General features: G+C 71.1%; 50 protein-coding genes and 3 pseudogenes (2 of these 53 running past the window's edge). 31 read left to right on the top strand and 22 right to left on the bottom strand.

The window, feature by feature from the left end; genetic code table 11:
* The 3 genes and pseudogenes from ACRAWB_RS13760 to ACRAWB_RS13770 form a co-directional block, all read left to right on the top strand.
* A pseudogene (locus ACRAWB_RS13760) lies at positions 1–914 on the top strand (flagellar biosynthesis protein FlhA); it begins 1080 nt to the left of the window's first position.
* A gap of 31 nt (positions 915–945) precedes the next feature.
* Positions 946–1647 (top strand): hypothetical protein, encoded by a 702-nt coding sequence (locus tag ACRAWB_RS13765; protein ID WP_431353822.1) that lies wholly within the window; start codon positions 946–948, stop codon positions 1645–1647.
* Positions 1648–1688: 41 nt separating this feature from the next.
* Positions 1689–1892, top strand: coding sequence for a carbon storage regulator (locus tag ACRAWB_RS13770; RefSeq protein ID WP_431353823.1), 204 nt, complete (start codon positions 1689–1691; stop codon positions 1890–1892).
* Here ACRAWB_RS13770 and ACRAWB_RS13775 read toward each other — a convergent pair.
* A complete protein-coding gene (locus tag ACRAWB_RS13775) occupies positions 1870–2568 on the bottom strand; it encodes a DUF4386 domain-containing protein (RefSeq protein ID WP_431353824.1) in 699 nt (232 codons plus the stop codon). The genes ACRAWB_RS13770 and ACRAWB_RS13775 overlap by 23 nt on opposite strands.
* 66 nt (positions 2569–2634) lie before the next feature.
* Here ACRAWB_RS13775 and ACRAWB_RS13780 point away from each other — a divergent pair, with 66 nt between their 5' ends.
* The 6 genes from ACRAWB_RS13780 to ACRAWB_RS13805 all read left to right on the top strand — a co-directional run bounded on the left by ACRAWB_RS13780 (position 2635) and on the right by ACRAWB_RS13805 (position 12099).
* Positions 2635–3318 (top strand): TetR/AcrR family transcriptional regulator, encoded by a 684-nt coding sequence (locus ACRAWB_RS13780; RefSeq protein ID WP_431353825.1) that lies wholly within the window; start codon positions 2635–2637, stop codon positions 3316–3318.
* A gap of 180 nt (positions 3319–3498) precedes the next feature.
* Entirely contained in the window at positions 3499–5715 is a 2217-nt protein-coding gene (locus ACRAWB_RS13785) for a hypothetical protein (RefSeq protein ID WP_431353826.1), read from the top strand.
* Positions 5639–10621, top strand: coding sequence for a DUF7507 domain-containing protein (locus ACRAWB_RS13790; protein WP_431354520.1), 4983 nt, complete (start codon positions 5639–5641; stop codon positions 10619–10621). Before ACRAWB_RS13785 ends, ACRAWB_RS13790 begins: the two co-directional genes overlap by 77 nt.
* Positions 10622–10739: 118 nt before the next feature.
* Positions 10740–11192 carry a hypothetical protein gene (locus ACRAWB_RS13795; protein ID WP_431353827.1) on the top strand — a complete coding sequence of 151 codons (453 nt, stop codon included), beginning with the start codon at positions 10740–10742 and terminating at the stop codon, positions 11190–11192.
* 72 nt (positions 11193–11264) lie between these two features.
* Positions 11265–11894 carry a TMEM175 family protein gene (locus ACRAWB_RS13800; RefSeq protein ID WP_431353828.1) on the top strand — a complete coding sequence of 210 codons (630 nt, stop codon included), beginning with the start codon at positions 11265–11267 and terminating at the stop codon, positions 11892–11894.
* A 16-nt stretch (positions 11895–11910) separates the two neighbouring features.
* On the top strand, positions 11911–12099 hold the full coding sequence (locus tag ACRAWB_RS13805; RefSeq protein WP_431353829.1) for a hypothetical protein: 189 nt from the start codon (positions 11911–11913) through the stop codon (positions 12097–12099).
* Between the two features lie 49 nt (positions 12100–12148).
* Here the strand turns inward: ACRAWB_RS13805 and ACRAWB_RS13810 are convergent, their stop codons facing one another.
* Positions 12149–12373, bottom strand: a complete 225-nt coding sequence (locus tag ACRAWB_RS13810; protein WP_431353830.1) for a hypothetical protein — start codon at positions 12371–12373, stop codon at positions 12149–12151.
* 112 nt (positions 12374–12485) lie between these two features.
* Between ACRAWB_RS13810 and ACRAWB_RS13815 the strand changes: the two genes are divergently transcribed.
* The 5 genes from ACRAWB_RS13815 to ACRAWB_RS13835 are packed head-to-tail and all read left to right on the top strand — an operon-like array spanning position 12486 to position 15967.
* On the top strand, positions 12486–12677 hold the full coding sequence (locus ACRAWB_RS13815) for a hypothetical protein (protein ID WP_431353831.1): 192 nt from the start codon (positions 12486–12488) through the stop codon (positions 12675–12677).
* A gap of 40 nt (positions 12678–12717) precedes the next feature.
* Entirely contained in the window at positions 12718–14349 is a 1632-nt protein-coding gene (locus ACRAWB_RS13820) for a hypothetical protein (RefSeq protein WP_431353832.1), read from the top strand.
* Entirely contained in the window at positions 14232–15353 is a 1122-nt protein-coding gene (locus tag ACRAWB_RS13825) for a hypothetical protein (protein ID WP_431353833.1), read from the top strand. Before ACRAWB_RS13820 ends, ACRAWB_RS13825 begins: the two co-directional genes overlap by 118 nt.
* Positions 15354–15393: 40 nt before the next feature.
* Positions 15394–15627, top strand: coding sequence for a hypothetical protein (locus tag ACRAWB_RS13830; protein WP_431353834.1), 234 nt, complete (start codon positions 15394–15396; stop codon positions 15625–15627).
* A gap of 22 nt (positions 15628–15649) precedes the next feature.
* Positions 15650–15967, top strand: coding sequence for a hypothetical protein (locus ACRAWB_RS13835; RefSeq protein WP_431353835.1), 318 nt, complete (start codon positions 15650–15652; stop codon positions 15965–15967).
* A 95-nt stretch (positions 15968–16062) separates the two neighbouring features.
* On the opposite strand, the gene ACRAWB_RS13840 is transcribed toward ACRAWB_RS13835, so the two are convergent.
* The 4 genes from ACRAWB_RS13840 to ACRAWB_RS13855 form a co-directional block, all read right to left on the bottom strand.
* A complete protein-coding gene (locus ACRAWB_RS13840) occupies positions 16063–16254 on the bottom strand; it encodes a hypothetical protein (RefSeq protein ID WP_431353836.1) in 192 nt (63 codons plus the stop codon).
* A gap of 22 nt (positions 16255–16276) precedes the next feature.
* The gene (locus ACRAWB_RS13845) at positions 16277–16624 is read right to left on the bottom strand and encodes a hypothetical protein (protein WP_431353837.1); all 348 of its coding nucleotides are present in this window, start codon (positions 16622–16624) and stop codon (positions 16277–16279) included.
* Positions 16621–16920: a hypothetical protein gene (locus ACRAWB_RS13850; RefSeq protein ID WP_431353838.1), complete on the bottom strand. Its 300-nt coding sequence runs from the start codon at positions 16918–16920 to the stop codon at positions 16621–16623. The genes ACRAWB_RS13845 and ACRAWB_RS13850 overlap by 4 nt, the downstream gene beginning before the upstream one ends.
* A gap of 76 nt (positions 16921–16996) precedes the next feature.
* Positions 16997–17665 carry an HAD family hydrolase gene (locus ACRAWB_RS13855; protein WP_431353839.1) on the bottom strand — a complete coding sequence of 223 codons (669 nt, stop codon included), beginning with the start codon at positions 17663–17665 and terminating at the stop codon, positions 16997–16999.
* 56 nt (positions 17666–17721) lie between these two features.
* Between ACRAWB_RS13855 and ACRAWB_RS13860 the strand changes: the two genes are divergently transcribed.
* From ACRAWB_RS13860 to ACRAWB_RS13870, 3 genes are all read left to right on the top strand, one after another.
* The gene (locus tag ACRAWB_RS13860; protein WP_431353840.1) at positions 17722–18540 is read left to right on the top strand and encodes an SDR family oxidoreductase; all 819 of its coding nucleotides are present in this window, start codon (positions 17722–17724) and stop codon (positions 18538–18540) included.
* A gap of 309 nt (positions 18541–18849) precedes the next feature.
* Positions 18850–20100 carry a signal peptidase I gene (gene lepB / locus ACRAWB_RS13865; RefSeq protein ID WP_431353841.1) on the top strand — a complete coding sequence of 417 codons (1251 nt, stop codon included), beginning with the start codon at positions 18850–18852 and terminating at the stop codon, positions 20098–20100.
* On the top strand, positions 20088–20435 hold the full coding sequence (locus tag ACRAWB_RS13870; protein ID WP_431353842.1) for a hypothetical protein: 348 nt from the start codon (positions 20088–20090) through the stop codon (positions 20433–20435). The genes lepB and ACRAWB_RS13870 overlap by 13 nt, the downstream gene beginning before the upstream one ends.
* Positions 20436–20463: 28 nt before the next feature.
* Here the strand turns inward: ACRAWB_RS13870 and ACRAWB_RS13875 are convergent, their stop codons facing one another.
* The 5 genes from ACRAWB_RS13875 to ACRAWB_RS13895 all read right to left on the bottom strand — a co-directional run bounded on the left by ACRAWB_RS13875 (position 20464) and on the right by ACRAWB_RS13895 (position 24717).
* Complete coding sequence (locus ACRAWB_RS13875) at positions 20464–21510, bottom strand: TolB family protein (RefSeq protein ID WP_431353843.1); 1047 nt, start codon at positions 21508–21510, stop codon at positions 20464–20466.
* 68 nt (positions 21511–21578) lie between these two features.
* The gene (locus ACRAWB_RS13880) at positions 21579–22217 is read right to left on the bottom strand and encodes a hypothetical protein (protein WP_431353844.1); all 639 of its coding nucleotides are present in this window, start codon (positions 22215–22217) and stop codon (positions 21579–21581) included.
* An 85-nt stretch (positions 22218–22302) separates the two neighbouring features.
* Positions 22303–22548, bottom strand: coding sequence for a hypothetical protein (locus ACRAWB_RS13885; protein ID WP_363806297.1), 246 nt, complete (start codon positions 22546–22548; stop codon positions 22303–22305).
* 76 nt (positions 22549–22624) lie between these two features.
* Entirely contained in the window at positions 22625–23659 is a 1035-nt protein-coding gene (locus ACRAWB_RS13890; RefSeq protein ID WP_431353845.1) for a Gfo/Idh/MocA family protein, read from the bottom strand.
* A 53-nt stretch (positions 23660–23712) separates the two neighbouring features.
* Positions 23713–24717, bottom strand: a complete 1005-nt coding sequence (locus tag ACRAWB_RS13895) for a Gfo/Idh/MocA family protein (protein ID WP_431353846.1) — start codon at positions 24715–24717, stop codon at positions 23713–23715.
* A 131-nt stretch (positions 24718–24848) separates the two neighbouring features.
* Here ACRAWB_RS13895 and ACRAWB_RS13900 point away from each other — a divergent pair, with 131 nt between their 5' ends.
* Both ACRAWB_RS13900 and ACRAWB_RS13905 read left to right on the top strand, forming a co-directional pair.
* Positions 24849–27422, top strand: a complete 2574-nt coding sequence (locus tag ACRAWB_RS13900; RefSeq protein ID WP_431353847.1) for a glycosyl hydrolase 2 galactose-binding domain-containing protein — start codon at positions 24849–24851, stop codon at positions 27420–27422.
* On the top strand, positions 27419–28342 hold the full coding sequence (locus tag ACRAWB_RS13905) for a phosphodiesterase (RefSeq protein ID WP_431353848.1): 924 nt from the start codon (positions 27419–27421) through the stop codon (positions 28340–28342). The genes ACRAWB_RS13900 and ACRAWB_RS13905 overlap by 4 nt, the downstream gene beginning before the upstream one ends.
* Positions 28343–28360: 18 nt before the next feature.
* On the opposite strand, the gene ACRAWB_RS13910 is transcribed toward ACRAWB_RS13905, so the two are convergent.
* The 8 genes and pseudogenes from ACRAWB_RS13910 to ACRAWB_RS13945 all read right to left on the bottom strand — a co-directional run bounded on the left by ACRAWB_RS13910 (position 28361) and on the right by ACRAWB_RS13945 (position 38344).
* Complete coding sequence (locus ACRAWB_RS13910) at positions 28361–29950, bottom strand: stealth family protein (protein ID WP_431353849.1); 1590 nt, start codon at positions 29948–29950, stop codon at positions 28361–28363.
* 60 nt (positions 29951–30010) lie between these two features.
* Positions 30011–31837, bottom strand: coding sequence for a protein O-GlcNAcase (locus ACRAWB_RS13915; protein WP_431353850.1), 1827 nt, complete (start codon positions 31835–31837; stop codon positions 30011–30013).
* Positions 31834–33575: pseudogene (locus ACRAWB_RS13920) on the bottom strand (ABC transporter ATP-binding protein). Before ACRAWB_RS13920 ends, ACRAWB_RS13915 begins: the two are co-directional and overlap by 4 nt.
* Entirely contained in the window at positions 33556–35541 is a 1986-nt protein-coding gene (locus ACRAWB_RS13925; RefSeq protein ID WP_431353851.1) for an ABC transporter ATP-binding protein, read from the bottom strand. The pseudogene ACRAWB_RS13920 and the gene ACRAWB_RS13925 overlap by 20 nt, the downstream one beginning before the upstream one ends.
* A gap of 52 nt (positions 35542–35593) precedes the next feature.
* Entirely contained in the window at positions 35594–35860 is a 267-nt protein-coding gene (locus ACRAWB_RS13930; protein ID WP_431353852.1) for a class II aldolase/adducin family protein, read from the bottom strand.
* Positions 35860–36231 carry a class II aldolase/adducin family protein gene (locus ACRAWB_RS13935; RefSeq protein ID WP_431353853.1) on the bottom strand — a complete coding sequence of 124 codons (372 nt, stop codon included), beginning with the start codon at positions 36229–36231 and terminating at the stop codon, positions 35860–35862. Before ACRAWB_RS13935 ends, ACRAWB_RS13930 begins: the two co-directional genes overlap by 1 nt.
* Positions 36228–37496, bottom strand: coding sequence for a 3-oxo-tetronate kinase (otnK, locus tag ACRAWB_RS13940; RefSeq protein ID WP_431354521.1), 1269 nt, complete (start codon positions 37494–37496; stop codon positions 36228–36230). The genes ACRAWB_RS13935 and otnK overlap by 4 nt, the downstream gene beginning before the upstream one ends.
* A complete protein-coding gene (locus tag ACRAWB_RS13945; RefSeq protein WP_431353854.1) occupies positions 37496–38344 on the bottom strand; it encodes a DeoR/GlpR family DNA-binding transcription regulator in 849 nt (282 codons plus the stop codon). The genes otnK and ACRAWB_RS13945 overlap by 1 nt, the downstream gene beginning before the upstream one ends.
* Before the next feature lie 70 nt (positions 38345–38414).
* Between ACRAWB_RS13945 and ACRAWB_RS13950 the strand changes: the two genes are divergently transcribed.
* From ACRAWB_RS13950 to ACRAWB_RS13980, 7 genes and pseudogenes are all read left to right on the top strand, one after another.
* Positions 38415–39911, top strand: coding sequence for an FGGY-family carbohydrate kinase (locus ACRAWB_RS13950; protein ID WP_431353855.1), 1497 nt, complete (start codon positions 38415–38417; stop codon positions 39909–39911).
* Positions 39908–40810: a hypothetical protein gene (locus ACRAWB_RS13955; protein WP_431353856.1), complete on the top strand. Its 903-nt coding sequence runs from the start codon at positions 39908–39910 to the stop codon at positions 40808–40810. Before ACRAWB_RS13950 ends, ACRAWB_RS13955 begins: the two co-directional genes overlap by 4 nt.
* A complete protein-coding gene (locus ACRAWB_RS13960) occupies positions 40792–41574 on the top strand; it encodes an aspartate/glutamate racemase family protein (protein WP_431353857.1) in 783 nt (260 codons plus the stop codon). Before ACRAWB_RS13955 ends, ACRAWB_RS13960 begins: the two co-directional genes overlap by 19 nt.
* Complete coding sequence (gene gtfA / locus ACRAWB_RS13965; RefSeq protein WP_431353858.1) at positions 41571–43040, top strand: sucrose phosphorylase; 1470 nt, start codon at positions 41571–41573, stop codon at positions 43038–43040. Before ACRAWB_RS13960 ends, gtfA begins: the two co-directional genes overlap by 4 nt.
* A gap of 40 nt (positions 43041–43080) precedes the next feature.
* Positions 43081–44970 carry a hypothetical protein gene (locus ACRAWB_RS13970; RefSeq protein WP_431353859.1) on the top strand — a complete coding sequence of 630 codons (1890 nt, stop codon included), beginning with the start codon at positions 43081–43083 and terminating at the stop codon, positions 44968–44970.
* A pseudogene (locus tag ACRAWB_RS13975) lies at positions 44967–46364 on the top strand (MBL fold metallo-hydrolase); the annotation flags it as partial. The gene ACRAWB_RS13970 and the pseudogene ACRAWB_RS13975, both read left to right, overlap by 4 nt.
* A gap of 470 nt (positions 46365–46834) precedes the next feature.
* Positions 46835–47596, top strand: coding sequence for an alpha/beta fold hydrolase (locus ACRAWB_RS13980; RefSeq protein ID WP_431353860.1), 762 nt, complete (start codon positions 46835–46837; stop codon positions 47594–47596).
* On the opposite strand, the gene ACRAWB_RS13985 is transcribed toward ACRAWB_RS13980, so the two are convergent.
* Genes ACRAWB_RS13985 through ACRAWB_RS13995 form a run of 3 tightly spaced genes read right to left on the bottom strand, consistent with a single transcriptional unit; the run spans position 47593 to position 49852 of the window.
* Positions 47593–48087, bottom strand: coding sequence for an SRPBCC family protein (locus ACRAWB_RS13985; protein ID WP_431353861.1), 495 nt, complete (start codon positions 48085–48087; stop codon positions 47593–47595). The two genes, ACRAWB_RS13980 and ACRAWB_RS13985, sit on opposite strands and share 4 nt — an antisense overlap.
* Positions 48084–48467 carry an ArsR/SmtB family transcription factor gene (locus ACRAWB_RS13990; protein WP_431353862.1) on the bottom strand — a complete coding sequence of 128 codons (384 nt, stop codon included), beginning with the start codon at positions 48465–48467 and terminating at the stop codon, positions 48084–48086. The genes ACRAWB_RS13985 and ACRAWB_RS13990 overlap by 4 nt, the downstream gene beginning before the upstream one ends.
* Positions 48468–48478: 11 nt before the next feature.
* Entirely contained in the window at positions 48479–49852 is a 1374-nt protein-coding gene (locus tag ACRAWB_RS13995) for a YibE/F family protein (RefSeq protein WP_431353863.1), read from the bottom strand.
* 201 nt (positions 49853–50053) lie between these two features.
* On the opposite strand from ACRAWB_RS13995, the gene ACRAWB_RS14000 reads away from it, so the two are divergent.
* The 5 genes in view from ACRAWB_RS14000 to ACRAWB_RS14020 are tightly spaced (each overlapping or abutting the next) and all read left to right on the top strand, a layout consistent with a single transcriptional unit that may run on beyond the window.
* Positions 50054–51052: an ROK family protein gene (locus ACRAWB_RS14000; protein ID WP_431353864.1), complete on the top strand. Its 999-nt coding sequence runs from the start codon at positions 50054–50056 to the stop codon at positions 51050–51052.
* On the top strand, positions 51045–51629 hold the full coding sequence (locus ACRAWB_RS14005; protein ID WP_431353865.1) for a D-sedoheptulose-7-phosphate isomerase: 585 nt from the start codon (positions 51045–51047) through the stop codon (positions 51627–51629). Before ACRAWB_RS14000 ends, ACRAWB_RS14005 begins: the two co-directional genes overlap by 8 nt.
* Positions 51626–54385 (top strand): alpha-mannosidase, encoded by a 2760-nt coding sequence (locus ACRAWB_RS14010; protein ID WP_431353866.1) that lies wholly within the window; start codon positions 51626–51628, stop codon positions 54383–54385. Before ACRAWB_RS14005 ends, ACRAWB_RS14010 begins: the two co-directional genes overlap by 4 nt.
* Entirely contained in the window at positions 54382–54681 is a 300-nt protein-coding gene (locus tag ACRAWB_RS14015) for a hypothetical protein (protein WP_431353867.1), read from the top strand. The genes ACRAWB_RS14010 and ACRAWB_RS14015 overlap by 4 nt, the downstream gene beginning before the upstream one ends.
* Positions 54678–56108 carry the 5' portion of a hypothetical protein gene (locus tag ACRAWB_RS14020; protein ID WP_431353868.1) on the top strand. The gene runs 126 nt beyond the window's last position, so 1431 of the gene's 1557 nt are visible here — the first part of the coding sequence; the start codon lies at positions 54678–54680; its stop codon lies beyond the right edge, outside the window. The genes ACRAWB_RS14015 and ACRAWB_RS14020 overlap by 4 nt, the downstream gene beginning before the upstream one ends.

The raw sequence follows: 56108 nt of genomic DNA on the forward strand, positions 1-56108 counted from the left end.
GAGCTCGGGATCATCGTCCCGCCGGTGCGCACCCGCGACAGCGCCGAGCTGCCGCCGGCGACCTACGTCATCAAGATCGCGGGGGTGGAGGCGGGACGCGGCCAGGCGCCGTCGGGCCGCGTGCTCGCGCTGGGCGACGCGCTCGACAACCTGCCGGGCACGCCGACGGTGGAGCCGGTGTTCGGGCTGCCGGCCAAGTGGATCCCGTCCGAGATGCGGCACAGCGCCGAGCTGGGTGGCGCGACGGTGATCGACCGTGTCTCGGTGCTCATCACCCACCTGTCGTCGATCATCACCTCGAACGCCGGCCGCCTGCTCACCCGCGAGGACGTCCGCCTGCTCACCGAGGGCGTCAAGCAGGTGAACCCGCCCGCGGTGGAGGAGCTGATCCCGAACCTGCTCTCGCTCGCCGAGGTGCAGCGCGTGCTGCAGGGGCTGCTCGCGGAGCAGGTGCCGATCAACGACCTGCCGCGCATCCTGGAGGCCCTGACCCTGCGGGCGAAGCTGTCGAACGACCCGGAGGGGCTGGTGGAGGCGGCGCGCTCGGCGCTCGGCCCGGCGGTGGTCGCGCCGCACATCGACGGGGGACGCTGCGCGTCATCATGATCGACCCCGGCCTGGAGCAGTCGATGCTGGAAGGCCTGCGGCCGTCGGAGAGCGGCACGCAGATCGTGCTCGACCCCGTGCGGTTGGAGGCCGTGCTCGCCTCCATCCGGGACACGGCCGGGCGGCTCGACGACGCCGGTGTCACGGCGGTGCTGGTGTGCGCGCCGGCGCTGCGACCGGCGATCCGGCGGCTGGTCGCCGGGCAGATCGCGGGACTCGCGGTGCTGTCGTACCAGGAGGTGACGGCCGTCCAGGCGGCGATCGAGACCGTGGGGGTGGTCCGCGGTGCGGAGTCGATCGCGGCCTGAGTGGCTGGGCGGCGGCGCTTCGGAGGAGGAGGTGCTGCCGGCGGTGTCGACGTCGTCGCTGGCGTTCCAGGCGGTGCTGGACGACCTCGTGCGCGCGGTGGACGCGCCCGAGTTGGCCGCGGCCGTGCCGTCCGTGCCATCCTCCGTGGCAGTCCCGTCCATCCCGTCGGTCCCCTCCATCCCGCCCACCCCGGCGAGCGGTGAGCCGTCGCTCGAACCCGGGCCGAGTGGTGACCAGCTGTCACCGTTCGACGAGGTGCTTCCCGAGCCGGCCCGCCCGGTGGGACCGCCGCCCGCGCGCCTCCGCGGCCGCGGGGACCTCACCCTGGTGGTCGGCGTGGGCGGCGACGTGCACGAGGCTGCCCGCATCCTCGCCGCATCGGCCGACGCGAACGCCGAGGTGCAGGTCGTGGCCGACCGGCGCGACGCCCTCGCCGCCCGCGCGGACGGCGTCCGCCGCGAGATCCCGATCGTCGCCGCCTTCCCGCTCCCGAGCCCCGCGGCCGTGCCCGAGGTCGCGGCCGATCTCGCCGCCACCGCCCCCGATCAGGTCTGGGTCGTGGTGGACGTCTCCCGCAAGCACGACGACACGGCGCTGTGGGTGGGGGCCGTGGATGCGGTGCTTGCGGTGGACGCGGTCGTCGCCACCGGCGCCTCCCTCACCGTCTCGCCCGACTCGGTCCACGCGCTCGGTCTGCCCGTCCTCTGGCTGGAGGCACCGCCCGGCGGATAGGCTGGGACGATGCTGGTACTGACGCGCAAGGCGGGGAGCGGGTGCTCATCGGCGACGACATCGTCGTGACGATCCTCGATGCGCGCGGGGACGGCGTCCGCATCGGCATCGACGCGCCTCGCGGCATCCGCATCCAGCGCGACGAGGTCGTGAAGGCGGTCACCGAGGCCAACCAGGAGGCGACCGAGCGCGCCGCCGGAACCGACGACGCCGAAGCGCTCATCAAGAAGTCGCTCGGGCTCTGAGCGGGGCGTGGCCTGCGCGCGCCGCGGTCCGTCGGAAGCCGTGCACCGTGAGGTAGATGCCGAGGAACAGCTCCCATACGACCTCCGGCAGCGTGAGCAGGGCCGACCACGGTGACACCTGGCTGTAGGCGCCGAGCAGCACCGCCACGCCCGACAGCGACACCAGCGGACCTGCGACCATCCCGAGCACCGCCCAGCCACGCGGCACGAGACCGGACCGGTAAAGCGCGCAACCGAGGATCAGCCCGTTGCCCAGCCCGACCACGAAGCCGGGGCCGAGCAGGAACGTCCACCCGTGCAACGCCACGAGTGCGGCCGCGACCGGCCCGGCGCCGGCGACGCCGTCCTGCTGCAGCGTGACGACGGTGAGCAGGCTGAGGATGCCGACGGCGATCAGCGTCGACTCCATCAGGCGGGCCACGACGTACGCGAGCGCCAGCGACGGGGTCGTGCGTCGCAGCACCGGGTAGAGGACGAGCGCGGTGCCGAGGTTCGCGATGATGAGCGCGATCTCGAGCAGCGCCCCCGCGAGCACCGATCCCGAACCGGCATGGCGGGCCACGAAGTCCGGGTCGCCGAGCACGGGCCCGTAGAGCAGCGCCCCGGGGATGGACGTGGCGAACGTCAGGAGGAACAGCACGCCGGTGGCGAGGGAGCGGCGACGGTCGTCGTCCATGATCGGGTCCTTTCGGGTGTACGGCGTACACCTGCTGAGTCTGACGATAGGTGTACGCTGTACACCATGTCAAGCCCCTCGTCGGTCCCGCGTCAGACGCTGACCGTCGAGCGCGTCGTCCGGACCGCCGTCGACCTCGCCGACGCAGAGGGGCTGGACGGGCTCACCATGCGCACGCTCGCCCAGCGGCTCGGCGTGGTCCCGATGGCGCTGTACAAGCACGTGGCGAACAAGGAGGAGCTGATCGACGGCATGGTCGACAGCGTCTGGACCGAGGTGGAGGCGCCCGATCCGGAACTCCCGTGGCGGGAGGCGATGCGCCGCCGCTCGGTGTCGCTGCGCGCTGCGATGCTGCGCCACCGCTGGGCCGTCGGCCTGATGGAGGCGCGGATGCGTCCCGGCTTCGCCAACCTGCGGCAGCACGACGCGATGATGGGCTGCCTGCGCCGGGCCGGCTTCTCGTTCCGCACGACCGTGCACGTCACGTCGATGCTCGACGCCTACGTCTACGGCTTCGCCCTGCAGGAGAAGACACTGCCGTTCGCGACGGCGGAGGAGTCGGGGGAGGCTGCCGCCGAGAAGCTGGAGGCAACGCCTCCGGAGCTCGCGGCGATGTTCCCGCACCTTCTGGAGGTCGTCTCCGAGCTGGGCCGCGCCGGCTACGACTACGACGAGGAGTTCGAGACCGGGCTCGACCTCATCCTCGACGGGGTCGAGCGGCTGCGGCCGGAGTGGGTGGTCGCGTCATAAATCGCTGAACCTCGCGTCCGAATAGGTAAGGGCATCTACACCCGAGCCCTATTCGACCGTGAGGAAGAGTGTGATGAAGAGTCCTGTCACCCGCAGGCGGTTCATGCGCGTCTTGAGCGCAGCCGGTGCGCCGGACACCGCGCCCGGCTTCGGCGGGCGCGCGCGCGCTGGCGCGGCCTCATGGTTTTCACTGCCGTGCTGGCCCTCGGGGCACTCATCGGCACGCTGATCCTCCCCCAGTACTTCTCCGACGCCGGCAGCAACACGGTTGTGACCATTTATAAGACGGGTACGAACACCGCGAACGGGTCCTTCGCGGCCTCTTCGGACGCTCCGGGTGGTGCGAAGACGGGTACGGCGAAGCCTGGCGACACCATCAAGTGGGTCGTCAACTACATGAACAACACGCACGCGCCGGCGTCCGTCAACCTTAAAGACGTCATCACCGGCGGTCAGACGTACGTTCCGAATTCGCTGCAGCTACCGCCGCTCAACAACCCGGTCGGCAGCATCTCCGCGCAGTACACGACCAACGGCGGCGGTTCGTGGGCTACGGGCACGCCACCCTCGAACGCGAATGGTGTGGGTTACACGGGCACTTCGATCGCTACAGCTAGGCAGCAGCTCTCAACCCCGTTCACTGTTTCGGGCGGAAGCTCCACCCTCAACTCCACCGGCGGAGACGCGTACAACGCGGTCACGCGCAATGGTCTGATCTACGAGGTTTACCACCATCGCACCGGTGGCGTGGTCTACTGCACCCAGCAGAACGGTACCGCATGCCCGGGCTGGCCGAACGCCAACGCCCAGTACTGGTCGGAAACAGTTGGTGCCGCGATCGGCACCGGCACATCGTTCGCCGGCTACACCGCGTGGCAGAACGGCACGTGGATAAACGGCAGCAGGATGTACTGGTTCGCCAACCGGACCGACGGATCCCAGGCGGGAGTCGCCTGTCTTGATCTCGCCCCCACCACGCCGACCAGCTGCGGCTTCTACTCGATCGCGACGAACATACCGAATCCCACGAGTGGGGGCTCGATCGGTTCTACCGGTATCCCGGCCTCTGACGGGAACATCTACGCTGTCATGCGGACAGGATCCCAGGCGGTTCTCTACTGCGTCAGGCCGGCCGGCAACTCCGTCTGCGGCTCGTACACACTTGCGAGCGGCGTGACGACGACGAGTGCGTTCACGGTGCACAATTTCGGCGGATACGTCTTCGCCAGCTATCGGACCACCGACACCAGTTCCTGGCTGACCAGCTGTCGGACCACAGGCCTCGGGGCCTGCTCAGGGACGTGGCCCGTGACGGGCGCGCCTTCCGGAGACGGCGCGCCGCCCGTACTGGGTCCTCGCCTTTCGACGAGCGGTGCGCTCACACAGGTTTGTAGCGTCCGGAATACCACCACTGCGTACTCGTACCCCTGCTGGAACCTCGACGGATCGGTCAGCTCGACCAAATACACGACTTTCGCCTACTACAACACCTCCCCCGGATCTGCGGGCGACGTGTGGACGAGCGGCACCAGGATCTATTCCAACTACCAGGGATCCATCTACTGCTTCGACTACGCGTCCGTCGCTGCGGATACGACTCCCTTCGCCTGCAGCGGGTTCACCGGTTTGGGAGTGGCGAACACTCGCAACTACACCGTTCGCCCGGCGAATGACATCGCCCCCAACTGCCTGATCGCTACCGGCGATGGCGGGCAGATCACAATCTTCAACGCCATCTCGGGCGGAGCCTGCCTGACGAGTTCGAACACGCAGACTCTCGACATGAGCCCCTCTGGTTACTACTGCGGCTCCGGCATGTCGGCCTTCCGCGCGTGGGGCACGATGTCGCTCCCCGGGCTCGTCAGCGGGACGTACGTCAACTCCACGGTGACCCTGCGGGATCAGAACAACAACATCATCACGGCCGGCGGGGTGACCTACAACAACTACACGCTGGCGGCGGGTGGCTCGATCAATCTCTCGCAGGTTCCCACTTCCGTGACGTGGATTCGGGCGACCGTGAGGATCAACGGCGTCAACAATCCGACCGGTGTGCAGAACGCCCAGATCGCAGTCTCGTGGGAAGGTGACCCACCCGAGATGTGCTTCCAGACCACTGTGCCGTCGTACGGCTGCGACGTGACAAGCACGACCGTCTCGAACAGCGCGAATGCCGTCACGTCCTCCACCGCAGGAAGCGACTCGCCGGGCGGCAACTCGACAGGGCTGGCGACCTTCAACGTGCAGCCGAACGCCCCCGCGTGCACCTTGGACTTAACTCAAGACAGCGAGCACGACCGGGTTGTCGAGCACGCCGAAAGTGGGGGAGCGGGTCACCTACACATTCAAGATCACGAACACGAGCAATGTGACGATGACGAACGTCACGTTGAATGATCCGCTACCGCTGACCGGCCACGTCTATTCCTGGCCGGGCGCGGCCGGCACATTGGCGCCCGGGCAGTCCGTGACGATCACGGCGTATCACGCCTTGACGCTGGCGGAACTGGACTCGGCTCATGTGGCGAATACAGCGACGGCGACGGGCAAGACGCCGTCCGGCTCCACCACGACATCCCCGTCGAGGTCGACGGATACCACGCTCTACCGATGGGGCGAGCTGGCGCTGGTGAAGACGGCGAGCACGACCGCGTTGTCGAGCACGCCGAAGGTGGGCGAACGGGTGAACTACACGTTCGTGATCACGAACACCGGAAACGTAACGATGACGAATGTGACGTTGACGGATCCGCTGCCGTTGGCAGGGCACGTGTATTCGTGGCCGGGTGCGGCGGGCACCCTGACGCCGGGTCAATCTGTGACGATCACCGCGTATCATCTGCTGACGTTGGCGGAGCTGGACTCGGCTCACGTGGCGAACACGGCAACCGCGGCCGGCACGACCCCATGGGGGTCGAGACCCACGAAGTCGGCGTCGACGGACACCACGCTCTACCGGTGGGGCGAGCTGGCGCTGGTGAAGACGGCGAGCACGACCGCGTTGTCGAGCACACCGAAGGTGGGGGAACGGGTCAATTACACGTTCGTGATCACGAACACGGGAAACGTGACGATTACGAATGTGACGTTGACGGATCCGTTGCCGTTGGCCGGGCATGTGTATTCGTGGCCGGGTGCGTCGGGCACCCTGACGCCGGGTCAGTCTGTGACGATAACCGCGTATCACTTGCTGACCCAGGCGGAGCTGGACTCTGCTCACGTGGCGAACACGGCGACCGCGGCCGGCACGACCCCGTGGGGGTCGCGACCCTCGAAGTCGTCGTCGACGGATACCACGCTTTACCGATGGGGTGAGCTGTCACTGGTGAAGACGGCGAGCACGACCGCTTTGTCGAACCCGTCGAAGGTGGGCGAACGGGTGAACTACACGTTCGTGATCACGAACACGGGAAACGTAACGCTGACGAACGTGACGTTGACGGATCCGTTGCCGTTGGCCGGGCATGTGTATTCGTGGCCGGGCACGGCCGGCACGTTGGCACCGGGTCAGATTGTGACAGTCACCGCGTATCACACGCTGACACAGGCGGAGCTGGACTCGGCTCACGTGGCGAACACGGCGAAGGCGGAAGGCACGAGCCCGTGGGGGTCGAAACCCTCGAAGACGTCGTCGACGGATACGAGCCTGAAGCGGACCCCGGCGTTGACGTTGACGAAGACGGCGAGCACGACGGCTTTGTCGAACCCGCCGAAGGTAGGGGACAAGGTCAACTACACGTTCACGATCACAAACACGGGAAACGTGACGATGACGAACGTGGCCTTGAGTGATCCGATGTCGTTGGCCGGGCATGTGTATTCGTGGCCCGGTACGGCCGGGACGTTGGCGCCGGGTCAGGTGGTGACGATCACGGCCTATCACCTGCTGACGCAGGCCGACATCGACGCCGGCCACGTCGCGAACACGGCCACCGCGACCGGTAAGGACCCGTCCGGGTCCACGTCGACATCCCCGCCGAAGTCCACGGATACGACGGTGACGCGGACCCCGGCGCTGACGCTGACGAAGACGGCAAGCACTACCGCTTTGTCCAACCCGCCGAAGGTGGGTGACAAGGTCAACTACACGTTCACGATCACCAACTCCGGGAACGTGACCATGACGAACGTCGCGTTGAGTGATCCGATGACGCTGGCCGGGCACGTGTATTCGTGGCCCGGTACCGCCGGGACTCTGACACCGGGTCAGGTGGTGACGATCACGGCCTATCACCTGCTGACGCAAGCGGACATCGATTCTGGTCATGTGGCGAATACGGCGACCGCGACGGGTAAGGACCCGTCCGGGTCCACGTCGACGTCTCCGCCGAAGTCGACGGATACGACGGTGACGCGGAGCCCGGCGCTGACGCTGACGAAGACGGCCAGCTCGACGGCTTTGTCGAACCCGCCGAAGGTGGGGGACAAGGTCAACTACACGTTCACGATCACAAACACGGGAAACGTGACGATGACCAACGTCGCCCTGAATGATCCGATGACGTTGGCGGGGCAGGTGTATTCGTGGCCCGGTACGGCCGGGACTCTGGCCCCAGGTCAGGTCGTGACGATCACCGCCTACCACCTGTTGACGCAAGCGGACATCGACGCCGGCCACGTCGCGAACACCGCCACCGCGACGGGCAAGGACCCATCCGGTTCCACGTCGACGTCTCCGCCCAAGTCGACGGATACGACGGTGACGCGGAGCCCGGCGCTGACGCTGACGAAGACGGCCAGCTCGACGGCTTTGTCGAACCCGCCGAAGGTGGGGGACAAGGTCAACTACACGTTCACGATCACGAACTCCGGAAACGTGACGATGACGAATGTTGCCCTGAATGATCCGATGTCGTTGGCCGGGCACGTGTATTCGTGGCCCGGTGCGGCCGGGACGTTGGCACCAGGTCAGGTGGTGACGATCACGGCCTATCACCTGCTGACGCAAGCGGACATCGATTCCGGTCATGTGGCGAATACGGCGACCGCGACGGGTAAGAACCCGTCCGGTTCCACGACGACATCTCCGCCCAAGTCGACGGATACGACGGTGACGCGAACCCCCGCGCTGACGCTGACGAAGACGGCCAGCACTACCGCTTTGTCCAACCCGCCGAAGGTAGGGGACAAGGTCAACTACACGTTCACGATCACGAACTCCGGGAACGTGACCATGACGAACGTCGCGTTGAGTGAGCCGATGACGTTGGCCGGGCATGTGTATTCGTGGCCCGGCACGGCCGGGACGCTGGCGCCGGGTCAGGTGGTGACGATCACCGCCTACCACCTGCTGACGCAGGCGGACATCGATTCTGGTCATGTGGCGAACACGGCGACCGCGACGGGTAAGGACCCGTCCGGGTCCACGTCGACATCCCCGCCGAAATCCACGGATAACCCCCTGACCCGAACGCCGGGCCTGACGATGACCAAGACGGTGAACTCGAGCCTCGTCTCGACGCCCGCGAAGGTGGGCGACAAGCTCACCTACACGATCACCGTGACGAACACCGGAAACGTCACCGTGACCTCGGTGCGTATCGTCGACCCCCTCCCGGGCCTCGTGCAGGAATCCGTCACATGGCCCGGCGTCGCGGGCACGCTCCTGCCCGGTCAGGTCGTCACGGCCGTCTACGCATACCGCCTCACCCAGGCGGACATCAACGCGGGCCACGTGGCCAACACGGCGACGTCGTCGGGCACGACTCCCACAGGCGGAACCGTCGATGGCCCACCGAAGTCCACGGACACGCCGCTGACGCAGGCCCCCGGGCTGAGCGTGGTGAAGACTGCGAACGCCTCCCGTGTCTCCAACCCGTCCCAGGTGGGAGAGACGATCACGTACACGATCACGGCGACCAACACCGGAAACGTCACGCTGACGGAAGTCGTGATCGACGACCCGCTGCCGGGGCTCTCCGCGCTGGTCTACACGTGGCCGGGAGCGGTGGGCACCCTTCAGCCGGGTCAAGTGGTGACCGCGACGGCGACCTATGTCCTGACCCAGGACGACATCGACGCAGCACACGTTTCGAACACCGCGACCGCGACCGGGAAGACCCCGACCGGGTCCACGACCACGCCACCCTCGTCGACGGATACGCCGTTGTCGCCCCTCTCGGCCATCGCCATCGAGAAGCGTGCGGATCTGACGGCCCTCCACACGCCGGCAGCGCCGGGTGATGTCGTGACCTACACGTTCGTCGCGACGAACACGGGGACCTCGACGCTCACCGACGTGACCATCGACGATCCGCTGCCGGGGCTCTCCGCTCTGACGATCATCTGGCCGGGGCCCGAGGGCACCCTGCTTCCGACCCAGCAGCTCACCGCCACCGCGACCTACCTGCTCACACAGGCGGACATCGACGCGGGTCACGTTTCAAACGCGGCCACGGTCACCGGAACGCCTCCGACAGGAGACCCCGTCACCGACACGTCGACAGTCGATTCGCCCGTCGAGACGGTCGCGAGAATCACGCTGGTGAAGAGCGCGGACGCCTCGCAAGTGCAGACGCCGACGAAACCGGGTGACGTGATCACCTTCACCCTCGTCGGAACGAACACCGGCACGACCACGTTGCTGCAGGTCACCATCGCCGACCCGCTGCCGGGTCTCTCGGTGCTGACCTACACCTGGCCGGGCTCTGCGGGCACCCTCCTGCCGGGGCAGTCGGTCACAGCGACGGCGACGTACCAGGTGACCAAGGAGGACCTTCGGGACGGTCACGTGTCCAACGCCGCCACGATCACCGGAACGCCGCCGACCGGAGACGGCGTGACGGACGAGTCGACCGTCGACGTGCCGCTGACTCCGGAGGACGCCGTCCAGCTCTCCGAGGTCACCTGGCGCAAGATCGACGCGACCCCCGCGAAGAACCTGCTCGCGGGTGCCGAGTGGACCTTCACGGCGGTGGACGAGTCGGGTAGTGCGACCGGGGCCGCCGTCGTGGTCACGGACTGCTCCGAGTCGATCGGCACGCCCTGCGCCGGACCCGACATGGACCCGGTGGGCGGGCTGTTCCACCTCACCGGAGTCGAACCCGGGACCTATCACCTCGTGGAGACGCGCGCGCCGGTCGGATTCGTATTGACCTCGACCCCGATCGTCGTGACCGTCGGCGCCATCACCAGCACCGTGGTCGTGCCCGACGTCGTGAACGAGCAACAGCCCGCTCCGGTGATCCCCTTCACGGGCGGATTGGGGACGGACTCGCTGACGATCACCGGTCTGGCGCTGCTCGGTATCGTGCTCGTCCTGGCCGCCTGGCACAGCCTGCGACGCCGACGCCGGCTGGCGTGAGCCTCGCGCGGTCGTGGCTCACAGGGCCTTCACGGGCTTCTCGACGTCACGATCGCGCGTGGCCACTCGTCCTCCAGAGTGGACCCGTTCGAAACAAGCTCCTGCGAAAGGACAACAAATGAAGAAGCGCCACCCCGTTCTCCTGCCGATTGCGCTGGGAGCCCTCGCGCTCGCCACCCTCGCCGGGTGCGCGTCGCCGACGGCGACGTCTGAGATCCCGACCGCTAGCCCCACCACTTCTGCTGCCGACACAGCGTCGTCCGACGATGGGACGATCCCCGACATCCCCAGCGGGACGGGAATCTTCACCGCGACCACGATGACGTCGTGCGATACGAAGGGCACGAACGTCGCCGCCAAGGGCACGGTGACGATGCCCGAGGACAAGAAGGGGGACATCGTCATCTCGGTCAGCTGGGTCGACTCCACCAACTCGTCGGTCTACAACCGCGGTGTGGCCACCCTCAAGGACCCGAAGCCCGGCGAGAAGAAGGACTGGACCATCGAATCCACGGTCCCCGCGGACGCTCAGAACCTCTCCTGCGTGCTCGGAGCCGTGATCCCGGAGTAAGGCGCGAGGTGACCGTTGCGCCGCGCGCTCGAGCTGGGCCCGCTCGGCTGACCGGTGCGGCAGAATGTCCGCATGGCGCCGATCAGGACCGAGCGCGGGCTTGACCGGCTCGTCAACTTCTCCGACGCGACGGTCGCGATCGCGATCACGCTGCTCATCCTGCCCCTGGTGGATGCGGCGTCGCAGATCGGGCGCCAGTCCTTCGGCGACTTCGTCGCGGAGAACTTCTGGGAGATCCTGGCGTTCGTGATCTCGTTCGCGGTGATCGCCCGGTTCTGGGTGGTTCACCACCGTGTCTTCGAGGTGGTGAGCTCCTACGACGGGGCGATGGTCTGGTACAACTTCCTCTGGCTGCTGGCCATCGTGTCCATCCCGTTCAGCGCGAACGTGCTGTCCAACGGCGCCGGCGAGCGTCCTGACGTGTACGCGCTGTACATCGGCAACATGATCGTCGCGTCCCTGGCGATGCGCCTGATCGGGGTGGAACTGTGGCGGCACCCGGAGCTGATGACCGAGGAGGGCCGCGCGACCATCGACAAGACCGCCGGCATCGCAGAGCTCATCCTCATGGCGTTGGCGCTGGTCCTCGCTGTCCTGATTCCGGCCGTGAACATGTTCTGGCTGTTCCTGCTGTTCCTCGCCGGACCGCTCCACGCGCTCATCCGCAGGCTCGTCTACGGACCTACGCAGACCCCGGCCTGAGGTATACCGTCGAGGCATGCGACCCAAGACTCTCGTCATCCTCATCGCCGTCGCGGCGGCGTACCTCCTCGGCGCACGCGCGGGCCGCGAGCGCTACGAGCAGATCACCGGTGCGGTGACCTCGTTCTGGAACTCGCCCGACGTCAAGAAGGCCCGCAAGAAGGCCAAGGTGCAGGCCGAGAAGGCGCGCAAGCGCTACGCCTGACCGGCGTCCGGTCGCCGGCACCGCTAACGGCAGCGCCGGCTAACGGTGCTCACGGCTCGTCGTAGTCGCCCTCGGTGTACTCGCCCTCGGGTGCGTCGGCGGGCTCGTCCGAGTCCGTGTACGTGCCCTCGGTGGCCGTCTCGGGCCCGACGCCGTCCGTCTCCGTGTACTGGCCGTGCACCGTGCGCTCGTGCGGCGCCTCGCCGTCGGCCTCGGTGTAGCTGCCCTCGAGGTTGTCGCGTGCGTCGCCGATCGGCTGCTCTGGGTTGCTCATACGACGGACATTACGCCGTAGCGCCGTCGAGGGCTACAGGTGGACGCGCCGTAGCCGCGCACGTCCACCGCGGAGTAGTCTGCGCGCGTCGTAACGACGATGGGCGGGACCGATGAGCGAAGACGCACAGCCGGACGTGTGGCCGCACCACGTGCTGGAGCTGCGCATCCACGGCATCAAGAACACGCCGCCCACCGAGATCCTGGGCCGCGAGCAGAGCGAGCTGCGGCAGAACGCAGGGCGACGAGAACGGCGGATTCTGGTGGGCACCGAACCAGGACGAGCCGGACCGCGACCCGGATGACGCTCCCGGGACGATCGACCCCGCCGTCCCACCGCCGGACGTGCGCACCGAGGCGTACTCCTGGGGCCGTCTCGCACGGTACGGCTCGGGTCCGCTGCTCTTCATCGGCCAGCTGTTCGTCCAGCTGGCATGGCTGCTTCTCGCACCCTTCGGACTCGCCAACACGGCGTACTGGACGCGGCGCATCCCGACCCAGCGGCCCGGTGGGGAGTGGCAATCGGGAGTCGGCGGGGCCTCCCTGCGCATCTTCGCCCTCGGCCTGACGCTGCTCTACGTCTGCGCGCTCGGCTCCGTGAGCTTGGATCTCGGCGTGCAATGCATCACCGGGACCGCCTGTACCGCGCTTCCAGGCGGTTTCCACGACTTCTTCAGCCTCCCTCCGCTCAGCTGGCGCGGACCGCAACTCGCCCTGCTCTCGCTGGTCCCGATCGCGGGCGTGCTGCTGCTCTTCGTCGTCTCCAAGCGTGCTCGCACCCGCTACGAGGCCGCGATCTTCGACGCAGCGGACCGGATGGGCGGGCGCGGACGCGACGCCGACGACCGCCGCCTCCGTCCGCTCGCCTCCGAGGGCTTCTGGCGAACGGCGCGTGTCGGATCGCCGACGGAGCGGCTGCACCTCGCGGCAGCGTTCCTGCTCATCGCGCTGCTCCTCGCGTGGGACCGGATGTTCGCCACGGTGAAGGCGTGCGCCAAGCTGCAGACCTTCGTGACCCCGGAGTGCCTGGGCGGCGCGGCGCAGACGCGCGACCTGCCCGTCCTCGTCGGCGGCATCGTCGCCGCCGCGGGGCTCGTGGTGGCGATCGCGTGCGTCGGCGTGCTGGCCGAGACGACGAACCCCGGGGATGGGCCGGTCAATGAGTACCTGCGCGACCGTCTCCGCCGCACCGGGACCGTCACGGCGTGGATCCTCGTCGCGGCGGTGATCGTGTACGTGTTCGTCGGCGCGTCGCTGTGGTTCGGCGGACAGTATGAGGTGCCCGGGCGCGGCGCGTTCCTCGGGCTCGCGACCGCGCCGTCCATCATCCTGGGCGTGCTCGCGGCCATCTGCATCTCGGCACTCGGCTGGCGTCGCGGTGTGCCGCACTGGCTCTCGATCACGATCATGACCGTGGCCGGCCTGACCTTCCTCGCGGCCGTGGCACAGAACCCGACGACCGAGTCGGGCCACCCCGGCCCCTTGCGCCTTCCGCTCTTCGGCGTCTCCGCCCTCCTCACCGCGGTGCAGCTGGTCCTCGTCTGGTGGTGGCCCCGTTCGCGGTCGGGGCGCCGCTCCGGACCGCCCGAGCGATTCCGCGCCGAGGGCTGGGCGGGCATGGGTCCGGGGATCATCATGCTGCTGTCGCTCGGCGCGGCGATGATCCTGTCGACCCTGCTGGTGCTCGGGGTCGAGGGCTGGCTGGTCAGCGGCTCCCCGCCGTGCGGATGCATCACCGCGGCGCCGCATCAGGTGCTCCGCCCCCGATCGTCTACGCGAACTTCGGGGACGTCCTGCCCTTCATCGCGCTGGCCCTGGCGCTCATCGCCGCCGGCATCGCGCTCTCCCTTCTGCGGTGGATGCCGCTCCTCACCACCCCGCGGACGCGCGACGGCCGCCGGCCCCTGCTCGAGCAGGTCGACGCCTACCGCGACGGCCGCATCGACGCGAGCACGACGGCCGACCGCCTGGCACTGAAGATCCTTCGGGCCCGGCGGCTCGCCGCGCTCGTCCATCGTGGCGAGCCCATCCTCGGCATCCTCGCGGGCCTCCTGGCGGTCGGTTTCGTCGTCGCGCTCGCGGTGTCGTACTCCGCGGTGTTCCGGGCGGTCGATGCGCTCGTGGGACCCGCCCTCGTCGTCATCGCGGCGGCCATCCTGGCGGTGGTCGTCGAGAACGCGCTCACTGCCAAGGAACGGCCCATCAGCGTGATGTGGGACCTCATGTGCTTCCTCCCCCGGGCGGGCCACCCCTTCAGTCCTCCCTGCTACGCCGAGCGGGTGGTCCCCGAACTGCGCGACCGCGTCACGGACTGGCTCACGCACGACCTGGTGCCACCGGACGGTCTCGACCTCGCTGCGCGTCTGCGTTGGCGTGACGACCAGGAGGATGAAGCGCTCAGCCACGACCGCCCGTTCAGCGTCGTGCTCTCGGCCCACAGCCTGGGCGCCGTGCTCGCCGTGTCCACGTTGTTCACTCTGCGGCCGGACCATGCGGACCACCTGCGCAACGTCGGGCTTCTCACGTACGGCGCCCAGCTGCGCGTCTACTTCGGCCGCTTCTTCCCCGAGCTCTTCGGGCCGGATGCGCTGGGCACGCTCGGCTCGCGCCGTCCGCTGCTCGGAAAGGGCGACCCGTGGTTCAGCCAGGTCGAGCTCGACCAGGACGGCGAGCCGGTCGTGATCACCCCGTCGGATGCCGACGACCCGTCGCTCGTGGAGCTGCTGACCCAGCCGGATGGATCCGTCGCCTGGGTCAACCTGTGGCGGCGCACCGATTACCTGGGCTTCCCGATCAACAGCTACCGGCTGGACGACCGCCGCCCCGACGATCTGGATCGCGGCGCCGACGAGTTCGGCCCGCCGCGCTACCTGGTGAAGGTGGCGACGCATCCCGACTACCAGTCCGCCCCGCAGTACCGGGTGGCGTTGCTGGATGTGATCGAGAGGCTTCACCGTACGCCGGGGCCGCCGCGCGGATAACCCCTTGCGGGTCAGGGCGAGCGGGCGTTCTCTGTGCCGCATGACCGATTCGCGTGATGACAAGGAGCCGATCACCGGCAACGACCCGACCAACGGTCTCGCCGGCGATCTCGAGGGCGACGACGGCGGCGCCGTCGAGCCGACCGAGAACCGCAGCCTGTTCGACGAGGTGATCGCCGACCCCGACGGTGACCGTCTCGCAGCGGGCGCGGACGCGGGTGCGGACCCGGATGAGGACTCCGCGACCTCGTACAGCGAAGAGGGCAAGCCGTGAGGCTGCCGGGAAGGAGCGAAGCATGAGCGACACCAGCGGACTGCCGAACACCGACGCCGAGGGCGTGCCCGCCGAGGAGAAGCCGGAGCGTTTCGAAGAGGGCGCCGGCGACCGCGACGCCCAGGCGGCGGAGCCGGCGGAGACCGAGCCCGGACAGTCGGGCGTCTCCGAGCCGGGTGAGACCGGCATTGCGCCCGAGGGCGCAGAGGACGTGACCACGGCGGACGCCGGAGGCGACACGGAGGGTGCAGAGCCCCCGCCCGCCGACTTCGATCCGGCCGATCAACCGTCCAACCCGGACCTCGTCAGCGGCACCGACGCCAGCGAGCCGCCGGACTGATCGGCCCACGAGCTACCGGCCCCGCGCCGGTACCGCGACGGCCCCGCCCTCTTCATCCCGGGGCGGGGCTGTTTTCCGTGGTCAGCGGGCCGTGCTCAGCGCCCGCGCCCCACCAGCCATCCGGCGCCGGCGCCGAGTCCGACCGCGCAGCAGACCGCGCCCACCAGGAGCACCGGGGCGTCCCCACCCGGACGCGGCAGCAGCAGTCCGACGACGACGAGGAACGCGCCGACGTTCAGCAGCACGGCGGCGACCCATCCGAGCGCCGTGCGCAGCGTCGCGTTCATCCCGGGAATCGTATCCCGGGCGTTACTCACCGTCGATCAGCTCGCGGAGGCGTTTGGATTCTCGGGCGATGTCGTCGTGGTCGTTCTGCGCCGCCCGGCTCTCCAGCGAGATGACCGCGCAGCGGTGCACCTTCGTGAAGTCGCCGTACGGGAAGCTGAAGCGGCCCTTCGTCTCCTCGGACTTATCCGGGTCCTCGCCGAGGTGCCAGAGCGCGTAGTCGTCCCAGCCGTTCTTCTCGATGAAGCGGTTCTCGTCGTCCGCGCTGGGCGCGTGCTCGCTCCAGTCGTCGCGCTCGTCGTGCACGACCTTCCCCTGTTCGACCAGCTTCCTGGCGTGCTCGAGGGCCTTCTTGTTCAGGTGGATGGTCATGCCTCGCCCTGGTTCCCGGTCGCCGCGGTCTCCGCGTCCAGCGACTCGTTGATGAGGGAGGCGACCAGCATCCGCCAGTCCGACCCCTCGTGCAGTGTCTCGGTGTAGCCGGGTGGGACCGCGCCGAACACGGGCTCGTGCTCCTCACCCTCGACGGCGATGCGCACCAGCGTCCCCAGTTCGGCATGCGACTCGTCGAGGACGACCCACACCCCCGGCGACTTCTTCTCCACGTGGAAGATGCGGTCCCGGTACGGGTACCGCACGCTGGACATCTCGAGCTCGCTCGCCGACATGGCGACTCCTCTCCTGGGCCGTCGGTCCTATGGAACGCCGTGCGCTGCGGCTTGGCAAGAGGGCGTCCGGCCCGGGTCAGGCGGAGCGGCGCCCGCTCAGCACGCCGTCGATCCGGGCGAGCAGGTCGGCCGGGTCGTCGAAGACCGACACCGCGCCCGCCTCCAGCAGCTCGGAGGGACCCACTCCGCCGGACAGCAGCCCGGCGGAGCGCACGTGCGCCCGCGCCGCCGCCATCATGTCCCAGACCGAGTCGCCGATGAAGAGGGCGTCCGACGGCTGGGCGCCGGCGCGCTCCAGGGCGACCTCGATGATGCCGGGCTCGGGTTTGGCCGTCGCCACGTCGTCCGCGTTCGTGGTCGCGTGGATGGCGTCCTCCGCGTCCAGCGTGTCCATCAGCAGCGCCAGCTCGTCCTCGGGCGCCGACGTCGCCAGCACCACGCGGATGCCGCGCCCGGACAGCTCGCGCAACAGGTCCGCCGCCTGGTCGAAAGCCCGCAACCGGCCCGACTGCTCCCTGTAGTGCTGCGAGTGCAGGTCTTTCGCGCGCGTGATCCACTCCTCGTCGCGCTCGCCCACCAGCTGCTCCAGCAGCCGGGCGGAGTCCTGCCCGATGGCCCGGTGGATGCGCCACGAATCCACCGGCGTGCCCATCTCGGCGAACGCGCGGCTCCACGCGTCGACGTGCAGGAAGTTGGAGTCGACGAGGGTGCCGTCGACGTCGAAGAGCACAGCGGAGATGGTCATGGCTCCACGACTACCACCCCTTGCGCGCCGGCGGGATGGGGTGCACCGTGCCCGGCATGGCCGATCACACCTACCCCGAGCTCACCGACCCGCGCACCGCCATCGTCACCGGTTCGGACTCCGGCATCGGACGCGCCACCGCCGTCGCGCTCGCGAAGGCGGGCATGGATGTGGGCATCACCTGGCACTCCGACGAGGAGGGCGCAGAGGAGACCGCCCGCCTGGTCCGCGAGGCCGGGCGCCGCGCCGTCGTCACCCAGCTCGACACCACGGACGCCCCGGCCTGCGGCGACGTCGTCGACAGGCTGGCCGACGAGCTCGGCGGCTGCGACGTCTTCGTCAACAACGCCGGCATCAATGGCGGCACGCCGTTCTTCGAAACGGACTGGGACATCTGGCGGAAAACCATCTGCGGCGACCTCGACGGCGCGTTCGTCTGCATCCAGCGCATGGCGCGGCGGATGGTGGATGCGGGACGCGGCGGACGCATCATCGGCGTGACGAGCGTCCATGAGCACCAGCCGCGGGTCGGGTCCGCCGCCTACGACGCCGCGAAGCACGGCCTCGGCGGCCTGCTCAAGACCCTGGCCCTCGAGCTCGGCGAGTACGGGATCACCGCGAACGCGGTCGCGCCCGGCGAGATCTCGACGCCGATGAACGACGCCGAGGACGAGGACCCGCGCGAGGTGCATCGGCCCGGCGTTCCGATTGGCCGTCCGGGCGACGCCCGCGAGGTCGCGTCGGTGATCGCGTTCCTCGCTTCACCGGCCGCGTCCTACGTGACCGGCGCGTCGTGGGCGGTCGACGGCGGGATGCTGCAGATGGGCCCGCAGGCCGGCTCGCACCTGACCTCGGACGACTGGCGGCGGCTGTAACAGACCGCGCTGTCTATCGCGGATCGCGTCGACCTGCTGAGCTTTAAGGACATCGTCCCCGCTGCTCTCCCCTCATCCGGCGCGGGACGGATGCAGGTCGGCGGGCCCGCCTTTCGGGCATGACGGACCCGCCGGCTCCCGCGAACTTCTCTGCGACTCCGCGTCACGATCCGCGGGACAGGCTCGTCTATGGGTATGAACCCGTAAAGTCCGAGCCCCAGAAGGAGTGCGATGGCCGCGGCGACCCGCACCGCGTCGAGACGCACGACGCATCGATCGTCCTTCGTCGCGCCCTCGAACGGGTCGTCCATGGTTCCCGACGCTCTCTCCTGGCGGAAGGGCGTCGAGGGAGGGACGCCACCGAAGGGACCGGCGGCCTGGAGCGCGGCGAGCGTCACGGACTCCGGCCGCACGGTCGTGGACGCGGGACCGTACGGGATCATCGACCTCGCGCAGGCGGAGCCGTGGGAAGAGGTTCCGCAGCTCGGGGTGGTGTGGTGGGACAAGCGCTCCTTCCGCGCGGAGGACGACGACTTCGGGACCATCCAGACGAGCTTCGTCCCGGCCTCGACCGCTGATCACGTGTCGCTGGCTCCGCGGCCGGACCCCACGCAGGCGGTGCCGTCTGCGTCGTCCTCTGCCGCGCCGGACCCAGCACCGACTCCGACGCCGACCGCGTATTCGGCTGCCGCGCCGGGGCCGGCTGCACCGATGCCAGCTGCGCCGCCGGTCGGTGCACCGCCGGTCGCAGCGCCGAGCCCGGATGCGGCACCCACCCCCGTCCCCGCGGCGCGACCGGCACCGCCCGACGACTCTCCGAAGCGGACGCGTCATGCCCGGCGGTCCCGACACGTCGCCCTCGTCCCGAAAGGTCGCGGCGCCCGGCGGCTCCGCGTAGACGATGGTCATCCCCGCCGGGCGAAGCTGCGGCGGCGTCGTACCCGGCGCCGCACCGTCCTCGGCGCGGTCGTCCTCGTGGTCGCCTTCGCAGTGACACTGCTGGTCCAGACCATGCTGGTCACGCCGTTCACCGTTCCGTCCAGCTCGATGGAGAACACGCTGTTCCCGGGCGACCGCATCGCCGTCAACCGGCTGGCCTACGCGTCCGCCCCGATCCAGCGCGGCGATGTCGTGGTCTTCCGCGATCCGGGTGGCTGGCTGGACGGCTCACGGGCTCGGGCGTCGACGGGCGACTTCCTCGTCAAGCGCGTCATAGGCATCCCCGGCGACAAGGTGACCTGCTGCAGCGACGGCGGCCGTGTCACTGTGAACGGGCGTGAGCTGTCGGAGGCCTACGCGGTCATCCCGGCGGGTCAGCCGGCTGCCGGATCGTCGTTCGATGTGACGGTGCCGGCCGGATCGCTCTGGGTGCTCGGTGACAACCGTCTGCAGTCCCGCGATTCGAGCCGGACGCAGGACCTCCCGACGCGCGGTTTCGTCCCGATCGCCGACGTCGTCGGTCAGGCAGCTGCGACGTTCTGGCCCCTGAACCACCTCGCGCCGATACCCTCCGGCCGGGAGACGTTCTCCAGCATCCCCGACACGATATGCCCGATCTGAGAGCCGTGGCCTTCGCCGACGATGAGGTCGATGGGCTCGACGAATGCGTCACCGGTGCGCCGGAGCCCAACGGCGCCTCTGGCTTCGCAGCCGAGTTCGCGATGCCGACCGTCATGCCACAGCCGGTCCGGCCGCTCGCGATCCTCGCGCTGCTCCTCGCCTTCGTGGTCCCGTTCGTCGCGATCCCGCTCGGGCACTCCGTGCTGCGCAGGTCGCATGACGGTCGTGACCGTCGAGTCGCGCAGATGTCGATCATCATCGGGTACCTCACGACGCTGCTGCTGGCCCTGGTCGGCCTCAACCTGGTGGTCGCGCTCTTCCTTCACACGGCATGACCCGATGGCCGCGGAGACGGCCGCTCCATCAGCGCACGACAGACGATGACCAGGCGTGCTCGAGGAACACCGACTCCACCGCCGAGCCGTCCGCCGGCGCCGAGTACACGGTGAAGTCCCCATCGGAGCCCGCCACCGGCAGCCCGAACAGCAGCGTCCGGTCGTCCAGCCACTCCGCCTGATCGTCCACGTGTCCCGCAAGCGGGAGGACGGTCTCGGCCTTCGAGCCGAGGTCGTAGACCGCGAGCGTCCACCGTGGGGCACCGGCCGTTCCGAGGTTCTTCTTGTAGGCGACCCGCGTGCCGTCCGGTGACAACGACGGGCACTCCGCTCCTTCGCGCACCGCGACGAGCGTGCGACCCCGGATGTTGCCGCGGGCCAGCCACGTCCGCCCGTTGGAGGCGGCCGTCGCGTAGAAGGTATTGCCGTCGTCGGCGAACGTCACGCCCCAGAAGTTCAGGTCGGCGGCGGCGTACGGCTTCCCGTCCAGCAGGAAGGTGAAGGCGTCGAGCGGGCCGTAGTAGGCGCCGTGCACCCGAGTGATGATCGTCTGGGTCGAGAAGGCGACACCCCCGTACGATTCGCCGTCGACGAAGCCGGTCCAGGCCGCGAGTTGCGAGTCGGGGGACAGGCGGGTGCGGCTCGGCGGGCCGGGGAGCGACCAGAACACGTTCTCGGACCCGTCGGCTTCGTAGAGCGTCGCGCGGTAGCCCACGGGGTGGGTGTCGAGCCGGCTCAGGCAGGAGAGCGCCGTGTGCGTAGCGGCGACGCGCTCGCAGGTGAGCGGCGAGACGGTGCGCTCCCCTCTCGGCGCGGACAGGGCGACGGAGGAGACCTTGCCGAAGTCGGCACCGGGGGCGGTGTTGCGGAAGACGATCCTCGGAACGGTCGGCGCGCGCCATCCCGAGTTCGCCGCCGGAGCGGGCTCCGGGGTCGCCGGGATGTGCGGGCCCGGTGTCGGCGGACCGGCTGTCGGCGGGCTCGGTGCCCAGCAGCCCGTCAGGCACAGGGCGGCGACCGTCGCGACCGTCGCCGCCGCGACCCGCGTGGCCCGTGTGCTCCCGAAGATTCGCATCCGCCGATCCCTTCGCCCTCTTCCTACTCTCGAGGACACGGTGGGTGGCAGAGCATGAGACGAAAAGTTCAGCCGATGAGGGACACCGCCCGCGCGATGACCAGCGCGAGAAGGACGAACCCGGCGAACGACTCCAGCGCCATGAGCAGCTTCGCCCGGTGCGTGAGCGGCATGGTGTCCGTCGGGCTGAAGGCCATCGAGTTGGACAGCGAGAAGTAGAAGTAGTCGATGTAGTTCGGCACCCAGTCGGCCTTCTTGCTCGACCCGCGGGCGACCTCGTCGACCGCGTCGTGGTCCTCGTCCTGCGGGAAGCGGAAGTCCGCCAGCGCCAGCTTCGGGCGCGGGACCATCGCGCGCGCCACCGGGCCGCCGCGATCCAGCACCCAGTACATCAGCGCGAACGCGATCACGTTGGTGATCCACACCTGGAGGGAGGCGAGGAGCAGTTCGTAGCCGTTCCCGTTCTTGTTGAGCAGTCGCACGATCGTCTCGCCGAGCGCGATCTGGTTGGCGACGAGGATGAAGATCGCCAGTGCGATCTCCGCCCGTCGCGACCAGGCCGACTCGCGGGTGAGGCGGTGCGGGTTGTAGACCACCAACGCGATCACCATCAGCAGGCAGATGCCGACGACCGCGTACCGCTCGATCGCGGGGACGACGCTCGGCAGGAACGCGTAGGCGGCGAGGGCGATCACGGTGGCGATCACGGCGGGCCAGCGATGCTCCGGCTCCGCGGTCCGCTCTCTTCTCGGTCTGGGTCACATCCGCAGGTTACCCAGGGAGTGGGCGACCTCAGTTGAAGATCGCCCACTCCGATCGGTCGAGTCGGGCACGGTTGCCGTTGATGACGAGGTACCAGGAGCCTTCGTCGCGATGAAGGTACTCGGCGAGGATGGTGGTGTACTTCCACTCCCCATTCACCAGATTCCACCGGATCAGGGAGATGAGCTGGCCCTGGCGCAGGTACGGGACCGCGACGAAATCATCTTGACGGTGGGGCTCCGGTGCGCTGCGGGCCCCCGTCCGCTGCATGCTCATGTGCGAACTGTAACTCCGGCGCAGGCCCGCTGGATATACCCCCGATATCTGCGTCAGGCAAGACGCCCCTCGGGTTTCAGTCCGCGGGGCTCGTCACCAGCTCGCGCACGGACCGGACCGGCGCGATTGTCCGGTGCTCCGCCGACTCGTAGGCGGCGAGGATGATGCCCAGCACCTCGATCCCCTCCTTCTGCGTGTGCAGGGGTCGCGTCCCGTCGAGGATGCTGCGTGCGAAGTGGGCGATCTCCTCGCCGAACTCGTGCACCGGCTCCAGCTCGTAGACGGTCGGCTCGTCGTCACCGCGACCACGGAACGTGAGCGCGGTCCCGTCGCTGGTCAGGCTCCCCGACTCGCCCACCACCGAGAACTTCTCGGTGCCGTCCGCCGGCTGGTACGCCCAGCTCGTGACCAGGCTGCCGATCACGCCGTTGTCGAAGCGCACGAGCACCTGAGCGGAGTCCTCGCCCTCCATGAACGTCAGGCGGTGCGTCGCCAGCATCGCGGTGACCTCGACCGGCGATCCGCCCGCCAGGTGCAGCAGCAGGTAGGTCGGGTGGTAGCCGGTGTCGATGAGTTCGCCGCCGCCGCTGGTGGAGGCGTGGGCGCGCCATCCCATGTTCGACGGGTCGAAGTCGTTGAAGAAGCTGTCGGTGGTGCGGACCTCGTACACGCGGCCGAGGACGCCGGCGTCGATGAGCTCCTTGGCCTTCGCGACGGCGGGCAGGAACAGCTGGTTGTGCGCGCACATCAGGGTGACGCCGGCCTCGGCGACCGCGGCGTCCACCTCGGCGGCCTCCTCCGGGGTGAGGCAGAGCGGTTTCTCGCACAGGATGTGCTTGCCGGCGCGGGCGGCGGCGACGATCGCGTCCTTGTGCAGGTGGTGGGGCAGGCAGATGTCGACCGCGTCGATGTCCGCCTCGGCGAGCATGGTCGCGTAGTCGGCGTAGATCGCGGCTCCGGAGTCGCCCGCGCGGCTCTCCGCCGACTCGCGGACGGGGTCGGCGACGGCGGCGAAGGTGACCGTCTCGGGATTGCGCAGGTAGCCGGCGACGTGGGCTCCGGCGATGCCGCCGGCTCCGATGAGGCCGATTCGGACCGTGTTGCTGGGCATGGTGAACGTGCTCCTAAGAGGAAGAGGGTGGGGGAAGAGGAAGGGGTCAGGCGTCAGGCGACGGGCACGGGCGCGAGCTCGACGACGCGACCGGTCGCGGCCGACTCGTTCGAGGCGACGACCATGCGGGTCAGCTCGACGGCGTGGCGCAGGTTCTCGTCGGCTGTCGTGCCGTCGTGGATGTGCTGCACCCACTGCGCGAAGGCGCCAGGGCGCGGGTCCGGGAGGGGCAGCTCCTGCCAGTCCTCGCCGAACGCGCCGCCCTTGGCAAGCAGGCGCTCGCCGCCGAAGCCGAACGTCAGCGTGGCTTCCGTCCCGCGCAGCTCGACGGTGAAGGCGCCCGGCGTGGTGACGACGCTCGCCTCGAAGACGCCGAGGCGCCCGCCGGGGAAGGCGGCCGTGACGACCGCGTTGTCCTCGACGGCGCGTCCCGTGACGCTGCCGTAGCTCGCCGTGATGCTGAGCGGTTCCGCCCGGTGGAAAAGGCGGGTCAGGTAGGCCGGGTGGCAGCCGAGGTCGGTGAGCGCTCCGCCGATCGCGGCATCCGGATCGGCGAACTGCTCCGGCAGCCAGCCCGCGACCCAGCCGTCGTGCGCCAGCCGCACGCGCGAGTAGGTGAGCTCGCCGAGCGTCCCCTCATCGAGCACGCGCTCGATCGCGACGGTGTAGTCGTCGTAGAGGCGCGGGAGCGAGACGACCAGCGCGACGCCGGCCTCGCAGGCGAGGTCGACGAGCTCCTGCGCCTCCTCCACGGTGGGGGCGAGGATCTTCTCGGTGAAGACGTGCTTGCCCGCCGCGATGGCGCGGCCGATGACGTCGCGGTGCTGGTCGGTCGCCGTCGTGATGGTGACGGCGTCGAGCTCCGGACGCGCGAGCAGTTCGTCGAGGTCGGCGACGAACTCCACGCCGAATTCCTCGGCGGCCGCGCGGCCGCGGTCGGCGTCGTCGTCCCAGACGGCGACGAGGGTGGTGTCGGGGTGCTGCTGGACGTTGCGCGCGTAGTCGCCCGCATGGACGTGCCAGAAGCCGATCGCTGCGACAGCGAGTTGGTGGGACATGCCTGTCAAGGCCTCCTTGCCAGATGGATTCGATGCGCGCGAACTTCGAAAGCGTACCTTCTGCTCCCGAGCAGTCGGAAGACCTTTGTGCGGATTTCTGGAATCGTTCCCAGATTCGGCATGATCGAGGGGTGAGCAACGCGACGATGCATCTCGATGGCGACGGCTGGACGATCCGGGAGGCCCTGGGCGACACCGCCGAGTGGTACCTCGGGGCACCTCTGCCGGAGGCGGGCAACAATGTGGCGGAGGCGTCCGCGGCGATCGCCGCGGCACCGGGCTGGCTGCCAGCGCGGGTGCCCGGGGCCGTCATCGACGACCTGCACCGGGCAGGGGAGGTGCCGGACCCGCGCGTGGGCCGCAACAGCCGAGCGTCCGAGTGGGTCGCCGAGCGGTCGTGGGTCTATCGGCGGCCTGTCGACCTGGAGGCATCGGCTGCGCAGGGCGTGGCGGTGCTGGAGCTCGACGGCGTCGACCCCGGAGCGGACGTCTACTGGGACGGGGAACGGCTCGGCTCGGTCGACGGGCTGTATCACCGGGGCCGGTTCGCGCTGACGCCGCAGCAGCGCACGGCGGGGCGGCACAAGCTGGCGCTGTGGGTGCATCCCGCGCCGGTCTCGGAGCCGCAGGTGGGTCGCACGGAGCGGGTGCGCGTCCACACCCCGCGGCTCGGGTACGGCTGGGACTTCTCGCCGCGGTTGCGTCACCAGGGCGTGTGGAAGGGCGTGCGGCTCCGGTTCGGCCGGGCGCTGCTCGGGGATGTCGTGGTGCGTTCGCGGGTCGATGGGCGCGAGGGTGTGGTCGAGGCGTCGTGGGAACCGCCGATCGGTGCCGAGATGGGAGAGGCGGTGACGGTCTCCATCGCCCTGGACGGGAAGCTGCTCGCCTCCGAGGACGCTCGGGCGGCCGACGGGTCGGCGCAGGTGCGCATCCCGGACCCGGAGTTGTGGTGGCCGAGCACCGTGGGCGCCCAGCCGCTCTACGAGGTGACGGTCGCCCTGGCCGATGCCGACGCGACGACCCGGACCGTGGGTTTCCGTACCGCCGAGCTGGCGCCGAATCCTGGCGCTCCCGCCGGCGCCCTCCCGTACACCGCCGTCGTGAACGGGCGACGGGTCGACCTGATCGGCTGGAACTGGACCCCGGCGGACTCCCTCTTCGGCTCGATCGACGAGGCGAAGGTGGAGCACCTGCTCGGCCTCGCCGCAGCGTCCGGCGCCCGCCTGATGCGGGTGTGGGGCGGCGGGCTGATCGAGACCGAGCACTTCTACGCCACGTGCGACCGCCTCGGCCTGCTGGTGTGGCAGGAGTTCTCGCAGTCGAGCTCGGGGATGCAGAGCGCGCCGAGCACGGACCCGGGGTTTGTCGCCCTGATGCGGGCCGAGGCGGAGGCGCTGGTCCCGACGCGCGTTCACCATCCGTCGCTGCTGCTCTGGGGCGGAGGGAACGAGCTCGACGAGGGCGGCGTCCCGCTGTCGGACGATCGGTCGCCGGTGCTCGCCGCGCTGTCCGAGACGGTCGCACGCCTGGGCGCGGGCCGCGGGTGGCTGCCGACCTCCCCGACGGGGCCGGAGTTCCACAACCGGCTCGACCGCATCGAGGCCGACCCGGACGGCCAGCACGACGTGCACGGACCGTGGGAGCACCAGGGGCTGGTGGGGCACTACACGCTCGCCAACGCCGGCACGAGCCTGGCCCACACAGAGTTCGGCGTCGAGGGGATGACGAACCTGCGATCGCTTACGGCACTGATCCCCGAGGGTGACCGCTGGCCCGCCGACCGCACCAACCCGGTCTACCGGCACCTGGGCGAGTGGTGGAACAACGCCGATCAGGTGACGGAGCTGTTCGGCGGCCGCCCCGACACGCTCGAGACGTTGAACCGGGCGTCCCAGCTGCTGCAGGCGACGGGGCTGCAGTACTCGGTGGAGGCGGACCGGCGACGGGCCCCCCGCTGCAGCATGGTGCTGCCGTGGCAGCTGAACGAGAGCTTCCCGAACGCGTGGTGCACGGCGGCGGTCGACTTCCGCGGCGATCCGAAGCCGGCCTTCTTCGCCGTGGCGCGCGCGTTCGAGCGGCGGCGGGTGACGCTGAAGGTCTCGCGCGCGGCATGGGCCGGCGAGCGGACCGCGTCCGTCGAGGCGTGGCTGTGGGCCGAGGATCCGGTCGCGGCCGGCTCCTCCGTCGCGCTGCGCGTCCGCTCGCTCGACGGGATGGTGCTGGCCGAGCAGGAGTTCGTGGCGCCATCGGTGGCGGATCCCCTTCCGGTCGGAACACTGGAGGTGCCGGTCAGAGCCCTGAATGGGGTCTTTCTCTGGGAGGCGGAATGGCGGCATGCTGACGGTGTGATCGACCTCGAACGGATGATCGCGACGGCGACGTCGGACTTCGCCGCCCTGCTCGACCTGCCTGCGCCGACACTCGAGACCGCGCGCGAGGATGACGGCACGGTGGTCGTCCGCAACGTCGGCGGGCTCGCCGCCCTCACGCTGCGGGTGGTGGATGCGCGTCCTGCCGCCGAGCCAGGCATCCTCTCCGTGGGAGGCGATCCGCGCCCCCTGCTGCCTGGGGAGTCGCGGCGGTTGGCGGCGTCTCCGGGCGTCCCTGTGCTGGTGGAGGCGTGGAACGCGACGCCCGCCGATCCAGGCGGCACACCGCGTCCGTTCACGGCGCGTTCAGATCCGGATGATGTGATAGCCCCGTGAAGACGCGAATCGCGGAGTACCCGCGGCCGGACCACTTCCTTTTGCACATCAGCGACACCCACCTCCTGGCGGGCGGCGAACGCCTCTACGGCACCGTCGACAGCGAGCAGCACCTGCGGGCCCTGCTCGCCGAGGTGGAGGAGTCGGGCGGACGCCCGGAGGCCATCGTTTTCACGGGCGATCTGGCCGACCGCGGCCAGCCCGACGCCTACGCCCGCCTGCGCGCGCTGGTGGATCCGGCGGCCGAGCGGATGGGCGCCCGCGTCATCTGGGTGATGGGCAACCACGACGACCGGGCCTCGTTCCGCGAGGGCCTGCGCGACGAGCTCGGCGACGTGTCTCCGATCGACGACGTGTACTGGATCGGCGGCCTCCGCGTGATCGTGCTCGACTCGACCGTTCCGGGTCACCACTACGGCGATGTGAGCGAGTCGCAGCTGGACTGGCTGGCGGCCGAGCTGGCGACCGCGGCGCCCGAGGGCACCATCCTCGCGATGCACCACCCGCCCATCCCGAGCGTGCTCGACCTGGCCGTGTCGGTGGAGTTGCGCGACCAGTCCCAGCTGCGCGAAGTGCTCGAGGGCAGCGACGTGCGCAGCATCCTCGCCGGGCATCTGCACTACTCGTCGACGGCGATGTTCGCGGGCATCCCGGTGTCCGTCGCGTCGGCCAGCTGCTACACGCAGGACCTCAACGTGCCGGTCGGAGGCACGCGCGGCCGCGACGGGGCGCTGGCGTTCAACCTCGTGCACGTCTACCCGAACACGGTGCTGCACTCGGTCGTCCCGCTCGGGCACTACCCGACGCTCGACTACGTGGACGCGGAGGAGTCCGCCCGCCGCCTGGCCGCGGACGGCATCCGCATCCCGCCGGCCGCCCGCCGCGAGGCGCCGACCGAGCCGATCAGCATCCTCGCCTGACGCCCGGCGGCGCGGGGATCAGGCGGGGCGCTCCCACGGGGCGGGGAACGGGAAGTAGCGCTCGAGGAAGTCGGTCACGATGCGCGTGCGCTCGGCCGGGTCGATCTCGGGCTTCGAACCGTCGTTGAGGCAGAACATGTCCTGGTCGCGCTTCTTCAGCAGGCGGCGCATCATGTCCGGAGCCTGGCGCAGCGTCGTCTCGATGTAGAGCACCTTCGCCTGCGTCTGCGTCACCGCGCGGCCGGTCATCAGCGCGTAGTAGTGATACAGCGAATTCGTGACCGAGATGTCGGTCGCGGAGCGGAACGGGCTCGTCGCCGTGCGGCGGAAGTCCTCGGGGAACTCCCGTTCCATCTCGCGCAGCACGCTGATCGTCAGCGGCGCTGCGCAGTGCTCCAGGTGGCGGGTGGTGACGGCACCGAAGCGCTCCCACAGCAGCCGCCGGTTGACGCGCGCCGCATTCTCGAACCCGCTGCGCGCCGGGTCGGTCTCCCCGAGCCCGATGCGCGTGCCCGCCTCGACGAACTTCGTGACGCCACCCGGCGAGAAGAACACGTCGGGTGACAGCGGCCGCCCGATGAACATGTCGTCGTTGGAGTACAGGAAGTGCTCCGACAGCCCCGGGATGTGGTGCAGCTGGCTCTCGACGGCGTGCGAGTTGTGGGTCGGCAGGCCCGACTGGTCGGAGAAGAAGTCCTCGCTCCGCATGATGTGGATGCGCGGATGCTCCGGGTCCAGCCACGACGGCACCGGGGAGTCGGTCGCGATGTAGATGTTGCGGATCCAGGGCGCGAACATGTGGACGCTGCGGAGCGCGTACTTGAGCTCGTCGATCTGCCGGTAGCGGGCCTCGTTGTCGTCGCCCTCGCCGACGACGTACGCCGCCATCTGCGCGGCCCGCCGTCGCTGGAACTCGGTGTCCGAGCCGTCGACCCACGAGAACACGATGTCGATGTCGAAGGCGATGTCGCTCGAGAGCGGGTCGAACATGTGCTGGAGGGTGCGCCAGCGGCGTCCGTACAGCTCGACCTCGGCCTCGACCGCCTCGCTGCGGGGCAGGCGCGGACGCATCAGGGCATTCGGGCAGGGCGCCGTGATCTCGTCGTCGCCGAACTTCCAGAACTCGAGCTGGAAGGCGGTCTCCGCGCCGTAGCGGAGGCGTCCGATCGGTTCCAGCCGCGGGCGGAAGATGCGCAGGATGTCTGCCTTGCGGCGCGAGAGGCGGCCGTCGGCGATGAGCAGGTCCCCGTCCTCCGTGCCCTTCTCGGGGTCGATGCTGCGCGCGTAGAACGGCTCGTCGGCGAAGGCCGCGGCGAGGGCTGCGGCGGCCTGCTTGCGGTTGCGCCGGTCGAGGGCGACGATCAGGCGGTTGTCGTCGTCGCGGACGAGCAGGTACTCGAGCCCGGCCTCGTCGAGGGCGTCGCGCACGGCGAGGAGGTCTTCGATCATCGACTCCCGCGGCGTGAACGGCCCGCTGACCAGCGTGTAGAGGCCTTTGCGCAGCACGACGTCGTCGCGGGCGAACCGGCGCACGCCGATGCCGGGGTCGCTGGTGACGACGACGGGCTCGGGCTGGTCGGACAGGGATGCGGGAGGAAGGTCAGCCATTACATGCATAACTCTAGGCCGCTCCCGGCGCGCCACCCGCCGCGGGGTCGTACGGCCGGTTCAGCCGAGCAGGTCGCGCACGGTCGCGAGCAGCAGAGAGCGCGCCTCCGGCGTCACCAGCCACGGCGCGAAGCCGTCGGCGGAGAGGAAGAAGGTCGCCCGCGCGGCCGGCGCGACGCTCCCGTCGGCCATCCGCGCGCCGGCCGGTGTGAGGCCGATCACGGCCCGGCCCGACTCCGGCTCGCGCGCGACGACCGCGGCCTCCTCCGGCGGATCCCCGACGGTCAGCTTCGACCGGCCACGGTAGACGACGACCTCGCCGGACAACCCGGCGGCGACCGGGTGCGCCGGGTCGGAGATGCGGATGCGGTCCACGGACAGCGGGACAGCGGCCGCGGACGCCAGCCCGAGCGGCACGAGGTGCGCCCACGCGAGCAACGGGACCGGGCGCGCCGCCGCGGCCCGCGCGACCTCCTCAGGAGCCTGGCGGGTGACGATGACGAGGTCGGCGTCCGGATCGTCACCGACGTGCGCGCGCATCCCGGCGCCGCCCAGGAATTCGACCAGCTCCCGGTCGCCGGGCGCCGGGTTCGCGCCCGTGAGGACTGCGATGCGGGCGCCCTCGCCGTGCGGGCGGTGGGGAGCGACGCCCAGGCGGCCGAGAGCCGTGTCGACCAGGACGAGGACGGCCGCGCGGGCCACGTCGGCGAATTCGGCCTCCAGAGTACGGCGGGCGGAGAGGAGGCGATCGGTGGCGCCCGCGCTCACGTCGTCGCCTGCGAGCACACGGCAGGCGAGCACGCCGGCGGCTCCCGCCGCACGCGCAGCCGCGATCCAGGGCGCCAGCTGCGCGGCGAGGTCGGCCGGCGTCGAGGGGCCGGCGTGCGTGTCGGCCAATTCGGCGAGCAGAGTCTCGGCGTCGCGCCATCGCTCGGCGGCGACCAGCTCGTCCAGCCGAGGCCAGCGTGCCGCTCCAGGTGGCCAGGCGCTGCACGCGTCGACCAGGGTCCGCAGGCCGTCATCGGGCCCGGCGACCGCCTCGTATGCGCGCGTTGCAGCGGCGGCCGGAGAGTACACGGCAGGATCCGCCGCCCACTCCGCGACCGTCTCCAGCGCGAAGTGCGACGGCGCCGCCTCCACCATCGGGTTGGCGACGACGCCGACGAGACCGGGTCCGGCCTCCCGCCCGGTCAGCGGTCCGAGGAACAGCCGCGAGCGGTCGAAGTCGTTGACGGGGAAGTTGTCCCACAGCACGAGGTCACGGCCGAAGCTGCGCGCGGCCTGTGCGACGTCGTCGGCGGTCACCTCGCCGACGACGATGTCGGCCCCGGTCCACAGCACACGCGCGTCGGCGGGCAGCGTCTCCGAGAGCCCGGCGCGGTAGGGCGTGCGCGAGAGTCCCGCGTAGTCGGTCGGGCAGAGCAGCACCGGCTCGTCGATCCCGGCCGGCCGGAGGAACGCGTCCTGGAACCGCGCCGCCACGGCACCGTGCGCGCGGCCGAGCGCTTCCGGGTCGTCCATGGGCACGTCGTCGAAGAGCAGTGCGAACGACCGGATGCCGGCCTCGAGCAGCTGCCGGCACTTGACCGCAAGCGCGTCGTGCTCGGCGTCCTCGTCGAACCGCATCGAGAGCCCGGGCGAGATCGCGTAGACGAACCGCACTCCGCGCGCGGCCGCCTCGTCGCTCAGCCGCGCGAGGTCGGCGAGCCGGTCGGCGGGATACGGCTCCCGCCACGCGTCACGGTGCCACGGGTCGTCCTTCGGCGCGTAGACGTAATGGTCGAGGCCGATGGCACCGCCGCGCTCGAACCAGGCGAGCCGGTCGGCGTGTGACCAGGGCTCGCCGTAGAAGCCCTCGACGACGCCGCGCCATGTCAGGCCGCTCACCGGCCGCCGCCATGCCACGACGACCACAGCTCGGCGTAGGCGCCGCCCGCGGCCACCAGCTCCTCGTGGCTGCCGAGCTCGTCGATGTGGCCGTCGCGGACCACCGCGATCCGGTCGGCGTCGTGCGCGGTGTGGAGGCGGTGCGCAATCGCGACGACCGTGCGCCCCTCCAGCACGCGGTTCATCGCGCGCTCGAGGTCGCGTGCGGCGGTCGGGTCGAGCAGGGACGTGGCCTCGTCCAGGATGAGCGTGTGCGGGTCGAGCAGCACGAGCCGCGCGAGCGCGAGCTGCTGCGCCTGCGCCGGGGTGAGGACGACCCCGCCGGAGCCGAGGACCGTGTCCAGGCCCTTCGGCATGGAGCGGACCCAGCGCAGTGCATCCACGACCCGCAGGGCGCGGGCGAGCTCGTCGCGACCGGCACCGGGCTTGGCGAGCGACAGGTTCTCGGCGATGGTGCCGACGAAGACGTGGTGCTCCTGCGTGACCAGCGCGACGTGGCTGCGCAGGTCGTCGAGCGGCAGGTCGACCAGTCGGACGCCGCCGACGGTGATCCGGCCGCCGGACGGTTCGGTGATCCCCGCCATCAGGCGGCCCAGCGTCGACTTGCCCGAGCCCGACGGGCCGACGATCGCCAGCCGCTCGCCGACGGCGAGGTCGAGCGAGACGCCGTGCAGCACCTCCGTGCCTTCGCGGTAGGAGTAGCGCACGTCCGACGCCTCGACGTGCTCGTCGGCCGGCTGCTCACCGGTCGCGTGGCGGTCCTCGGGCACGTCGGCGACGCCGATGATGCGCGAGAGGGCGGTGGTGCCGACCTGGATCTCGTCGAGCCAGCTGATCAGCTCGTCGACCGGCGAGACGAGCTGCATGGCGTAGAGCGCGACGGCGGTGACGGCGCCGATGCCGACCACGCCGGCCCCGACCAGGTAGGCGCCCCAGGCGAGCACGACGATCACCGGCAGCAGGAAGGCGATATCGGTGCTCGGGAAGAACCAGGACCGCAGCCACAGCGTGTACCACTCCGACTCGCGGCGTTCTCGCAGCGCGGCGTCGATCTTCGTCCGCTGTGCGGGCGCGAGGCTGAGCGCTTCGATCGTGCGCACGCCGTCCACGGTCTCGCTGATGGTGCCGCCGAGGGTGGCGTACGACGCGAGCTGCCGCTGGTAGCCGGGGCCCGAACGCTTGAGGTACCACCGCGTGGCGAAGACCAGGATGGGCACCCCGGCGAACATGGCGACGGCGACCGGCGGGCTCACCAGGAACGCGGCGACCACGGTCAGCACGGCGGTCACCGCGGCCACGAGGATGCGCGGCACGCCGAACCGCACCGTCTGGGCGACCGACTGGATGTCGTTGGTCGTGCGGGCGAGCAGGTCGCCCGTCCCGGCCGCCTCGACCGTCGAGAGGGGAGTCGTGCGACGGTCGCCAGGAACTCCTCCCGCAGCTGGGCGAACACGCCCTCGCCGAGGATCATCGACTGCCGCTGCGCGAACCGGATCAGCACGGCCTGGCAGATGATCGCGCCGAGCAGCACCAGCGCGATCGTGTCGATCCCCGAGGACCGCAGGCTGCCGCCGGTGATCCCGTCGATGATGAGGCCGATGAGCGCGGGCCCGGCGAGTCCAGCGACGGCGGCGAGCGTGTGCAGCACGAGGACGACCGAGAGGCCGCCGCGGTGCTGGCGGATGAGGCGGGCGCCGGTCGCCCGCACGGTCGCGGTGCTAGCGATCGGAAGCAGCATCGTCCGTCCCCTTCTTCGCCTTCTTCGTCTTCTTCTTGTTCTTGGTGCGTTTGCGGTCGCCGGCCGGGCGCTGGGCGGACACCGGATGGGTGGCCGTCCACAGCGCGTCGATGGACCCGGTCCACGCCGCGTCGAGGTCTTCGCCGTCGGCGGGTTCGGCTGCGCTGATGGTGCGCGAGACGATCGCCCGGTAGAGGTCGCCGAGGTCGTCGTCCTCGCGCAGGAGGGACTGATGGGTACCGGTGCCGACGACGCGGCCCTTCCGGACGACGGCGATCGTGTCCATCCGGTCGAGCAGCAGGGGACTGGCGGTCACGACGACGGTGGTCCGGCCGTCGCGGGCCTCCCGCAGCCGCTCGGCGATCTGCGCCTCGGTGTGGGCGTCCACTGCGCTGGTCGGCTCGATCAGCACCAGGACCTCCGCGTCGGTGAGCAGCGCCCGGGCGAGGCTGAGGCGCTGGCGCTGGCCGCCGGAGAAGGTGCGCCCCCGCTCCGCGACGCGCTCGTGCACGCCCTCGGGAAGCGCCTCGACGGTCTCGCTGGCCGCGGCGGTGTCGAGCGCGGCCGAGACGCGGCGGAGGCGACCGGTGGAGGTGTCCGTGAACTCCTCGTCGCGGATGGGCAGCGTGTCGAGGCCGTCGAGGAGCTTGCCGCCGAAGAGGTGCGGGTTCGCGTCGTTCACGACGATGCGCTCGCGGACCTCCCGCACCGGGACGCGGGTGTGGTCCACGCCTCCCCAGAGCACGGGCGCCTCCTCGTGGACGCTGTCGTCGAAGCGGCCGAGGCGCGTCGCGATGCCGGCCGCCTCGTCCGGGTCGGCGTCGACGATGGCTGTGAACCGGCCGGGCTCGATGATCACGCCGGACGCCAGGTCTTCGATCGCCGAACCCCAGGCCGGAGCTTCGGCCGCTTCGGCGGTGTCCCGGGCGGCGGGCTGGGTGCGGAGCACCGACAGCACCCGGCGCGCGGAGACGACGCCCGCGGTGAAGGTCTGCGCGGCCTCGACCGCGGTGCGGAGCGGTAGCACCAGGAAGGTCGCGTAGCCGTAGAACGCCGTCAGCTGACCGGGGGTGATCGTGCCGTCGAGGGCCAGATGCGCGCCGAACCAGACGATGAACACCAGGAAGGCGCCGGGCAGCAGCACCTGCAACCCGTCCAGCCAGCTCTGCGTCTTCGCCACCCCGACCCCCGCCGCGCGCACCCGCTGCGACTGCTTCGCGTAGCGCTCCACGAACTCATGCTCACCGCCGATCCCGCGCAGCACGCGCAGGCCGACGACGGTGTCGGCGCCGAGCGTGGTCAGGCCGCCGGCCTCCTCGCGCCACACCGCCTGACGCGTGCGCAGCGGGCGCAGCAGCAGGGCGAGCACGAGCGCGACCGCGGGCACGCCGATCACCACGGCGAGGCCGAGCGGGAGGGAGGCGTTCAGCATGATGATCGACACCGCGACGAACGCGACGACGCCCCCGCCGAGCCGTGCGGTCACGTCGAACATCGCCCCGAGGCGGAGGGAGTCGGTGCTCACGGTCGCGACGATCTCGCCTGACGACGTGGTCGCGGTGATCGCCGGTCCGGTCTCGGCCGAGTGGTAGCCGATCAGTCGCGCAACGCCGAGCGACGAGCGCAGCCAGTTGGACACGGCCATCCGGTGGCGCAGCATCCCCGTGACCGCCTGGATCACGGCCACGACGAGCAGCGCACCGCACCACGCCCACAGCGCGGACGGGTCGCCGGACACGCCCTCATCGACGGCGCGGCCGAGCAGGTACGGCCAGACGGCCTGGCACAGCATCCACACGACGCCGAACAGCACGCCGGCGGTGAGGGTCGCGGGCTGCCGGGCCGCCTGCCAGAGCAGGAAGCGGGGCACCGACGACAGGTGCTTCTCGGTCGGACGGACGGAGGGGATGCGTGCCCCGCGCGGTGTGCGCGGGGGCGACGGGCGGGCAGCGCGGACGCTGGACATCTTCGGTGCTCCTGGGGGGATCGAGCGGTGAGAGAGAGGAGGGGGAGGCGGCTCAGCGACCCGGCGGCGTGAGCGCTGCGACCGCGGCGGCGTCCAGGGCGACCGCGGGCGCCTGCCTCAGCAGGAACGTGAGCTGCGCGGCCGTCTCCAGCTCCTCCGCCAGGTCGATCGCCGCGTCGAGCGTGGCCGCGGCGACGACGGGTCCGTGGTTCGCGAGCAGCAGCACCGGATGTCCGGGTGCGGCGGCCGTGACGCCCGCGGCCAGTTCGGCGCTGCCCGGTGACGCGTAGGGCACCAGCGGCACGTCGCCCAGCCGCATCACACGGTAGGGAGTGAGCGGGGAAGCGGCGCATACCCGCTGTCCGCCGGGGGCAGGCACGCGATCGCGGTGGCGTACGGCGAATGGAGGTGGACGACCGCGGTCGCGTCCGGATGCGCGGCGTACATCGCGGCGTGCAGCGGAAGCTCCTTGGTGGGACGCGGGGCGCCCTCCTGGTCGGCCGGCGTCGCGGCCACCTCGTCCTCGGTCACCGCGCGCAGCGACGAGCCGGTGGGTGTCGCGATGATGCGCGAGCCGACGCGGACGCTGACGTTGCCGGAGCTGCCCGGCGAGAGCCCCGCCGCCGACAGCTGGCGGCAGGCGCGGACGATCGCGGCGCGCGCCTCGGCCTCGGTGCGGATGGTGGTCATGGCGCCACCTCCCAGGCGTCGGTGAACAGGTCGCGGCCGCCGAAGTTGCCCGATTTCAGCAGGACGGCGATGGTGCGCGGTCCGTCACCGGCATCCGACGAGGACACCGCCCACGGGACGCCCGGCGCGGCCTGCGCGCCGATCCGCAGCCGGGACAGCCCGAGCCGGACGGTCACCGCACCAGAGGTCTCGCCGCCGGCGATGACGAGGTGGGTGCGGCCGAGGGCGTGGACGGCGAAAGCGGCCAGCTCGGCGAGGGCGTCCTCGATCAGGGACGCGGCCCGTTCGGCGCCGAGCGCGCTCTGCGCGGCGGCGACATCGCCGGAAGCGTGGATGAGGACCGGCGCGAGCGGGTCGGCGTGCGCGGCCAGCGCATCCCGGATCGGGGCCAGAGCATGCGAGTCGCGTGCGAGCTCGAGCGGGTCGAGGACGTGGCGCTCGCCGCGGAAGGCCGCGATCTGGCCGCGCGTAGCGGCGGATGCACTCCCCGCGAGGATGAGGCGGCCGGTGACCGGGACGGCCGGGAGCTCCGCCGTGGCGGGCGCGTCGCCCGCGCCTGCCGACGCCGCGCGGGCCAGCGCGGTCGCCACGCCGGCGCCGCCACCGGCCACAATGGGCCGATCGGCCGCAACCCGGCCGATCGCCTCGGCGATCACATCGAGGTCGGCCTCGGTCAGTGCGTCCACCAGGACGTGCCCGTCCCCGACCAGCTCCGCCACCGCGTCGGCGCCCCGCTGGACGTCCTGCCAGCGCACGAGCCCGACGGGAGCGGCGGTCTGCGGCGACAGCAGCCGCACGAGGTCGGAGTCGCGCATCGGAGTCAGCGGATGGTCGCGCATCGACGACTCGGCGAGCGGCACGCCGTCGACGAACAGCGTCCCCTGGTACTGGGTGCGTCCGGCGCCGGGCGTGGCCGGTGTGCCGAGGGTCGTGGTCGCTCCTGCCACGGACGCAAGGGCGTCGGCGATCGGGCCGATGTTCCCGGCGGCCGTCGAGTCGAACGTCGAGCAGTACTTCTGATAGAGCTGCGTCGCCCCGGCGGCGAGAAGCACGCGGGCGGCCGCGGCGGAGGCGGACGCGGCCTGAGCAGCCGGCGCAGTGCGCACCTTGAGGGCGATGACCGCGCATCCCGCGCCGCCGTCGAACAGTCCGTCGGGTGCATCGGGCGTCCCGAGCAGGACGGTGGCGGGGAGTCCCGCCTCGACGACGCGGCCCGCGAGGTCGCAGGCGCCGGTGACATCGTCGGCGACGGCGCCGAGCCGCATCACGAGACGCCGACCCCTGGCTCGTCCTGGGCGACGTCGGCCTTCGCGCCGCTGCAGAGCGCGGACGCGTCGAACGGCTCGCCCGCGACGATCACGGTCGCACCGGCCGCGCGCAGAGCGCGGACGTCGTCGGGATCGGCGCCCGCATCGGTGAGGATCGCATCCACCAGATCCAGCCCGCCCACGCGGATCGGGGCCCGGGCGCCGAGCTTGGAGTGGTCGACCAGCAGCACGGTCATGCGGGCGGCGCCCGCCAGCTCCTGCTTGAGTTCCGCGTCGAGGGCGTTGGCGCAGAGGATGCCGCGCGTGTCGACCGCCGTGGCAGACAGGACCGCGACGTCGACCGAGTAGTCGGCGATGGTGCGCCGGGCGGTGGCGCCGGCGAAACTCCGGGTCTCGGCCTGGTAGACGCCGCCGACGGCGACCAGCTCCACGTCGTCGCGCGCGATCGCCGCCTGGATCACCGGCACCGAGTGACTGATGATCGTCGAGCCGGAGTGCAGCATTCCGGCGAGGTTCGCGACGGTCGTACCGGCGTCGAGGGCGACCGTGACGGCGCCGTCGAGCAGGTCGAGGCAGGCCTCGGCGATGGAGCGCTTCTCGCCGCTGCCCGTGACCGCGCGCTCGTCGAACGGACGACCGTGGCCGAGGTTCGGCAGGCTGGCGCCGCCGACGACTCGGCGGGCGAGGCCGTCGGCTTCAAGCTGGCGGAGGTCGCGCCGGATGGTCATCTCGGAGACGCCGAACTCCTCCGCGACGCGCGATGACGACACGTAGCCCTCGACGGACAGTCGTCGGATCAGCTCGTCGCGGCGGGCGGGGGCGTCGGTGTAGCGCACGGCGTCCATCCAACCGGCTGCTCGGTGCGCTTGTCAACAAACGGACAAATCTTGACGCGAATGTTCAAAAGTGAACAGAATGGAGTCCGTGACCTCCGCTCCTCTCGCCGCTCTCGGCGTGGACGTCGGCACCACCAACACGAAGGTGGCGCTGGCCGTGCTCGGCGACGACGCCGTGCGGGTGGAGCGGACGCTGTCGGTCCCGACGCCCTCGTCGGGCGCCGCGCTGCAGACCGTGGTGCTGGGCGCCGTACGCGACGTGGTTATCGACAGCCCGCATCCCATCGTCGCCATCGGAGTCGGCTCGATGGGCGAGACCGGGTCGCTCGCCGGTCCCGACGACCAACCGCGTGGCGAGCTGCTGCGCTGGGCGGACGGGGACGCCGCCACCGCCGATCGGTTCGTGGCTGCCGCGGGGGCCGAACCCCTCTACGCGGCGACCGGAGTGCCGACGCCGCACAAGTCGCCGCTGGTGCACTGGCAGCGCCTGGCCGACCAGCAGGATGCGCGGCTCGTCGACGCCCGCTGGCTCGGCGCCGATGCGCTGGTGATGGCGGCGTTGACCGGTGAAGCCGTGACCGATCACACGCTGGCGGCGCGCACGATGGCCTACCGGCTGCCCGCCCCCGGCGAATCCCTCGCGCGTGAGTTCGACCGCGACCTCGTCGGCCTGGTGGGGCTGACGCCTGACCGCTTCCCGCGGGTGGCGCTCCCCGGCGAGACCGCCGGTCTGCTCGGTGCGGATGCCGCAGCCGCGCTCGGCCTGCCCGCCGGCGTCCCCGTCGTCGCAGCGGGCCACGACCACGCCGTCGGCGCCTGGGCCGCGGGTGCGCGTGAGCCCGGCCAGGCGGCCGACTCGATCGGCACCGCGGAAGCACTGCTTCGGATCGCCGAGAGCGTGCCGCGCGACGCCGCTCGGCGGCAGGGGATGAGCCTCGCCCGGAGCATCGACGGACGCTACGAAACGCTCCTGGCCGGCAATCCCACGGCCGGGGCCCTGGTCGAGTGGGCGTTCGCCGAGCTCCTTCCCGGTGCCGACCGGGACGCGGCCCTCGAGGGCGCCCGCGTGCGGGCGGACGGTCCGCTGGATGCGTTCCTCCTGCCCTTCCTGCGCGGCAGACAGTCGCCGGCGCCCGACGCCGCCGCGTCCGTGCGCCTGGTCCAGCTGGCGGACGACGACACCTCCGGCCGTCTCGCAGACCCCGCCGCGACGCTCACCGCCGTCCTGACCGGCCTCGCCCTCCAACTCGCCTGGATGGACGCCGCCCAGACCGGGCTCGCCGGTCCGCGCCGCCCGGAGCTGACCGTGCTCGGCGGCCCGGGTGCCGCGAACGCCGCCTGGTGGCGACTCAAACAGCGCCTCCTTCCCGGCCGACTCCGCCGCGTGGACGCCGCCGAACCGGTGGCCACCGGTGCCGCCCTGCTCGCCGCGCACCGCGTGGCCGGCATCACGACCTCGCTGCCCGTGCACCCGCACGACCCGGGCAGCGCTCCCAACGTCGCCTCCGCGGGCGATCCGGCTCTGCTGGACGCCTTCGTGGAGGCGGCGACGCTCCCAAGCAAGGAACCCGCATGACCGACACCGCCTCCCGTCCCGCCCTCGACCTCGACGCCATCGCCCGCCCGAGCGGATCCCTCGCGATGGTCGCGATGGACCAGCGCGAGAGCCTTCGCCACATGTTCGACCTCGCCGGCGCCGGCCGGCCGGCGGACGACGTCCTCATCCGGTTCAAGCTGGACGTCGCCGCGGCGCTCGGCCCGCTGGCCTCCGGGTTCCTGATCGACCGGCATTTCGGCTGGGAGGCGGTTCGCGACACCCTGCCCTCGGACACGGGCCTCATCCTCGCGGCCGACGACCTCACCCAGGAGGACGGCGGCCCCGTCGAGGAGACCGCGCTCGACGAGGTTGTGCTGACGGAGACGGACCTCGACGGCGTCTCCGCGCTGAAACTGCTCGTGATCTGGCGCCGCGACGCGAAGCGCGAGCAGCGCGTCCAGCTTGTTCACCGGTTCGTTGCCGAGTGCCGCGCCCGCGGCGTCCTGTCGGTGCTGGAGCCCGTCGTACGGGCGACGCCGGAGGAGCTGGACGTAGGCACCTGGGACCTCGATGTCGCCATCCGCGAGGCCGCCGCCGAGCTGTCGCCGTCGGGCCAGAGCCTGTACAAGGTGCAGGTGCCGCTGTCGGGCACCGGCGATGCCGCTGCGCAGCGGAAGGCGAGCGAGCGGCTGAACGCCGCCATCACCGGACCGTGGGTGGTGCTGTCGCAGGGCGTCGAGCGTCCTGCGTTCCTGCCGGCCGTCGAGGCGGCGTGCCGCGCAGGCGCGAGCGGTTTCCTCGCGGGTCGCGCGCTCTGGAGCGACGTGGTCGGCCGCGACGACGTCCCCGCTGCCCTGCGCGAGCTGTCGGTGCCGCGGCTCGAGGCTCTGATCGAGGTCGTCGACCGCGAGGCGCGTCCGTGGCGGGAGACTCGATGATCGCCGGACTGCTGCACACCGTCCCCGCGCTCGCGCCGACCTTCGACGCCCTCGTCGCCGCCGCGGTCGCCGGCACGAGCCGTGAGCACGTCGTCGACGCGTGGATGCTCGAGACCGCCATCGCGGAGGGCGTCACCCCGGCGGTGCGCGAGCGCGTCGCGTCCCACCTGCGGCACCTCGCGGAGTCGGGCGCCGACGCCATCCTGGTCACCTGCTCCTCGATCGGCGAGGCGGCTGAGGAGGCCGCCGCCGACCTCGCGGTGCCGGTCATCCGCGTGGACGCGGCCATGGCCGCAGAGGCCGCGCGGCTCGCCGCCGACAGCACCGGCGCCCCCGCGCGCATTGCGGTTCTGGCGACGAACACCGCGACGCTCGGACCGACCACGCGGTTGATCGAGCGGGAGGCGGCCGCGCAGGGCGTCCGTGCCACGGTCACCGCGACGGTGGTCGAGGGCGCGGCGGCGGCCCGCGCCGAGGGCGATCAGGCCACCCACGACCGCCTCATCGCGGACGCCGTGCGTGCCGCGGCGACCCCCGCCGACGGCGACGCGGCCGCTGCGCTCGTGCTCGCCCAGGCCTCGATGGCGCCCGCCGCCGAGTCGGCCGGCGTCGACATCCCCGTGCTCACCTCCCCGGCGGGCGGCGTCGCCCGGCTCGCGGAGGCCCTGACCCCGTCGGATCCGGGGACACCGGACGCCAGCGCGAACCGTGCGGCTGCCCCCGGATCCGGCGGAACCCTCGCCGCAACGGAAGCGACCTCATGACCGGCGTCGACCTGCTCGCCTACGCCGACCGCCTCGGCGGCGACCTCCCGCGCCTGCGCGCCCTCCTCGACAGCCCGCTCCGCGACTTCGCCGGCGTGCACCTCCTGCCGTTCTTCGTGCCGTTCGACGGCGCCGACGCGGGCTTCGACCCCATCGACCACGGGTCGGTCGACCCGCGCCTCGGAACCTGGGACGACGTCCGCGCCATCGCGGCGAACCGCGAGGTGACCGCCGACCTCATCGTGAACCACGTCTCGAGCGAGTCGGCCGAGTTCGTGGACTGGCTGGCGCTCGGCGAGGAGTCCGCGCACGACGGCATGTTCCTCACCTTCGACACGGTCTTCCCCGACCGGGCCTCGGAGGACGACATCACCGCCTTCTACCGCCCCCGCCCCGGTCTGCCCTTCACCGCGTACCGGATGTCGGACGGCCGTCGCCGCCTGGTCTGGACCACCTTCATGCCCAGCCAGGTCGACCTCGACGTCGCGAACGACCGCGCCCGGGCGTACCTCCGCCGCATCCTCGCCACGCTCCGCGACGGCGGTGTGACGACCGTCCGGCTGGATGCCGTGGGCTACGCGGTCAAGACCCCCGGGTCCGACAGCTTCATGACGCCGGAGACGCTGGAGTTCGTGCGCGAGATCGTCGCGCTCGCTCGCGAGGAGGACCTTCGGGTGCTCGTCGAGGTCCACGCGCACTACAGCCAGCAGCTCGCCATCGCGCCGCTCGTCGATCTGGTCTACGACTTCGCGCTGGCCCCGCTCCTGCTGCACAGCCTCGGCACCGGCACCTCCGACCGCCTGCAGGAGTGGCTGCGCATCCGCCCGCAGAACGCGATCACCGTGCTCGACACGCACGACGGCATCGGCATCATCGACGCGGGTCCGTCCGGCGACCGCCCGGGCCTCATCAGCCAGGACGAGATGGCCGCGATCTTCGCACGCGCCGCGGAGGCCACCCACGGCCACTCGACCATCGCCTCCGTCATCCCGGCGTGGATGAGTCTGCCGCACCAGATCAACGCGACGTTCTTCTCGGCCCTGGGCGCGGATGCGAACGCCTACCTGCTCGCCCGCGCCGTCCAGCTCTGGCTGCCCGGGCGCCCGCAGCTGTACTACGTCGGCCTGCTCGGCGGTCTGGACGACGTCGCCCTGTTCGAGCGCACGGGCCAGGGCCGCGACGTCAACCGGCACGTGTACACACCGGAGGAGTTCGACGCGGCGATGGAGAGCGACGTCACCCGCGCGCAGCTCGCGCTCGTCCGGATGCGGTCAGCACACGCCGCCTTCACCGGCGAGTTCGGCTACCGTGTGGAGGCGGACGCGCTCGTGCTCGAGTGGACGCTCGGCGACGAGCGCGCGACGCTCGAGGTCGCGTTCGCCCCCGAACCGCGCTTCCGCATCCACCTCCAGGGAGCCGACGGCACGCTCACCGCCGACTCCGTCGCCGCGCTCGCCGCCCTCTGAACCCACCCCGCGACCTCACCTTCCCCCCACCCCGAGGACCATGCAGACCACCCAGGACATCACCGTCACCCGCAGCGCGACCGAGGTCGTGCTCGTCGCCCCCGCCTACACTCTCGGCGTCGCGCTCGCCCGGCCGCGCGCGACCATCGCCGGCCCCGACGGCGAGCTGTGGAGCGATCTCTCCCTGCTCGCGAGCGTCGACCGCCTCGGCGTGCCCGACGAGTCGTCCGGCCCGACGGCGGTGACGGTCGAGGAGGAGGACGACGGCTCGGTGCGCGTCACCGTGCTCACCGACTCCAGCGCGTGGGCGACGAAGGCGATCGTCCTGCACTGCACGCCGACCGAGGTGCGCGCGCGCGTCGAGGTGACCACCGAGGAGGACGACGCGCGGATCACCGACCTGACGATGTTCGGCGGCCAGGCGGCGCTCCCGACCGGCGCGGCGGGCACGTTCCGCTCGGGCATCCGCTTCCCCTCGCTGTTCGTGCCGACGCCGACCGAGCCCATCCAGGTCGTCCGGCCGTCCAACACGCAGGCGCAGCTCGGCGTCGTGGGCGATGCGGAGCCCGGACGCCTCCACGGCATCTTCTCGCCGCCGCCGCTCGTGTTCGGGCTGGGGCGTCCGTCCATCGCCGCCGATGCGCCGCACGGCCCGACCGACATGCCGGTCGGCGACTGGCTCGGCGTCTCGGTAGTCGCGCCGATCGCGCAGCTCGGCTTCACGACCTTCCGCTACGACGTGCTCGACGGCGGCTTCCTGTTCCGGCTCACCTACGAGGGCCACACCCGCGTCCGCGCCGGCGGCTGGGTCTCGCCCGAATTCGTGCTGCGACCGGGCGGCGCCCCGCTGACCCTCATCCGCGACTACCGCGACGACCTCGCGGCGCGTGGATGGGCGGCGCCCGCCCCCGAGCCCGTCGCCTGGTGGCACGAGCCGATCTTCTGCGGCTGGGGCGCGCAGTGCGCGCTCGCCGTCCGGATGAGCCACGAGGGCGAGGCGCTGGCGACCGACAACGCCGACGGCTTCGTCCTGCCGTCGGGCGCGGCCTTCGCGCCCGACCTCGCCCGCCAGTACCTGTACGACCGGTGGCTGCGCCGCCTCGCCGAGCGCGACCTGCGCCCGGGGACCGTCGTCATCGACGACCGCTGGCAGGCCGACTACGGCACCAACACGGTCGACACTGAGAAGTGGCCCGACCTGCGCGGCTGGATCGACGAGCGGCACGCCGCCGGGCAGCGCGTCCTGCTGTGGTTCAAGGCCTGGGACCCGAGCGGCCTGCCGCCGGAGCTGACCGTCCGCGACGCCTTCGGACGCCCGGTCGCGGTCGACCCGTCGAACCCCGCCTACCTCGATGCGCTCGCCGAGCAGGTGACGCGGATGCTCTCGCCCGACGGCCTCGACGCCGACGGGTTCAAGGTCGACTTCACGCAGCGCGCGCCTTCCGGCGTCACCCTCCGCACGCACGCGGACGGCGTCTGGGGCATCAGCGCCCTCCACGCGATCATCCGCACGATCCACGAGGCCGCCAAGGCCGCGAAGCCCGACGCGCTCGTGGTGACGCACACCGTGCATCCCTCGTTCTCGGACGTCACCGACATGGTGCGGCTCAACGACGTGCTCGAGGACTCGGTGCACGGCGAGCCGGTCCCCGTCGGCGACCAGCTGCGCTTCCGCCACGACATCGCCGCGGCGTCGCTCCCCGGCCACCCGATCGACACCGACCAGTGGCCGATGCCGAGCCGGGAGGAGTGGCTGGCCTACTCGCGCATCCAGCCCGAGCTCGGCGTGCCGGCGCTCTACTACGTGGAATCGATCGACAACAGCCGCGAAGATGTCACCGACGGCGATCTCGACGAGATCGCCGCCCTGTGGCGCGCATACCGCGCGGCCCGCGACGACGAGCACCAGAAGGAGCCGAGCACGGTATGAGCGCGTTCACCGAGGTCGCCCCCGGCGTCCACCGGTTCGCGGACACGTGCAACGTCTACGTCGTCACCCCGCCGCCCGGGGCCGCCGGCGGCGCCATCGCGATCGACTTCGGGTCGGGCGACGTGCTCGACCACCTCGCCGAGCTCGGCCTCGACACGCTCGACGCGGTGCTGATGACGCATCACCACCGCGACCAGGGCCAGGGCCTGCCGCGCGCGGTGGCCGCGGGCATCCCGATCTTCGTGCCGCCGGTGGAGCAGGACCTCTTCACCCGCGTGGATGAGATGTGGTCGTCCCGGGCGCTCTACAACGACTACAACCTGCGGCAGGACCGTTTCTCGCTGCTCGACCCCGTGCCGGTCGCCGGGACCGTGCCCGAGTACCGCACCGCGACCTTCGGCGGCGTGGCCGTGAAGACCCTCCCGACCCCCGGACACACCATGGGCTCGGTCACCTACCTGGTCGAGCGCGACGGCGAGCGGATCGCGTTCACCGGCGACCTCATCTACGCGCCGGGGAAGGTCTGGTCGCTCGCGGCCACCCAGTGGTCGTACACGGAGAACGAGGGTCCGGCGATGAACGTGCTCTCCTGCCTGATCCTCCAGGAGGAGCAGCCCGGCATCCTGCTGCCGTCGCACGGCGAGCCGATGCCCGACGCGAGGGATGCGCTGGAGCAGCTGGCCGACCGGATGGCCGGCTACGTCGACTCCCGCCGCACCCACCCGTGGGACCTGCGGGACTGGCTGGAGCGTCCCTTCGTCCGCCTGACCGACCACCTGCTGCTCAACCGCACCGCGAACTCCTGCGTGTACGTGCTGCTCAGCGACTCCGGCGCCGCGCTGTTCATCGACTACGGCTACGACATGTCCACGGGATGGCCGGCCGGCACCGACCGCGCGGCCCGGCGGCCGTGGCTCGCGAGCCTTCCGGCGCTGAAGCGCGACTTCGGCGTGACCTCGGTCGAGGTCGTGCTCGGCACGCACTACCACGACGATCACATCGCGGGACTCAACCTGTTGCGCGACGTCGAGGGCACCCAGGTGTGGCTGCCGGAGAACGTCGCCCCGATCATGGCCGACCCCATGCGCACCGACCTGCCCTGCCAATGGTTCGAGCCCATCCCGGCCGATCGCGTGCTGCCGCTCGGGGAGACGGTGCGCTGGCGCGAGTACGAGTTCGTCACGCACGAGCTGCCCGGGCACACGCTCTATGCCGCCGCCTTCGAGTTCGAGGTGGACGGCGTCCGGGTGCTCGCCACCGGCGACCAGCAGACCGCCGAGGGGCGCCTGGGGGTGCAGCGCGAGATCCTGAACTACCAGTACCGCAACCGGTTCCGGCGCGACGACTTCATCCAGAGTGCAGCGCTCTACCGTCGGGTGGCTCCCGGTCTGATGATCACCGGCCACTGGCAGGGCCGCGAGGTCGACGAGGACTACCTCCAGCTGCTCACCGAGCAGGGCGACGAGCTCGCCGCCATCCACAACGGCCTGCTGCCGGACGACGGGATGCTGCCGCCGGCCGACGGGAACCTCGTGCTGGTGGAGCCGTTCTACCAGCGCGTGAAGCCGGGCGCGGCGCTGGAGTACGAGGTCGTCGTCGTGAACCCGTACGACGAGCCGCGGGAGGTGGTCGCGCGACTCGTGACGCCCGAGGGGTGGAGCGATCCGTCGTCCGCGTCGACGGTCGCCGCGGCCGGGGAGACGGTCCGCCTGCGCTTCGACGTGCGGGCCGGCGACGCGCCCCGCAAACGCCAGCGGCTCGCGGCCGACGTCACGGTCGGCGCGGTCCGTCTCGGCCAGGCCGGGGACGCGGTGGCCGACACGGTCTCCTCGACAGCGCTCCCGCCCTCGGCTAGCCTGCGGGCGTGGACCGCATTCCGCTCTACCGTCGCTGGCACGGCGACCCGGACTCGCCGCACCCGCCGCTGCTGCTCATCCACGGCGGCGGCTCGACCATCGAGACCAACTGGGGGCTGCTGCTTCCGCTCGTCGAGCAGACGCGGTCGGTGCTCTGCGTGGAGCTGCAAGGGCACGGGCGCACGGCGTCGGGCGATCGCCCCGCGTCCTTCGAGGGCTCGGCGGACGACGTCGCCGCCGTCCTCGACGAGCTACGGCTCGGGCCGGTGGATGTGCTGGGCTTCAGCAACGGCGGGCAGGTCGCGCTGCAGCTCGCCGCGCGCCATCCCTCCCTTGTGCGACGGGTCATCGCCGCGTCCGCGCCCGTGCGACGGGAGGCGATGGTCGACGGATTCTGGGACGGCCTCGCCGCCGGCACCTTCGACGACCTGCCCGCGCCGTACCGCGACGCGGACCGTGCGGTCAGCCGGGACCCCGAGCACGCCCGGCGGATGTTCGAGCTCGACCGGGAGCTGATGCTCGGGTTCGAGGACTTCCCGGACGAACTGCTCGCGTCCATCCACGCGCCCGTGCTCGTGGTCGGCGCCGACCACGACGTGGTGCGCGCCGACCACTTCGTGGAGCTGGCCTCACTGCTGCCGGACGGGCGGCTCCTGATCGTGCCCGGCATCCACGGCGACTACCTGGGCGAACGGCTGGCGGCGGGCGGCGACCCCGCCGCCCTACGCCGCACGCTCCCCCACCTGCTGGCCTTCCTCGACGCCCCCTAGCGCGTGAAGGTGCCGGCCAGGATTCCGTCGATCTGGTCGAGGGCCATCGTCATGCCCTGCTCTTGACCCATCGCCAGCAGCTCCTCCATCTGCGCGGTGCTCGCGAACTGGTTGAGGATCGTCATCCGGGTGCGGCCGTCGCGCTCCTCCAGCGTCGTGACCATCCGACCGGGCTCGCCGGGCGCGGGTGCGCCGCCCTCCTCGGCGAAGCCGTCGTCGATCGCCAGGCTCCCGGTCGGCTCGATCTCGACGAACCGCCACCAACCCCACGCCTTCCCGCCTTCGGGCAGGCTCATGTAGTAGGTCGCGCGTCCGCCCGGCTCGAACTCGAACACCTCGAAGGTGGCCGGATACCCGGGAGGGCCCCACCAGAGCTCCAGCTGGCGCGGGTCGGACCACAGCTGCCAGACCCGCTTCTGCGGTGCGTCGTACTCGCTGACGATGGTGAGCGTCAGCGCTTCCGGATCCTTGGTCGATTCGATGACCGTCATCGGTCGCTCCTCTCTCGTTCGGTGGTGCGGGTGGTGCGTCTCTGCCCGGCCTCCTCGGCGAGGATGCCGTCGATGGCTGCATCGCGGTGACGCCACAGCTGCTCGAACGCTTCGAGGAGTTCGGTCGCCCGACGGATGGTCTCGGGGTCGCCGGTCACGACTCGCTCGCGTCCGCGCGCCCGCTTGTGGACGAGCCTCGCGCGTTCGAGCACGGCGACGTGCTTCTGCACGGCAGCGAAGCTCATGTCGTACTGCCCGGCGAGCTCGCTCACCGAGTAGTCGCCGCGCAGTGACCGCGCGACGATGTCCCGCCGGGTCGCATCCGCCAGCGCGTGGAAGATGCGATCGACCTCTGCGTCCGTCAGCTCATCTACAACCATTTGGTTGTACGTTAGCGGTCGACCGCAGAGTCCCGCAAGCCCCCTGTCGCGAGGTCGGGCGCGGGGCGCGGGATGAACGAGTACCAGCGCAGCTTCATCGCGTTCACGAAGCGGTTCTCTTCCTGGCGCACGAGCTCCTGCGGCACCAGCAGGGCGGCCATTCCCGTCGTCACCGGCACGGCGAGCACCAGCCCGATACCGCTGCACAGGGTCCGGACGACCTCCGAAGCCAGGTCCTCCTGGGACAGCAGGCTCACCGCGGGCCGGTTGTACAGGTAGATCACGATGAGCGTGACCATCGCGGCGCCGGCGTACGCGAAGGCGATGGTGTAGATCGTCGACGCGATGTGGTCGCGGCCAATCCGCATCGCGCGGGCGAACAGCTGCCTGCGCGTCAGCGTCGGCGACGCGGCGCGCAGTTCCCAGACCGCCGACGCCTGGGTCACGGTCACGTCGTTGAGGACGCCCAGTCCCGCGATGACGATGGCGCAGCTCAGGACGCCGCGGAAGTCGAGCTGTGTGACATTGGCGAGCATCCCTCCGACGTCACCGGTCACGCCCGTGAGATGCGTCGTGCCGACCGCGAGCTGCGCGATCCCCGCCGTGAGGCCGATCCCGAGCAGCGTGCCGAGGAGGGCGACGCTCGTGCGCATCGAGGGGCCGTGCGCGAGGTACAGGACGACGAACATGATCGCCGAGCCGCCGACCACCGCCACGGCGAGTCCCGGTCGGCCGGACACGAGGGCCGGGAGGATGAACTCCACCAGCATGAAGCCGCTGAAGCCCAGCGCGACGAGCGCCATCAGGCCGCGGAGCAGTCCGACGGCGATGACGATGACGGCGAAGACGATGACCCACGCCGTCAGCGACTGGTCCCTCACCACGCCGTTGACCGTGATGCCCTGCGCTTCGGTCGCCAGGGTCTGGGCGTCCAGTCCGGACGTCTTGGCCGGGGTCGCGTGCGGGGGGACGACGAGCTCCAGCGTGTCGCCCGGCTTGAGGCCGGCGCTCGAGAACGGCCAGAGCAGCGGGAGCGTGACCGTCTTCCCCGCGGAGGAGCCGTCGAGCAGACGGACCTGGGCCAACTGGCACGCACGCGTGTCGCCCGGGGCGGACGACGGGGCCTTGTCCGAGGAGATGTACCCGGGGCACGAGGCGGACATCGCGACGATCCGGCCCGTCGGGAAGGTCGTCCCCTTTCCGGCGAACTCGACACCGCCGGCGGCCGCGACGACCTTGCCATGGTCGGGCCAGAGCAGCGCCAAGCCGGCGAGCGTCGCGGCGGCCGCGGTCGCCAGGATGACGACGACGACCGTGCGGAGCACTCGTCCGCGCGGGCCGGTGCGGAGGGGGCCGCCGTGGGAATGCGCGTGGGCGTGCGCCATCGGGTCTCCGTTCGAGGTGGGTGGGCGGCCTCACTGTAATGCAGCCGCACGGGAGCACCGCCCGGATGTGCTGCGAGAAGCGAAAGGTTCGACGACTCGGTGTCAGGTTGACCCGCCTCCCCACCGCCCTCTAGTATCTGTGGGAACGATCCCACACGATCCACCAGCGCAGGCGCGGTCGTGCATCCCCGGAAGGACATGATGGCAAACGGCCTCCGCGCCGTCCTCTCACTCGACATCGGCGGCACCAAGCTCGCTGTCGGTGTCGTCACGGAGGACGGACGAACCCACGCACTCACCGTCGAACCCACGCGGCGCGAAGAGGGTCCGGGTGTAATCGTTCCCAGACTCTTCGCCATGGGGCAGCGCGCGATCGCCGAGTCCGGCCTCCAGGTCGAGGCCGTCGGCATCTCGTGCGGAGGCCCGCTGGATGCGAAGGCCGGCGTGCTGACCGGCCCGCTGCACCTCCCGGGCTGGATCGACCTCCCCATCGTCGAGCTCGCCGAGCGCGAGTTCGGGGTCCCGGCCGTGCTCGAGAACGACGCGACCGCCGGCGCCCTGGGCGAGTTCCGCTACGGCGCGGGACGCGACGCCGACACGATGGTGTACCTGACGATCTCCACCGGCATCGGCGGCGGCGCGGTCATCGACGGCCGCCTGCACCGCGGAGCCGCGGGCAACGGCGGCGAGTTCGGTCACGTCATGGTCCGCACCGGCGGACGCCCCTGCCTGTGCGGCCGCCGCGGCTGCCTGGAGGGCTACGCTTCGGGCACCTCCATCGCCCAGCGCGCCCGCGAGGCCGTCGCCGAGCGCGGCGAGGGATCGTCGCTCGCGCAGCTCCCCGTCGTCCGCGCCGAGGATGTCGTGGCGGCCGCCGCCGCGGGCGACCCGCTCGCGGTCGAGCTGTGGGACGAGACGGTCGACGTCCTGTCCACCGCCCTCACCGACCTCGTCAACGTCTTCGAGCCCGACCTCGTCGTGCTCGGGGGCGGAGTGACCCGCTCCGGCGATGCGCTGCTCGTGCCCGTGCGCGAGCGCGTCGCGGCCGACGCCATGCCGCCCGCGGCCGCCGCCTCCACCGTGGTGCTCGCCGGCCTCGGCGACGTCGTCTGCGTCGTGGGCGCAGGAGCCGTCGCATTCGACCGTCTCGACCAGCTCGCCGGCGCGGGCGTCGCACCGAAGGGAACCCCGCATGTCTGAGTGGATGCGCGACCAGCTGCAGGCCCATATCGAGGTCGCCGAGCAGGGCGAGAAGCTGCTGCCGGCCCTCCGCGAGGTCGGGAAGGTGCTGTGCGAAGCCTTCGCCGAGCGCGGCATCCTGTACACGTTCGGCAACGGCGGCAGCGCGGCCGACGCCCAGCACTTCACCGGCGAGATCATCGGCCACTACAAGCGCGACCGCCGTCCGCTCGGCGCCGTCACACTGAGCACAGACCCGACAACGATGACCTGCATCGCCAACGACTACTCCTACGACGACGTCTTCTCGCGCCAGGTGCTCGGGCTCGCGCGACCCGGCGACGTGGTCGCGGCCTTCACGACGAGCGGACGGAGTGCGAACATCGTCTCAGCGCTCCAGGCGGCGAAGTCGGCCGGTGCGACGACGGTGCTGTTCGGCGGAGGCGACGGCGGACCGGCCAAGGCGTTCGCCGACTACGCGCTGCTGAGCCCGTCCACGACCACCCCGAGGATCCAGGAGTTCCACACGTTCATGCTCCACGTGCTGTCCGAGATCGTGGACGCGTGGGCCGACGGCGACGAGGAGTACGCACTGTGACCGACGCCCGCCAGGCACCCGTCGCCAACGCGCCCGCCGGCATCCAGCCGCGCGACCTGCCGCCCGCGAACCGGCCGGCCGCCACCCCGCAGCGCACCCTCCACATGATCGGCAACGCACACCTCGACCCGGTGTGGCTCTGGCCGTGGCAGGAGGGCTACCAGGAGGCGCGCGCCACCTTCTGGTCGGCCATCCACCGCATGGAGGAGTACCCCGACTTCGTCTTCACCTGCGACCAGATCGTGCTGCTCAGTTGGGTCGAGGAGTCCGACCCCGAGCTGTTCGAGCAGATCAAGCGCCGGGTCGCCGAGGGTCGCTGGGTCAACGTCGGCGGCTGGTGGGTCGAGCCCGACAACAACATGCCGATGGGCGAGAGCTTCGTCCGCCAGGGCCTGTACGGGCAGCGCTACCTGGAGTCGCGCTTCGGCATCCCGGCCACGGTCGGCATGAACGTCGACCCGTTCGGTCACAACGCGATGCTGCCGCAGATCCTGCGCGGCCAGGGCATGGACTCCTACACGTTCCTCCGCCCCGGTCCTCACGAGTCCGACCTCGCGCCCTCGCTGTTCTGGTGGGAGGCGCCCGACGGCTCCCGCGTGCTCGCGTACCGCATCCCGTTCGAATACGGCAGCCCGCCCGGGTCGGTCGACGGTCAGACCGAGAAGTCGCTGGCGGCACTCGACCGCACCGTCGGCTTCGGCGAGAACGCCACGGCCATGGTGTTCTACGGCGTGGGAAACCACGGAGGCGGCCCGACCATCGCGAACATCGAGTCCATCCACCGCTACGACCGGATGGGCTCCTTCGGAAGGATGACGATGTCCTCACCGCGCACCTACTTCGACGAGGTCCTGGGCCGCGGCGAGGCGTTCCTCGACGGCCTGCCCGTGCGTCGCGACGACCTGCAGCACCACGCGCCCGGTTGCTACTCGGCGCATTCCGGCATCAAGGCCTGGCAGCGGCGCGCGCAGGTCGCGGTGCTGAACGCCGAGCGCTGGGCGGCCGTGGTCGCTGCGCACGACGGCGTCGAGTACCCGCGCGAGCAGCTGGAGACCGCCTGGAAGCAGGTGCTGTTCAACCAGTTCCACGACATCCTGCCCGGCTCGGCGATCGAGCCGTCGTACGACGACGCCCGCGATCAGCTCGGCGAGGCCGTGTCCATCTCGAAGCGGATCATCACCCGAGCCCACAACGTCCTCGCCCGCCAGGTGCAGGTCGACCGCGAGGACGGCACACAGCCGGTCCTCGTGTTCAACCCGCACCCGTGGGCGGTGTCGGTGGATGTGGACTTCCAGTACGGCGCGCAGCGCGCCGGCGTGCACGTGGTCGACGAGACCGGTGCGCCGGTCGTGTTCCAGAACTCGCAGTCGACCGCCACGACGGACGACGTGTCGCGGGGCGCGGTCGTGTTCCGCGCCGACGTCCCGGCGCTCGGCTACCGCCTCTACCGGCTGCGGCCTGGCGCCGGCCCGGGTGCCGCGTCCGGTGGGCTGACCGTCACCGAGGACACCCTCGAGAACGATCACGTGCGCATCCGCATCGACCAGGAGACGGGCTGGATCTCGTCCTACCTCGTCAAGGCGACCGGCGTGGATGTGATGGCCGGCGTCGACGGGACGCAGCACACGCAGATCAACGACGACCCCACCGACACCTGGGGCCACCGCGTCGTCTCCTACGCCTGGCCGGGCGCCACCATGGCGCTGAAGCGCATCGTGGTGCGCGAGACCGGTCCGCTGCGCTCGCGGGTCCGCGTCGAGCGGGAGTGGGGCGCATCCACCCTGGTCGAGGAACTGATCCTCGACCACGACTCGCCCGTACTGCGGGTGAACGTGACGCTCGACTGGCGCGAGCAGGCGCACCTCCTGAAGCTGCGCTTCCCGACCGTGCTCGAGGACCCGACGGCGACCTACGAGATCCCGTTCGGCCACCTCGAACGACCTGTCGACGGCGCCGAAGAGCCTGCCCAGTCGTGGGTGGATCTGACCGGGACGGTCGACGGCGCGGCCGCGGGCCTGACGGTGATCACGACGAACAAGCACGCCTACGACGTGTCCCCGGCTTCCGCTGACAACGGCGACGAGCCGAGCATCGGCGTCACCGCGGTCCGGAGCCCGGTCTACTCGTGGCACGACCCGCGGCTGCTGGACCCGGAGGGCATCTACTCCTTCCAGGACCAGGGCATCCAGCGCTTCAGCTACGAGCTCGTCCCGCATGCCGGCGACTGGCGCGAAGCCGACCCGATCCGCCGCGCGCTCGTGCTCGGCAACCCGGTGCGGGCGCAGCAGGAGTCGTTCCACGACGGCGCGCTGCCGCCGGTGCACTCGTTCGCGAGCGACGGCGGCTCGTCCGTCCTGGTGACCGCGCTCAAGGGCACCGAGGACGCGACGGAGGCGCCGGGCGGAGCGGATGTCGTGGTGCGTGCGGTCGAGACCCGCGGCGAGGCCGGACGATCGCGCATCGAGCTGCCCCTGCTCGGACGGGTCATCGAGGAGGACTTCGGGCCGTCGCAGCTGCGGACGTTCGTCGTGCCCGCGCATCCTGCTGAGCCCGTGCGCGAGGTCGACCTGATCGAGCGGCCGCTCGGTGCCCCGGTGTCGTCGGCCCCGACACCCTCGGATGCGTCGGAAGCGTCGTCGGCCCCCTCGGCCCCCGCGCAGGAGCCGGAGTCGCCCGTGACGTCGCAGAGGTCGGAGGCGCAGACCTCGCAGGAGGACCCCTCGAAGTCGCAGACCTCGCAGCCGCCGCAGCCGTGAACCCGCGCCCCGAGGTACGCATCAGCGCGGTCGGTCCCGCCGCCGACTCCCTCCACCTGGACGAGGAATGGGAGGAGGCGGCGCTCGGCTGGCGTCTCACCGTCCGGGCGACGTTCACCGGCGATGCGCCGGCCGACGGCTCGGTGCTCGTCGAGGCGCCGGTCCACGGCGCCGACGACCCGTGGTGGCTGATCCCGGGCGCCTTCTACGGCGAGAACCGGCCGGCCGCGAATACGCGTGCCTTCCCCGCTTCGAGATCGGTGCGGACACCCCCGAGCAGCACGACGCGCTGGTGAGCGACGCCTGGGAGTTCCGGGCCGACCGGGCCGCGACGCCCGCGGTCTTCGCCTGGGCGGGTCCCGGCCGCGGGGGCGTCGCGCTGGCGACCGACGAGACATCTGCGCTGGGCCTCACCGGCCTCGGCCTGTCGCACGACGCGGTCTGGGGCGACGCGACGGTGAGCCTGCGCTTCCCGTTCCGCGAGTTCCCGGTGACCTACTACGGTGACGCGCACCCGCGCCCCGCCGAGGAGACCACCCACCGCTTCGAGTCGGGCGAGACCGTCGAACTGTCGGTACGCGTCTTCGCCTTGGACGCGTCTCGCCACGCCTACGCCCCTGCGCTGCGCGCGCTGCACGCCGAGGCCGCCCCGAACGCGCCGCAGTCGCCGTGGGTGGATGTGGCGACCGCCGCGGACCTGACCGCCGAGGGGCTTCTCACCTGGCACTACGACCCCGACCCCGGCGTCTTGCTCGAGACCGTCGGCTTCGACCGCGAGGTCAGCGGCCGCGACGGCCTCACCGTGGATAGGCAGGCCATGCACGTCGGCTGGGTCAGCGGCATCCCGTGGGCGTACGCGCTGCTCGCGCACGGCCTCCGCACCGACCGCGCCGGCGAAGTGGAGGCGGCCCGGCGCGTCATCGACTTCATCACCGCGTCCCTCTCGCCCTCCGGGACCTTCTGGGGCGTCTGGTACCGCGACCACGGCTGGACGCAGAGCTGGACCGAGCTGAAGCGCGGCCTCCACTCACGCACGCTGGCCGAGGCGACCCTGTTCCTCCTGCGGGCGCAGGCGCTCGGCGCGCACCCGCAGTGGGAGCACGCCATCCGCTCGAACCTCGAGGTGATCGTCGGCCGCCAGCGCCCCGACGGCAACCTTGGCTCCGTCCACCACGCCGAGACCGGCGAGGTGCTGTCCTGGTCCGGCGCGTCCGGACTCACGTGGATCGCCGCCCTGGTGGAGGCTGCAGACCGCGACGAGCGCTACCTCCCCGCCGCCATCGCCGCCGGCCGGTACTACGAGCAGTTCGTCGACCGCGAGTTCATCCACGGCGCCCCGGAGGACGTCGACCTCGCCCCCACCTCCGAAGACGGTTACGCGGCGGTCATGGCCTACGTAGCCCTGCACCGCGCCACCGGCGACGCTCACTGGCTCGACGTCGCCCGGCGTGCGGCCGACTGGATGCTGACCTTCCGGTACACCTACGACGTCGCGTTCCCCGAGCACACCCTCCTCGGCGCGTACCGCTTCCGCACCCGCGGCGCGGACAACGCCTCGCCGTCGAACCAGCACCTCCACGCCTACGGTCTGGTGTGCACCGCCGAGTTGCGCGAGCTCTCCGCGGCCCTCGGCGACCCGCACTACGCCGAACGGGCCGACGAGGCGCTGGCCTGCTTCCGGCAGTTCATCGCTCGCGAGGACGGCGACTTCAACGCCTACCGC

Source organism: Leifsonia poae, from assembly GCF_050632865.1.
GTDB lineage: Bacteria > Actinomycetota > Actinomycetes > Actinomycetales > Microbacteriaceae > Leifsonia > Leifsonia poae_B.

Bases quoted from the DNA above. Each gene is read 5' to 3' on its own strand.
- ACRAWB_RS13775 (WP_431353824.1), bottom strand. From the start codon at position 2,568: ATGGACGACGACCGTCGCCGCTCCCTCGCCACCGGCGTGCTGTTCCTC.
- ACRAWB_RS13780 (WP_431353825.1), top strand. From the start codon at position 2,635: ATGTCAAGCCCCTCGTCGGTCCCGCGTCAGACGCTGACCGTCGAGCGC.
- ACRAWB_RS13785 (WP_431353826.1), top strand. From the start codon at position 3,499: ATGGTTTTCACTGCCGTGCTGGCCCTCGGGGCACTCATCGGCACGCTG.
- ACRAWB_RS13795 (WP_431353827.1), top strand. From the start codon at position 10,740: ATGAAGAAGCGCCACCCCGTTCTCCTGCCGATTGCGCTGGGAGCCCTC.
- ACRAWB_RS13800 (WP_431353828.1), top strand. From the start codon at position 11,265: ATGGCGCCGATCAGGACCGAGCGCGGGCTTGACCGGCTCGTCAACTTC.
- ACRAWB_RS13805 (WP_431353829.1), top strand. From the start codon at position 11,911: ATGCGACCCAAGACTCTCGTCATCCTCATCGCCGTCGCGGCGGCGTAC.
- ACRAWB_RS13810 (WP_431353830.1), bottom strand. From the start codon at position 12,373: ATGAGCAACCCAGAGCAGCCGATCGGCGACGCACGCGACAACCTCGAG.
- ACRAWB_RS13815 (WP_431353831.1), top strand. From the start codon at position 12,486: ATGAGCGAAGACGCACAGCCGGACGTGTGGCCGCACCACGTGCTGGAG.
- ACRAWB_RS13825 (WP_431353833.1), top strand. From the start codon at position 14,232: ATGCCGCTCCTCACCACCCCGCGGACGCGCGACGGCCGCCGGCCCCTG.
- ACRAWB_RS13830 (WP_431353834.1), top strand. From the start codon at position 15,394: ATGACCGATTCGCGTGATGACAAGGAGCCGATCACCGGCAACGACCCG.
- ACRAWB_RS13835 (WP_431353835.1), top strand. From the start codon at position 15,650: ATGAGCGACACCAGCGGACTGCCGAACACCGACGCCGAGGGCGTGCCC.
- ACRAWB_RS13840 (WP_431353836.1), bottom strand. From the start codon at position 16,254: ATGAACGCGACGCTGCGCACGGCGCTCGGATGGGTCGCCGCCGTGCTG.
- ACRAWB_RS13845 (WP_431353837.1), bottom strand. From the start codon at position 16,624: ATGACCATCCACCTGAACAAGAAGGCCCTCGAGCACGCCAGGAAGCTG.
- ACRAWB_RS13850 (WP_431353838.1), bottom strand. From the start codon at position 16,920: ATGTCGGCGAGCGAGCTCGAGATGTCCAGCGTGCGGTACCCGTACCGG.
- ACRAWB_RS13855 (WP_431353839.1), bottom strand. From the start codon at position 17,665: ATGACCATCTCCGCTGTGCTCTTCGACGTCGACGGCACCCTCGTCGAC.
- ACRAWB_RS13860 (WP_431353840.1), top strand. From the start codon at position 17,722: ATGGCCGATCACACCTACCCCGAGCTCACCGACCCGCGCACCGCCATC.
- lepB (WP_431353841.1), top strand. From the start codon at position 18,850: ATGGTTCCCGACGCTCTCTCCTGGCGGAAGGGCGTCGAGGGAGGGACG.
- ACRAWB_RS13870 (WP_431353842.1), top strand. From the start codon at position 20,088: ATGCCCGATCTGAGAGCCGTGGCCTTCGCCGACGATGAGGTCGATGGG.
- ACRAWB_RS13875 (WP_431353843.1), bottom strand. From the start codon at position 21,510: ATGCGAATCTTCGGGAGCACACGGGCCACGCGGGTCGCGGCGGCGACG.
- ACRAWB_RS13885 (WP_363806297.1), bottom strand. From the start codon at position 22,548: ATGAGCATGCAGCGGACGGGGGCCCGCAGCGCACCGGAGCCCCACCGT.
- ACRAWB_RS13890 (WP_431353845.1), bottom strand. From the start codon at position 23,659: ATGCCCAGCAACACGGTCCGAATCGGCCTCATCGGAGCCGGCGGCATC.
- ACRAWB_RS13895 (WP_431353846.1), bottom strand. From the start codon at position 24,717: ATGTCCCACCAACTCGCTGTCGCAGCGATCGGCTTCTGGCACGTCCAT.
- ACRAWB_RS13910 (WP_431353849.1), bottom strand. From the start codon at position 29,950: ATGGCTGACCTTCCTCCCGCATCCCTGTCCGACCAGCCCGAGCCCGTC.
- ACRAWB_RS13925 (WP_431353851.1), bottom strand. From the start codon at position 35,541: ATGTCCAGCGTCCGCGCTGCCCGCCCGTCGCCCCCGCGCACACCGCGC.
- ACRAWB_RS13930 (WP_431353852.1), bottom strand. From the start codon at position 35,860: ATGCGGCTGGGCGACGTGCCGCTGGTGCCCTACGCGTCACCGGGCAGC.
- ACRAWB_RS13935 (WP_431353853.1), bottom strand. From the start codon at position 36,231: ATGACCACCATCCGCACCGAGGCCGAGGCGCGCGCCGCGATCGTCCGC.
- otnK (WP_431354521.1), bottom strand. From the start codon at position 37,496: ATGCGGCTCGGCGCCGTCGCCGACGATGTCACCGGCGCCTGCGACCTC.
- ACRAWB_RS13945 (WP_431353854.1), bottom strand. From the start codon at position 38,344: ATGGACGCCGTGCGCTACACCGACGCCCCCGCCCGCCGCGACGAGCTG.
- ACRAWB_RS13950 (WP_431353855.1), top strand. From the start codon at position 38,415: ATGGAGTCCGTGACCTCCGCTCCTCTCGCCGCTCTCGGCGTGGACGTC.
- ACRAWB_RS13955 (WP_431353856.1), top strand. From the start codon at position 39,908: ATGACCGACACCGCCTCCCGTCCCGCCCTCGACCTCGACGCCATCGCC.
- gtfA (WP_431353858.1), top strand. From the start codon at position 41,571: ATGACCGGCGTCGACCTGCTCGCCTACGCCGACCGCCTCGGCGGCGAC.
- ACRAWB_RS13970 (WP_431353859.1), top strand. From the start codon at position 43,081: ATGCAGACCACCCAGGACATCACCGTCACCCGCAGCGCGACCGAGGTC.
- ACRAWB_RS13985 (WP_431353861.1), bottom strand. From the start codon at position 48,087: ATGACGGTCATCGAATCGACCAAGGATCCGGAAGCGCTGACGCTCACC.
- ACRAWB_RS13990 (WP_431353862.1), bottom strand. From the start codon at position 48,467: ATGGTTGTAGATGAGCTGACGGACGCAGAGGTCGATCGCATCTTCCAC.
- ACRAWB_RS13995 (WP_431353863.1), bottom strand. From the start codon at position 49,852: ATGGCGCACGCCCACGCGCATTCCCACGGCGGCCCCCTCCGCACCGGC.
- ACRAWB_RS14000 (WP_431353864.1), top strand. From the start codon at position 50,054: ATGGCAAACGGCCTCCGCGCCGTCCTCTCACTCGACATCGGCGGCACC.
- ACRAWB_RS14005 (WP_431353865.1), top strand. From the start codon at position 51,045: ATGTCTGAGTGGATGCGCGACCAGCTGCAGGCCCATATCGAGGTCGCC.